The sequence below is a fragment of the Leisingera sp. M527 genome, from assembly GCF_025141525.1.
Classification (GTDB): Bacteria; Pseudomonadota; Alphaproteobacteria; order Rhodobacterales; family Rhodobacteraceae; genus Leisingera.
Window position 1 is genome coordinate 631,467 of record NZ_CP081037.1, and the last position, 53,809, is coordinate 685,275.

Here is a 53,809-nt window from a genome sequence, read left to right on the forward strand (position 1 = left end):
CTGCGGTTGCAGCGGGCGGATCTGGACTATCTGTTCTCTTCAGAGGCGGCGCGGGCCTCGCTGGCGGAGAATTACGTCGGATTGCCGTATTAGGCGCGGAGCCTCCCGCAGGGCAAGCGCATCCGCCGGCCAAGAAACGGCTGGCTCCCGCGCCTTTGCCATGCATCAAGGATACAAGGCAAAGCCTTGGGCCCGGCGCCGCGCTGGTGCGCGGCGCCGGGCCCGTCTGCGGCAAGCCGTCCCGGCCGGAGCGGCGGCGCCTGAAAGCTGTCCCGGTGGATGCGTAAACCTGGCCTGACTGTCTTAGAGCTGCAGACGCCGCTGGAGCACGGCAGCAGCGTGCGCAGCACACTGCCCGGCCCAACGCTGCCCAAGGTCCGGCGTCAGCCGGCCGCCAGGGCGGGGGCGGGAGCGCCCCAGGCAACAGTCAGTCTTTGGCTGGCAGGGCGCGGGTTTTCAGCCAGATCCAGCAGCGCGGCGCCGAAATCCGCAAAGGAGATCTGCGACACACCAGCTGCGTCTGTCAGCAGCGTATCAGTGCCAAGCTGGTATTGGCCGGTCAGCGGCCCCTCTGTCAGCAGCGCGGGCGGACGCAGGCAGGTCCATTCCACCCCGGTTTCCTGCTCCAGCATGGCGTCTTGCACCGCGCAGGCTTCGGCAATCAGGCGGGAACCTTCAGGCAGGAAACCCGGCGCGCTCAGCACCGTGTAACCGCTGCCATCCCCCAGCTTCAGCAGCGCCGCGCCGCCTGTTACCAGGGCCGGAACGCCGGCGTGGCGCGCTGCCTGCACCGCGGTGCGGGTCAGCGGGATCAGGTCATCTTCACGCCCGGCAGGCGGGCGCAGGGCGCTGATGACCAAATCATGGCCTGCTGCCGCGTTGACCGCGGCCTGCGGATCCGTCAGCAGGTCCAGCGGCAGCGGAGTGACCAAGGGGCTGATTGCGGCAAGGGCTGAAGGCGCGCGCGATACGGCCGTTACCTGATGGCCGCGCTGTGCTGCGGCCTTTACGGTTGCACTGCCCACGTCGCCGGTGGCGCCGAAAATGATGATCTTCATTGTATGCTCCTTGATTTATCTTGATATCGAGATAGCGTGCATAAATCTCGACGTAAAGATAAAATAGCAAAGATTGACGCCGCGGCAGTTACGCCGCTTTTGCTGACCTCAGCGGTGCAGATCAGGGGCTCGGACCAATGCCGGCTTGGCAGGGGGCTGCGGTGCGGCTAGGTCTGAGAGGAACCGGAAACATGCGCCAGGGAGGCCAAGCCCATGCAGATGAGTGACCAGAAGGAGATCGCCGCCGATCCCGCAACCGTCTATGCGGCGCTGCTGACGCCGGAGGTGCTGAAGGCCTGTGTGCCCGGTGCACAGGAGGTCACCGGCACGCCGCAGGAGGGGTTCGAGGCCACAGTCACGCAAAAAGTCGGCCCGGTCAAAGCCACCTTCAAAGGCCAGGTCAGCCTGTCGGATCTGGTGGAGAATGAAACGCTGACCATTTCCGGTGAAGGCAAGGGCGGCGCGGCCGGCTTTGCCAAGGGCGGGGCGGTTGTGACGCTGGCGCCATCGGACACAGGCACGCTGTTGTCGTATGAGGTTGAGGCCAAGGTCGGCGGCAAGCTGGCACAGCTTGGCAGCCGCATCATCGACGGTTTTGCCAAAAAGATGGCGGATCAGTTTTTTGCCAATCTGCAGGCCCATCTGGCACCGCAGGAGGAGGCCGAAGGAGACGGGGAAACCCCGGCTGACGGCGAAGCCCCGGAAGGCAGCGGAAAAAAGGGCTGGTTCAGCAAGGTAACAGGCCGCGGTTGAGCCAACCTGTCAGCTCTGCGCAGACGCACAACCGCGTCTGCAAGGCGAGGGCTGGCAGAGGCGGCACGCCGCCGTTAGGGTGGCCGGGATTTGACAACATGCCGGAGGCACCATGTCGCCCATCCTGTCCATCCGCGATCTGCGCAAGGTCTATGACGGCGGTTTCGAGGCGCTGAAAGGCGTCTCGCTTGATATAGAAGAAGGCGAGATTCTGGCTCTGCTCGGCCCCAATGGCGCGGGCAAGACGACCCTGATTTCTACCATTTGCGGCATCACCACCGCAACTTCGGGCAGTGTCAGCGTTGGGGGTTTCGACAATGTGGCAGAGTTCCGCGCCGCCCGTGCACTGATCGGGCTGGTGCCGCAAGAAATCACCCTGGAGCCTTTTGCCAAAGTGCATGACACGGTCAGTTTTTCGCGCGGCCTGTTCGGTAAGCCTGCTGATCCGGCGCGGATCGAGGATATTCTGCGCAAGCTGTCGCTGTGGGAAAGACGGGACGCCAAGGTCATGGAGCTGTCCGGTGGCATGAAACGCAGGGTGCTGATTGCCAAGGCGCTGGCGCATGATCCGCGCATCCTGTTCCTGGATGAGCCGACGGCGGGCGTGGATGTGGAACTGCGCAAGGACATGTGGGCGATCGTGGCTGAGCTGAAGGCCGGCGGTGTCACCATCATCCTGACCACCCATTACATCGAGGAAGCCGAAGCGATTGCGGACCGGGTCGGTGTGATCACTGGCGGCGAATTGCTGCTGGTCGAAGCGAAAGAACAGCTGATGGCCCGGATGGGGCAGAAACAGCTGGAGGTGCAGCTGACCACGCCGGTTGACGCCATTCCGGAAGCGCTGGCGCAGCATGAATTGCAGCTGGTGAACGGCGGGGGTGCGCTGCTTTATACCTATGACACAAGGGCCGAGCGGACCGGCATCACCACATTGTTGAATGACGTGGCGCAGGCCGGGCTGGTGCTGGCGGATGTGCAGACACGGGAATCCAGCCTGGAAGATATCTTTGTCGGGCTTGTGTCAGGGGATGGGGCTTCGGCGGGCGCAGTTCAGGGGGACGCAGCATGAACTGGACAGCGGTCGCAACCATCTACAAGGCGGAAATGGCGCGGTTCTGGCGCACTTTTCTGCAAAGTTTCATCTCGCCGGTGTTGTCCACATCGCTTTACTTTGTGGTCTTCGGCAGCGCCATCGGCAGCCGGATCCAGGAGGTTGACGGGATCGACTACGGAGCCTTTATCGTGCCGGGGCTGATCATGCTGTCGGTAATCACCCAGAGCATATCCAATGCGTCCTTCGGGATTTATTTTCCGAAGTTCATCGGCAACATTTACGAAATCCTGTCGGCCCCGATTAATTTCCTTGAGGTGGTCGCGGGGTTTGTCGGCGCGGCGGCAACCAAGTCGCTGTTCATCGGCGTGGTGATCCTGTGCACGGCGTCGCTGTTTGTGGATCTCTCCATCCAGCACCCGATTGCGATGGTGGCGTTTCTGGTGCTGACCTGTCTCAGCTTCTCGCTGATGGGGTTCATTATCGGCATCTGGGCCGGGAATTTTGAGCAGCTGCAGCTGGTACCCCTGTTGGTGGTGACGCCGCTGGTGTTCCTGGGCGGCTCTTTCTACTCAATCTCGATGCTGCCGCCGGTGTGGCAGACCATCACCCTGTTCAACCCGGTGGTCTATCTGGTGTCGGGTTTCCGCTGGGCGTTCTTTGGCCAGGCGGATGTGCCGGTCTTGCTGAGCCTCTGCGCTATCGGCGGCTTTACCCTGGCCTGCATGGGCGTCGTCTGGTGGATCTTCAAGACAGGCTGGCGCATCCGGGCCTGATCCGGCGGCTGGATGCGGTGCGGGGGAGGCTCCCGCCCGCAGCGGGTGCCCGTTGGGCGCCCTCCCGGTTGGGCCCGGCACGCTGCGCGTGCCGGGTGTTGCGTCATTAACCGATAGAGCACGCTGCGCCGCGCGGCAGCGCGGCGCCCGGCCCAACGGGAGGGCGGATGCTGCAAGCAGCCTGCCTGACGGGCGGGAGCCTCCTGGGGTATTTGCCGGGTGCAAACCAGCGTTGCATTTATGCCCGCGGCTGTGCGGTTTTTGCCTTTCACCACAATTCCCCGGGACGCGCACCTTGTTTCACCCCGGGCGGCTCTCTACATCGGCGCCATGAGATTTCGCCTGCCTTTCCTGAAAAGACAGCCCTTGGTGGCAGTAGTGCGCCTGAATGGCGCCATCGGAATGCCCGGCCGCGGCTCGCTCAGCGATGCGGCCCTGGCGTCGGTGCTGGAACGTGCTTTCCGCAAGGGCAAACCTGCCGCGGTGGCGCTGGAGATAAACTCGCCCGGCGGCTCGCCGGTGCAAAGCTCGCTGATCGGCGCCCGCATCCGACGCCTGGCGGAAGAGCTGAACATCCCGGTCTACGCCTTTGTCGAGGACGTTGCGGCCTCGGGCGGCTATTGGCTGGCGGCCTCAGCAGATGAGATCTGGGCTGATGCCAGCTCGGTGCTGGGCTCGGTCGGGGTGATTTCCGCGGGCTTTGGCGCTCATGTGCTGCTGGCCCGCCAAGGCGTGGAGCGCCGGGTCTATACTGCGGGCGAGAGCAAATCCATGCTGGATCCGTTCCGCCCGGAAGATCCCGAGGATGTGCAGCGTCTGAAGGTGATCCTGAACGACATCCACGCCAATTTCATCGACCATGTCACCGACCGCCGCGGCGCCAAGCTGCACAGCGAGGAAAACCTGTTCACCGGCGAGATCTGGCTGGCCCGCAGGGCCTTGGACCTGGGGCTGATCGACGGCATCGGCCACCTGAAACCCAAGATGCAGGAGCGTTTCGGCGACAAGGTCCGCTTCCGCCGCTATGGGCTTAAGAAGCCGCTGCTCAGCCGCTTTGGCATGCAGGTCGCACAGGATGCGCTGGCCGGGATCGAGGAGCGGGCGGAATACGCGCGTTTCGGCCTCTGACGTGCTGTTCAAGATTGTTGCACTTTTTCTGGTGGTGATGGCGGTGCTTGCCATGTTCGGCAAGCTGCGCTTTCCAGGCCAGAAACAGATCAATTCCAGGCGTTGCCCCTCCTGCGGCCGCTTCCGGATCGGCAAAGGCCCCTGTGCCTGCAAAAAAGGAGATCGTGGCAAATGATGCCATGGCTGTATTCGGCTTTGGGCCTGGTGATCCTGCTGCTGGCAGGCGATGCGCTGGTGCGCGGGGCGGTGAACCTCAGCCTGCGGCTGGGAGTGCCTGCGCTGATTGTCAGCCTGACGATCGTGGCCTTTGGCACCTCGGCGCCGGAACTGCTGATTGCCATCAGTGCGGTGCATGAGGGCGCCGATGGAATTGCGATGGGCAATGTGGTCGGCTCCAACACTGCCAACATTCTGCTGGTGCTTGGCATTCCCGCGCTGATGCGGGCCTTGCACACCAGCGAATGCAACACCCGCAAAAACTATGTCTTCATGCTGGCAGCTTCGGTGCTGTTCATCGGTCTTGCTTTTTGCGGCACCTTCACCGTCTGGTCAGGCTTGATCCTGCTGGCTGCGCTCTCTGTTGTGCTTGGAATAGCCTTTCGCGAAGCGCGCAATCACCGGCGCAATGGCAAAGGCAGCAGCTGTGCAGCTGACGTGGACCTGGAAGAGATTGAGGAAGCCGATCCGGACATGCCATATTGGCGTGTTTGCACCTATCTGCTGCTGGGCCTGATCGGCCTGCCGCTGGGCGCCGATCTGCTGGTTGACAATGCCACCATCATTGCCCGCACCTACGGGATCAGCGAAACCGTGATCGGCCTGACCCTGGTAGCGGTTGGCACCTCGCTGCCGGAGCTGGCGACCACTGTCATGGCAGCAATGCGCCGCCAGGCCGATGTGGCGCTGGGCAATGTGATCGGTTCCAACATGTTCAACCTGCTGGCCATCATCGGTATCGCCACCTTTATCGGCCCGATCACTGTGGACCCGGAATTCCTGCGGTTCGATCTTTGGGTGATGCTGGCGGCCTCGCTGCTGCTGATCCCGTTTGTCTTCCTGAAACAGGACATCACCCGCATCTGGGGTGTTATTCTTACGGCGCTCTATCTGGCCTATATGGCCGTGCTGTTCTAACTCTTTCACTGCAGCGGCAGCAAGGAGGCGGAGATGCGGGCATTGGTGACCGGAGCGGGCAAGCGGCTGGGCCGGGCGATGGCGCTGGAACTGGCCGCGCGCGGGTATGACGTTGCTGTCCATTTTTCGTCCTCGGCTCCGGAGGCTGCGGATACAGCGCAGCAGATCCGCGCCCTGGGGCGGGATGCGGCGGTGCTGCAGGCGGATCTTTTGGACGAAGAACAGACACAGGCCTTGCTGCCCCGTGCGGCTGAGGCCCTGGGCGGGCCGGTCACTTGCCTGGTCAACAATGCCTCGGTTTTTGAGCATGACACGCTGCCCACCGCCACACGGAACAGCTGGGACCGGCATCTGGACAGCAACCTGCGGGCGCCCTTCGTGCTGCTGCAGGCAATGGCCGCGCAACAGGTGCCGCTGGAGCGGGACGCGGGCGGCGAGCCGCACGCCTGGGGGCTGGCGGTCAACATGATCGACCAAAGAGTGCGCAAACTGACACCTGAATTCACGAGCTACACGCTGGCGAAGTCTGCGCTGTGGACACTGACACAAACAGCCGCCCAGGCCCTGGCGCCGCAGATCCGGGTCAATGCCATCGGACCGGGGCCAACCTTGCAGGGGCCGCGGCAAAGCCGGGAGCAGTTTGCCCGCCAGCGCGCAGCCACAATCCTGCAGCGGGGCGCGGATGCCGGGGACATCACCGCAGCCCTGTCCTATTTGCTGCAGGCCAAGGCGGTCACCGGGCAGATGATCTGCACCGATGGCGGCCAGCATCTGGGCTGGCAAACCCCGGACAGCGACGGGCTGGAGTGACGCAAACAGGGATCAAAACGTCCCTTTCCCCAAAAGTTTTGCACCGGTTCACCTGCCGTCACGGAAGCGTTACAAAAGTGCCTTTGTTTTCAAAACCTTGACAGGGGCGACGGAAAGTTTCAAGTAAAAACAGCGCCTTATCAAATGGCCTAATTTTTAAGCATTCGTCCAAAACCACCAAATAATAAGGGAAAAGGCGGGATAGCCCAAAGATATCTCCGTAGTTATCCACAGCTTCGGTGGATTTCCCTGCTCTTGATCCGGGCAGGCAAACATTGCAGCCAAGGACGGGGAATCATATGTCTGGACGCATGACTGACCAGCCCGCCGCCCCCCCCGTGGATTCGCCCGCCGAAAAACCAAGAACCGGCTATGCCGTGATCCAGGATTACCTCAGAACACTGGATGCATCGCCTGGGGTTTACCGGATGCTGGATGCCGACAGCCGGGTGCTTTACGTGGGCAAGGCGCGCAACCTCAAGGCGCGGGTGTCGAACTACAGCCGCCCCGGCAACAGCCCGCGGATCGAGCGGATGATTGCGCTTACAACCTCGATGATGTTTCTGACCACGCGGACGGAAACCGAGGCGCTGCTGCTGGAGCAGAACCTGATCAAGCAGCTGAAGCCTAAGTACAACGTGCTGCTGCGTGATGATAAAAGCTTCCCCAATATTCTGGTCGCCAAGGATCACGGGTTTCCGCAGATTAAGAAGCACCGCGGGGCGCGCAAGCAGAAGGGCAGCTACTTTGGCCCCTTTGCCAGCGCGGGCGCAGTAAACCGGACCTTGAACCAGTTGCAAAAGGCGTTCCTGCTGCGCAACTGCTCGGATTCGATGTTCGAGGCCCGCACGCGACCCTGCCTGCAGTATCAGATCAAGCGCTGTTCGGCGCCCTGCACCGGGCTGATTTCCGAGGCGGGGTATGCCGAAAGCGTGCGCGACGCTGAACGGTTCCTGTCAGGCCGTTCGACCAAGATCCAGGAGGAGCTGGCGGAACAGATGATGGCGGCCTCGGAGGCGATGGAATTCGAGCGCGCCGCGGCGCTGCGCGACCGGATCAAGGCGCTGACCCAGGTGCAGTCCAGCCAGGGCATCAACCCGCGCGGCGTCGCCGAGGCGGATGTGATCGGCTTGCATATGGACGGCGGCCAGGCCTGCGTGCAGGTGTTTTTCATCCGCGCCAACCAGAATTGGGGCAACCAGGATTTCTACCCGCGCGTCGATGCCGACAACAGCCCGGCAGAAGTTATGGAGGCTTTCCTGGGCCAGTTCTACGGCAACAAGGAACCGCCGCGGCAGCTGATCCTGTCGGATGCGATTGAAAACGCCGACCTGATGGAGGCGGCGCTGGGCGGGAAGGCAGAGCGTAAGGTCGAACTGCTGGTGCCTCAGCGCGGCGAAAAGACCGAACTGGTGGCCTTTGCCGTGCGCAACGCCCGTGAAAGCCTGGCCCGCCGCATGGCCGAAAGCGCGACCCAGACAAAGCTGCTGCGCGGGCTGGCCGAGGCCTTCGGGCTGGACGGCCCGCCGCAGCGGATCGAGGTCTACGACAACTCCCACATTCAGGGCACCAATGCGGTGGGCGGCATGATCGTGATGGGGCCGGAAGGTTTCCTGAAAAACGCCTATCGAAAGTTCAACATCAAGGGCGATGATTTGGTGCCGGGCGATGACTTCGGCATGATGAAGGAAGTGCTGAACCGCCGCTTCTCGCGCTTGCTGAAAGAGGACCCGGACCGGGACAAGGGCCTGTGGCCGGATCTGCTGCTGATCGATGGCGGCGCGGGACAGGTTTCCGCCGTGGCAGAGATCATGGCGGAACACGGCGTGCAGGACATCCCGATGGTGGGGGTGGCCAAAGGCGTCGACCGCGACCACGGCAAGGAGGAGTTCCATCGCACCGGTGAACGGGCCTTTGCCCTGCAGCGCAACGACCCGGTGCTGTATTTTGTCCAGCGGATGCGGGACGAGGCGCACAGGTTCGCAATCGGCACCCACCGCGCCAAACGCGCCAAAGCGATGAGCGCGACACCGTTGGACGAGGTGCCGGGTGTCGGCGCCTCCCGCAAGCGCGCGCTGCTGGCGCATTTCGGCAGCGCCAAGGCGGTGAGCCGCGCCAATCTGGCCGACCTCAGGGCGGTGGACGGGATCTCGGAAGCCCTTGCCGAGCGGATTTACGACCACTTCCACGCGCAGGGGTAGGGGCGGATATTTGGGGGCCGGCCGGTTTCGTGCTAAATCTGCAGGGCAGCCTTTTTACTGCCCGGAGGAATTATGCCCGTATCCCTGACCATGAAATCTGTTGTCTACGACACCTATTCCGTGTCCGGCAAAACTCTGCCCGACATAGCCAAAAGCATCAAAAGCAAGGGGCCGAAGGATCCGAATGACAATAAGAAGGTGGCGTTTTTAACCACCACCGAGCTGGAGTGCCTGACTGCCAAAGGCAAGTATGTGGCGGACGGCAAACCCAAGATCGAAAAGAAGACCGGCTGGTTTGAGGTGAAGGCCAAAGTCTCAGCGCTGAAGCTGGTCCTGAACCCGTCTATCCGCTGCCCGAAACGGTCAGTCAGCGGGCTGTCGCCGCGGGCGCTGGTTGAATGGTACCGGTTCTATGCGTGCTGTCTGGTGCATGAGGCGCAGCATGTGGATAAGGCCAAGAAGGAATGCGAGAAAATCGCCAAGGAGCTGAACAAGCTGAGGGGAACCGGGCTGGCGGATACCGAGGCGGACGCGCTGAAGATGGCCAAAGAAGATCTGATGCGGGAAATCAACAACCATATCTTCATCGATCGCGACCGGTTGAACGAACTGCACCGGAAGTTTGACCATTCCACCCATCACGGCGAAACCAAGGGCGCGCTGCTGGACACGTCCATAGGGTGAGCGGAGCACGGCCCGCGTGCGTCGGAGGGCAGGTGCCGCCGGTTGTTGCGGCCTATCCCGGCCCGGCCATCGCCGAATTTTGATCAAGCCCGCTTTCCTCTTGCGAAACAGCCGGATAATGTGCGCGGCATGAAGTGGACTCTGCCGAATATCCTCACCCTGATGCGGCTCGTCGCAGCGCCTGGCCTGGCCGTGATGTTTCTGTATTTCTCCCGTCCCTATGCGGACTGGTTTGCGCTGCTGCTGTTTGTCACGGCGGCAGTGACCGACTGGTTTGACGGCTACCTGGCACGGGCCTGGAAGCAGGAAACCAAGATGGGCGCGATGCTGGACCCGATTGCCGACAAGGCGATGGTGGTGATCGCGCTGATGATCCTGGTGGGTTATGCTGCTGAACACTGGACCCCCTGGCTGGTGCTGCCGGCCACGGTGATCCTGTTCCGCGAGGTGTTTGTCTCGGGCTTGCGCGAATATCTGGGCGACACGGCCGGCACGCTGAAGGTGACCAAGCTGGCAAAGTGGAAGACCACCGCGCAGATGATCGCCATCGCTACGCTGTTTTCGCAAGGCATCTTCGAACATTATTTGGTGATGTCCTCATTCGGCATGGATGATCAGATCTACTCCCAGATCATCGCCGGCGAGTTGGAAGATCTGTTCGGGCTGCGCTGGAAAGAGGCTGGTGTGATCTGGACCGGGCGGCTTGGCCTCTGGCTGTTGTGGATTGCGGCAGCGCTCACCCTGATCACTGGCGCTGATTACTTGCGCAAGGCGCTGCCGCATCTGAAGGAGGCTCATTGATGGATATTCTCTATTTCGCCTGGGTGCGTGAACGCATCGGCCTGCCGCGCGAGCGGGTGGAGACTTCGGCAGCCACCGTTGCGGATCTGGTTGAGGAGCTGCGCGCCCGCGAAGACCGCTATGCCGCTGCCTTTGCCGATCTCTCTGCCTTGCGTGTTGCCTTGGATCAGGAGCTGTCTGATTTCGATGCGCCGCTGACTGGCGTGCGCGAAGTTGCTTTTTTCCCGCCGATGACGGGGGGCTGAAGCTGTGCGGATCTCGGTTCAGGAAGCACCGTTTGAACTGGGGGCCGAAAGCGACGCCTTTGCGGCCGGCGCCGAGGGTGCCGGCGCTGTGGTGACCTTTACCGGCGTGGTGCGCGATGCCGATCAGGGCCGGTTGCAGGCAATGGAGATCGAATATTACCCGGGCATGACCGAAAAGGCGCTGACGGCTATCGCGGAAGAGGCCGTGAGACGCTGGTCGCTGGCGGATGCACTGGTCATCCATCGCCATGGCCGCCTTGAACCTGGCGAGCGCATCATGATGGTCGCAACCGCCGCCCGCCACCGCAAGGATGCGTTTGAGGCGGCGGAATACCTGATGGACTATCTGAAGTCCCGCGCGCCGTTTTGGAAAAGGGAAATCCTGACCAGCGGCGGCTCGGACTGGGTGGCGGCCAAAGATGCCGACGAGGATGCGCTGAAACGCTGGTGATCTGCGAACCTGGGCGGGGGCGGCTCCCGCCAGGTGTTCAATCATCAGGAGATGATTTCCGCCTGTTGGGCCCGGCACCGCGCCTTGCGCGGCGCAGCCCGGTTGCAAATGGCGCCGGGTCACAGGGGCGGCAGGCCCCGCGAGCCCCGAACGGCTTCGCCTGGATACGTCGGCTTCAAATAACATCAGACAAGGCTTGGAGGGCAGACTTGCCCGTTCTGGCCTATTTAGCAGCAAGGCAACCTCCGTGCGTCAGCACGGCGCTACGCCCAAGGCTGTTCAGACGGTGCTGGCGCAGCCAGCGCGGGCTGCAGGCGCGGGAGTGCCCCGCTGCCTCGACCTCAATGCGGGATCTGGTTGCGCAGCTCTTCGGCTTCGCGGCGGGCCTCGCGCAGGCCATCCATTGTTGCCCGCAGCTCGGCCTCGGTCTGGGTCAGCTGGTTGGTTAGCTCGGCCTCGCGCTGCTGCAAATAGGTGATCGCCTGGTCGCGGGTTTCTTCGGCCTCATGCAGCTCCTGGCTCATCCGGTCGAGGTCGGCCACATCGCTTTGCCGCACCCGGGTGAAACGGTGCACCAGCCAATTGGCGAACCAGCCCAGGGCAAAGGCCGCGAACAGGATGATCGCGGTGGTGATGATGAACTCTGTCCTGTTCATTACTCTGTGGTCTCCTGTGCGTCTTCTGCGCTTTCGGCGGCCTCTTCGCCGTTGCCCGTATCAGCGGCGTCTTCCACGGCCGCGGGGCGGATCAACTTGAATTCAATGCGACGGTTGGATTCGCGGCCGTCTTCCGTTGCGTTGTCGGCAATCGGCTCGCTTTCGCCATAGCCCTTGGCGGCAAAGGTGGAAGTGACCACCCGGCGCGCCCGCAGCTCGTTCAGCACCGATTGCGCGCGCGCCTGGCTTAGGTTCTGGTTCATCGCCTCGCGGCCCTGGCTGTCGGTATGGCCCTGAATTTCCAGCCGCACCGGTCCGCAGCGGCCCAGAACACCGGCGATCCGGTCCATGGTTCCTGTGCTTTGTGCCGCGATGGTGGCCGAACCGGGTTCAAAGGCAATCTTGGCCTCGCTTTGGGCGCTGGCAAGCTGCGCCTCGCACAGTTCCGGCGGCAGCGGCTTGTCCTTGGGTTCGGGCGGCTTTTCATAGGTGATGTCGAGGCCGTAAGTGTCGGCCTCGCCCAGTTTGGCAGAAAGGAAGCGGGCAATCTCAGCCGGGGCGTCCTTGCGGTAGCTCATGCCGCGCAGCTCCAGATTGCCGGGGGTTACCGTAACCGCGCCGCGCTGCAGATAGGAGAGCGCTTCCAGCGCTGCCAGCACCCGTACCGGCCAATCGGCAGGCAGATCGGCGACAACACGGGCTGCAGTGTGCACGTTGTCCGACCCGAACCGCGCCTTGGCATAGCTGTCCGCCACCGTGCGCTGCGCCGCATCTGTAAGGCGCCCGCGCAACTGCACTTGACCCTCGGGGCTGAGGGTCGCGGTGAATTCAGGGATGCCGCCGGCGTCCCGGGTTTCGGGCACTGGCAGGACCGCATGCAGGGCAAAGACCCGGGGCAGGGCGTTTTCCAGCTCGCCTGCCACATGGTCAAACAGCGCGCTTTCGGTACCTTCTGCGGCGGCCAGCGTGATATCCGCATTGGCAATGGTCACCGTCCCGCCGCCAAGTTCGGCCAGGCTTGCAATGCTCAGTTCCGCCGCGCGGGCCCAGTTGGGGGAGGGCACCCCCATACCAATCACGCAATCCGCCTCATCCTGCAGCCCGGCCTTGCGGGCGGCGGCCAGAATACGGTTGCGGCTTTCCTCGCTTTCGGCGGAGCAGGCATCGAATTCTGCGCCGTCCGGTCCCAGCAGTAAGCGCAGGGTAAAGGGGGTGATCACCGGGCGCGGTGCCGCGATATCAAGCGCCAGCCGCATGCCAGGCGGGGCCTTGCGGCCAAGCTGCTCTTCCAGCTGCGCCTTGGCCTCTTCGCTGTCGGAAATGGCGGTGATCGAGACATCCCCCGTCGCCACCGAGATTTTCGCGCGTGGCAGCAGCTTCAGCGCTTCGACTGCGAAGTGCATCGACTCCTGCCAACCGTCAGGGATTGTGTATTTCGCTGTTTCCAGCAGATCGGCCACATTCTCGTCGCCTGCCAGCGCCTCAAGCTGTTTAACCAGAGCTGTGCGCCCTGTGCCCGCGGGGATCAGTCCGATAATCGAGATGCCGCTGTCATTACGCAGAATTTCCGCCGAGAACCGCGGCGGTGCCAGGCCATCGGCGGGCGGCACATCCATGCCATCAAGGATTCGCGCCGCATCGACAACCGTGCCGGCCAGCGATTTGACCGAGAACCGCGTCGCCTCATCCGGAGCAGTGCCTTCGAGCAGCACCTGCAAACCGTCGGAGGTTACTTCAGCCCAGGTGTAACCGCCGTCATCCAGCGCCCGGCGCACAGCCGTTTCTGTGCTCCGTTCCACTGCGGTGACGGCAAATCCGGCGGCAACAAGGCTCAGCCCGGCAGCAGCGGCAAAGGCCAGGCCCGGGATCAACAGCTTAGACAGGCGCATATGGCGGCATTTTCCCAGTTTGCGTTACAGGCTCTTACCCTGCGCGCGGCTGCGGTTCAATCACGCGAACATGGCCAGCACAAAGAAGATCAGCGGAATCAGGCCGGTATCACGGTTGAGACGGAACAACTGCAAGAGTCTTTGCGTGTTTTCCGCGTCAAAGGCGCGCAGTTGCCAGGTCAGGTGCCAGCCCATCGCCCAAGGGGCTGCCAGCGCCAGCACCAGCGCCAGCACCGATGCGCTGTCCTGCACTGCCAGGATCACCGCCAGCGCCATCAGGCTGACAAAGGCCACGATGAAGCGGCGCAGCCACATTGGTGTTTGCGTGCCGAACAGCCGGGCGGTGGATTTCACACCGATCAGCGCGTCATCCTCGGTGTCCTGATGGGCATAGATGGTGTCATAAAACAGCGTCCAGGCAATGCCCGCCAGATACAGAAGTACCGGCGGCCAGCCGAGGGTGCCGGTATGCGCCACCCAGGCCAGCATGGCGCCCCAGTTGAAGGCGAGCCCCAAAAACACCTGCGGCCACCAGGTGAACCGTTTGGCAAAAGGGTAGACCGCCACCGGCAGCAGCGACAGGATGCCCATGGCAATGGCCGCCTGGTTGAAGGTCAAAAGGATCAACAGGCCCGCCAGGCATTGCAGCCCCATCCAAACCAGCGCCCCCTTGACCGTGACCTGCCCCGAGGGGATGGGCCGCGAGCGGGTGCGCTCTACCTGGCCGTCGAAATTGCGGTCGGTGATGTCGTTCCAGGTGCAGCCTGCGCCGCGCATCAGCCAGGCGCCTCCGGCACATCCCGCAGCGATCCACAGGTCCTGCCAGCGCGGGCTCTGGTCCGACAGGATTGCCAGCGCCAGCCCCCACCAGCAGGGGATCAGCAGCAGCCATGTGCCGATCGGCCGGTCGGCGCGGGACAGCCGCAAATAGGGCCGCGTCCACTCCGGCGCATAGGTGTCGACCCAGTTTCCACGGACCGCATCCGCAACCTGACCCTCTGGCGCTGGCTTCTGGCCTTGCATATGTAGGACCCCATGAGTGCAAAAATCAGACTGTATGTAGAGCACCCTTTGGGCGCAGGGCAATCACTTCCCTTGGATCGTGATCAGGCGCATTACCTGTTCGGGGTGATGCGGCAGGCGGCAGGGGCCGCTGTGGCGCTGTTCAACGGCCAGGATGGCGAGTGGCTGGCCGTAGTAGCCGAGGCCGGAAAGCGCGGCGGCACGCTTGTGTGCCGCGAGCAGGCCAAGCCGCTGCAAATGCCGCCGGATCTGTGGCTGATGTTTGCACCGATCAAGAAGGCACGCACAGATTTCATCGTCGAGAAGGCGGCTGAAATGGGCGCCGCCCGTATCCTGCCGGTGCAGACGGATTTCACCAATTCCGAGCGCATCCGCCAAGACCGGCTGCAGGCCCATGCGGTCGAGGCGGCGGAACAATGCGGCGGCACCTATGTGCCGGAGGTGGCGGAGCTGCAAAAGCTCTCGCGCCTGCTGGATCAATGGTCCGCCGGGCGGCAGCTGATGTTCTGCGACGAGGCCGAGGCAGGCAACGCGCTGCAACTGGCGGCAGAGACGCAAAAGGGCGCGCCCTGGGCCATTCTGATCGGCCCCGAGGGCGGTTTCTCGGACACGGAGCGTAAACGTCTGCACGCGCTGCCGCAGTCCCATGTGGTCAGCCTTGGGCCCCGCATCCTGCGGGCCGACACGGCGGCAGTGGCGGCGATGACCCTCTGGCAACAGGTGCTGGGAGACTGGTAAATGAATGATTTCAAGCGGTTCTTTGCGCCAAAGCGGCCGGAAGACGCAGAGCGGCAGTTGACGCGGGTGCAGCGTCAGGCAAATTTGAGGTGGCCTCGCCAGCAGACGCTTTTGGGTTCGGCCCTCAGAATTTCTCCCGAGGCATCTGTTTTTCGGGGCGAGCGGGAAGCCCGTGCGGTGGTCGTCAAAAAGTTCTGGGAGTTGGAAAGCCGGCGCGCTTTTGTCGGTCAGACCGCGGAGGCACTGGACAGACTTGCCTCGCTTGGACCGCATCCGGCGTTTTCCTTCAATGAACTTTTGGCCACTTCTGGGCATCTCGGGCTGGTAATCGCGAGCTTTGAAGGCGGGACGCCGGTTGACAAGCTGCTAGAAAAACCGGACGTCAACCGCAGGCAGTTGATCAAGCGCTGTTGCGATTGGCAGCATTGGGCAGAACAAGGGGACTTCGCTCAAACCGGGCTGAACACAGACGGACTCGCTGCCGAGATCAACCGGATTTTGCAAAACCGCGTTCAACACCGCGATGCCGGGTTGCTGGTAGAACTCGGCAGCGCTTTGCTTGACATGCTGGGTGGGCTGGCAGGAAAGCCAGTGCTGAAAGCGCCGGGTCATCCCGATTTTGCTCCGCGCAACTTTATCATGCGCGAAGACGGCATTCTATCTGCGGTAGACATTCACCGCGTTGGAAAGTTTGTAAAAACCCGCCAGTCCGCAATGTTTCTGGTGTCAAAGGACTTTCGGGAGATGGAGATTTCCCGGCCGCTTTTGTTCGGGCTGGACCGGCAGGAGCTGCGCCAGTTCCTGACCCACGGCACTGTTCCTGCCCAAGAGGTTAACTCCCTGCTGATTTTCTTCATCGGGCTTACATACTTTACCATATACGCTAGAAATCCGGGCAAGCCACGAAAGATGCGGGTCAGGCGTCGAAGAATCCGGGTGTTTCTGGCACACCTCCGGCAAGGCAAAAGGATATCGAGATGAGTTTCATCCGCCCCGAAGCCCGCGCCGCTCTTTGGCAATGGCGCGAGGTCCTTGCTGCGGTACTGATGTTCCTGCTGGGGCTGAAATGGGCCTTCTCCGAAGCTGGTTTCACCGCGATCACCGGCTGGGCCTTTGTGGCCACCGGTCTGGCGACGGCTGTCATCGGCGCGCAGCGGATGCGCTTCCGGCGCGGCACCAGTGGACCCGGCGTGGTGCAGGTGGACGAAGGGCAGATCGCCTATTTCGGGCCGCTCACCGGCGGTGCCGTGGCGGCTTCCGAACTGGAGCGGCTGGCGCTGGATCAATCCTCCAAACCGCCGCATTGGCTGCTGGAACAGCCCGGCCAGCCGCCGCTGGCAATTCCGGTGAATGCCGAAGGTTACGAGGCGCTGTTTGACGTCTTTGCCGCGTTGCCGGGGCTTAAAACCGAACGGATGCTGACCGAGCTGCGCCGCCGCGGCCCTCACCAGGTCGTGATCTGGGAGCGCGCCTCCAGCCGGCCGGAACATCAGCGCCTGCATTGACACCGGCGGTGATTCCGCCCACGACTGACCCTTCATGACAGACCTAACAGGACGGAGTGCCAGGCATGTCCATTCCCCAGTCCGGCGGCGGACCGATCGAACGCCACGAACAGCTTGCCGAATATCTTGCCGACGGCTGCAAGCCCAAGGAAGACTGGCGCATCGGCACCGAGCATGAGAAGTTCGGCTTCTGCAAAGATACGCTGAAGCCGCTGCCCTATGAGGGCGAACGCTCGATCCTTGCGGTGCTGACCGGCCTGCGCGACGGCCACGGCTGGGCACCCTTGACCGAAGGCGATAACCTGATCGGCCTGACCAAGGACGGCGCCAATATCTCGCTGGAGCCGGGCGGGCAGCTGGAACTTTCCGGCGCCCCGCTGGAAACCATCCACGAGACCTGCGACGAGGTGAACGCCCACCTGCGCGACGTGAAGGACATTGCCGACAAGATCGGTGTCGGTTTTATCGGTCTGGGCGCCGCCCCTGTGTGGCGCCATGAGGACATGCCGCTGATGCCCAAGGGCCGTTACAAGCTGATGGACGGCTATATGCAAAAGGTCGGCACCATGGGCACCACCATGATGCGCCGCACCTGCACCGTGCAGGTGAACCTCGATTTCGAATCCGAGGCTGACATGGTGCAGAAGATGCGTGTTGCACTGGCGTTGCAGCCGGTGGCAACCGCGCTGTTTGCCAATTCACCGTTCCTCGATGGCAAACCCAACGGCCATAAGTCCTGGCGTGCCCGCGTCTGGCGCGATCTGGACGCCGACCGCACCGGGATGCTGCCGTTTGTGTTTGACGAGGGCTTCGGCTTCGAGGCCTGGGTGCAATATGCGCTCGATGTGCCGATGTATTTTGTGTACCGCAACGGCGAATATGTGAATGCGCTGGGCATGTCGTTCCGCGACTTCCTGAAAGGGGAGCTGCCGGCGCTGCCTGGCGAGACCCCGACGCTCAGCGACTGGGCTGACCACCTCACCACCGTTTTCCCGGAGGCGCGGGTGAAGAAATTCATCGAAATGCGCGGCGCCGATGGCGGTCCGTGGCGGCGTCTGTGTGCGCTGCCCGCCTTCTGGGTCGGCCTCACCTATGACCAATCGGCGCTGGACGCCGCTTGGGATCTGGTCAAGGGCTGGGACGCGGAAACCCGTGATGCCCTGCGTGTGGCGGCTTCGGAACAGGGGCTGCAGGCCAAGGTGGGCGGCATCGACATGCATGAATTGGCCCGCGAAGTAGTCGCCATCTCGGAAAGCGGCCTGAAAGCCCGGCAGAAGCCCGGCGCGGGCGGGCTGGTGCCGGATGAGACGCATTTCCTGAACGCGCTGAAAGACAGCCTCGACAGCGGCAAAGTCCCGGCGGATGAGCTGCTGGCACGCTACAACGGTGCCTGGGAGGGTGATCTCAGCCGTATCTACGGCGAGTTTGCCTATTGATCTGCACAGGCGGCCCCGGCGGGCCGCCTATACTTTAGATACATTGTCTTTCGGCAAAAATTTGCACCAGAATGATCCTTGGGGATAGTTTCAGGGACTTCATGCTGGCAATAAGAAATAGCGGCCAGAAATGGTTCTTTGTTGCCTGTGTGACTGTTGTTTCCCTGGCCGTGTCCTGGATAGTGACCGGTCTGACTGCGCCTGATGGGCTAAGCCGGGCTGCCTTGGTGCCTTCGACGCTGGCGCCGCTGATTATCGCACCTGTTGCCTCATACTGGGCGGCATGCCGGCTGCTTGAAATCCACATTCTGAATGAGAAGCTGCTGAATCTGGCGGCGCATGACCAGATGACGTCGCTGTACAGCCGCGATCACTTCTTCCGGCTGATCGCCGGGCTGGGCAATGATTTCCAGGGCAGCTTTCTGCTGGCGGATATCGACCGCTTCAAACTGATCAATGACACACATGGGCATCAGGCCGGCGACGAGGTTATCCGGTTTGTGGCGGGAGTGTTGAAAAAGGGAGTTCAGCCCGGCGGAATCGCGGCCCGCTTTGGCGGCGAGGAATTTGTTGCGTGCTTGCCGGATGTTTCTCTGATGACCGCAATGCAAAAGGCCGAGGAGATCCGCCAAGCCATTGGTGCGCAGGCCCTGCCTGTTGGAGCGGAACGCCTTCTGTGCTCGGTATCTATCGGGCTTGGCTATCACGACGGCAGCCGGACGGTCGAGGCGGTGCTGCGCGAGGCTGATGAAGCGCTTTATGCAGCCAAGCACGGCGGCCGGAACCAGGTGAAGTCGGCAGGACGGTATTAACGGCTCCACGGGTCCAGCCAGGGCACCACTGGCAGGCGGCTTGCGGCGTAGCCGGGCACTTGGGTGTCCAGCCGTGCAGCCAGTTCAGGCAGGCGGCTGACGGGCACTTTCGGAAACAGGTGGTGTTCACGGTGAAAAAGCATCAGATAGGCGGCCTTGGCCAGCATTCCGCGCTGGCTGCGGGCTGCCAGGTCCGAGTTTCCTGTGCCTTGATGGGTGATCCACACTGCAAAAAACGCGGTCATGCATTGAGCCGCGCCCATTGCGGCCAGATGCAGCAGCAGAAACTGCTGTCCGCTCCACAGAATCAGCCCGGCCAGCGTCGCAACGCAGATCCCGTCCCGCAGTATCCGCTGCCGCCATTTTTTGCCGCCCTGTGCCCAGCAGGCGCGGATCAGGTCAAACGGAAAGCGCGGCCCGTAGCGCAGCACTTCGCCGACGCTCATATGCCCGCAATGCCCCTCGATATCACCTGGACCCATCGCGTGGCGGTGATGCTGCATATGGCTCCACGCAACCGAGCAGTTGCAGCCGCACATCAGCGCGCTGAGGATATGCAGAACCGCAATGTCTCCGCGCCGCTGCAGGCCAAGATTGCCGTGGATCGCCTCATGGTTCAGCCGTAGCGCGCAGAGGAAGAACATAAAACTGGCCCCGGCACCCAATGGCCAAAGAGCGGAGGCATACAGCCCCCAGGACAGCCCCAGCCAGGGCAGCGGCAGGGTCAGCTCTCCCCAGCGCTGGCGGCGGGTGACCGGCAGCAGATCCTGCCAGATGACAGTGCGCGGGGCGGCTTCACGGGAAACAGGCGGGCGCATGGCAGCCTCCTTTGCCGGTGTGAAATTGGAAGGACGCGGCAACAAAAGGTGCTGCGCACAAGGTGTCCAGTGCGTCAGGCGGGTTCACAGCGGGCAGAGCTTTGACGCCGTTGGTTGCAGATATTCCTGTCATTAGAGAAATCACCTCGCAGTTTTTTTGACCGGGAGCGTTTTCAGCCCGCATTTACTCCTGTTTCTTCACACCGGGCAGGAAACGCGCCACCTTGGCGCCCAGTTTCAGCACAGCCAGATGCACCGACCGGGGCAGGCGGGAGAAATCCGCGTACCAGTCGTCAAACATCCGCATCACCCGCAGGGTCTCGCCCATCCGGTCCTTGACCGCCTTGGGGGTGCTGTCGGCCTCGGCCTCTTTCATCACGTCGGCCAGCGCCCGAAGAGTGGGGGCAAACTCGCGCTCGCGCCGCGCGGCAATCACCGCGTCGACCAGGTCGAACATGTCGCGGATCGAGGTGAAATGATCACGCCGGTCGCCCAGCTGGCGGCTGACCTTGACCAGCCCCTGCGCCTGCAACTCTTTCAGCCCGTTGGAGACATTGGACCGGGCCAGCCCCAGAACCTCGCAAATCTCATCCGCCGTCATCGGATTTGTTGCGATATGCAGCAGCGCGTGGATCTGCGCCACCGACCGGTTCACCCCCCAGCGGGAACCCATCTCGCCCCAGTGAAGGATAAAGTTCTGCATTGCGGGGGTCAGCTTCATCACAGTGTCCTGAAATTTCTGTAATGACAGAAAATTGAAAAACCTGAGTCGTGTCAAGTCAAAGAAAACCGGCGGCAGGTTGCCCCGCCGCCGGCTGTTCGCTTGTGAGTGGTGGATTACCGGTTACTGCTGCAATGCCGCCGGATCTTTGTCTTCGATATCTTCCCAGTTCACATCGGCCTTCTCGATGAAACCGGGGATGTCGCCTTCCCAGCGGGTCTGAATGTCTTTGGCGAGGTTCAAATACAGCTTGTCGTCGACGATTTTCCAAAGCGTCGGATCGCCGTCGAACTTAAAGCCCATGGCGGCGCCAAAGGCGCAGTAGCCGCCGTAGGCCGGCAGGTAGGCTTCCGGGTTCTTTTCAAATTCAGCTTTGTTTTCTTCCGAGGCGAACCGGTACATCGCGTCATTGTGGAGCGCGGTGATCTTCCAGTTGCCCGGGGTCGGTTCCCCAACGGTGAAATACGCAACCGGGTCGTACCCCTGCAGCGCAAGGCCGGTTGAGGAGGCGTTGAGTTCTACACCGGCAGCCATAGCAGAAGTCGCCAGAGCAACCGAAAGCGCCACACCGCTCACCAGAGCTTTTACTTTGTTCATGGATCCCGTCCTTTCAATACCGGCCGGGACTGCAGCGAATTTGCGCCCGGCTGGTGTTCCATAATACGTGCCGCGGTATGCTGCGGGTCACGGCACTGATGTGGAACGCCGGGCGATCACGTTCAAAACAACTCAATTTGAATGTGCATCAGACGGTGGCCCTCTGTGCATTCATGCGCAGAACGGGTGACAGCACCGCCGCTGCCAGGCAAAGTGGCCGCAGACAAAATGGAGACAACAATGACACGTGGATTACCCAGCCGCCGCGCGGTTCTGAGCGGGCTGACGGCTTTTGCTCTCTTCGCGGCCCCGGCCAGCGCGCAAAACGTCAGTGGTGTTTACCGGGCCGAAGGGCGCAATCCCGACGGCAGCGCTTATTCCGGAACCGTGCAGATTCAGGACAATGGCGGGACCGTGGACATGCAGTGGAAGATTGCCGGGCAATCCTATTCCGGCAGCGGTTCGCGCAATGGCGATGTGATATGGGTGAATTGGGGCCAGACTCATCCGGTGGTCTATGTGCGGATGCCCAGCGGCGAGCTGCACGGCACCTGGGGCAATGGCCGTGCGCTGGAGCGGCTTATTCCGTGACCTGAAGCGTTAGCACAAAGCGGATCACTTTTTCCTTGGGCATTTCGCAGGGCTTCAACTGCGCGCCAATAGCCAGCCGGTACAGGTTGAGGCTGATGTAATCCCTGCCGCCGCGTTCATGGGCTACCAGCTTCTGAGCCTTGCCGCCGGCCAGATCCTGGCGGGTTACTGCGTAGTGCCGCCCAGCCGCAGAACCGTTAAAGGCACCCAGCGGCAGCGCATCAAAAGCGGTCAGAAACGCGTCCGGCCAGCCATGGCTCACTTCTGGCCGATCCGCGGCTCGGTGCCTGCACGCAAGCGCGCGATATTGGCCGAATGGCGGATGAAAACCACTGCCGCCAGCAACGCCGCCAGAACTGCAGCCTGCTGATAGCCCAGCACCAATGCCCAAACAGCGCCTGAGGCTGCCGAGACCAGCGCCCCCATCGAGGATATCCGGCTGGCTGCCGCTGCCGCCAGCCAGGTCAGGCAGCAGGCAATGCCCACCGGCCAGGCCAGTGCCAGCATCAGGCCCAGGAAGGTGGCAACCCCTTTGCCGCCCTTGAAACCCAGCCAGACCGGGAAGCAATGGCCCAAAAAGGCCATCAGCCCTGCCGCTTGCGCCGCATCCTCGCCGGCCAGGGAGCGGGCCAGCAGCACCGCCGCCGCGCCCTTGCCGCCATCCAGGATCAGTGTCAGTGCCGCGGCGGCTTTGCTGCCGGTGCGCAAAACGTTGGTGGTGCCGATATTGCCGGAGCCGATTTCACGCAGGTTGCCCAGCCCGAACAGACGGGTGACGACCATGCCAAAGGGAACCGACCCCAGGCCGCAGCCAATCGCCGCCCAAAGGATCATTACGGCAGCAGAGCTTTCCAGAACAGGCATCAGTCCCTCCGGTAGACGGGCTCACCCGCGACATATGTGGCCTCAACCCGCCCCTGCATCCGCTGGGTGTCAAATGGCGTGTTCTGCGATTTCGAGCGCAGTTTGAAACGGTCCAGCACAAACGGCACGTCCGGATCGAACAAGACCAAGTCCGCAGGCGCGCCCTTGGCCAGGCGGCCGCTGTCCAGCCCCAGCCGCTTAGCCGGGTTCAGCGACATTGCGCGGAACAGGGTGGGCAGGTCCAGCAGTTCGGCATGATACAACCGCAGCGCTGCGGGCAGCAGGGTTTCCAGCGCCACGGCACCGGCGGCGGCTTCTTCAAACGGCAGCCGTTTGCTTTCTTCGTCCTGCGGCGTGTGCATCGAGGAGATGATATCGATCAGCCCGGTCCGCACAGCCTCAACAACAGCCAGCCGGTCGTCTTCGGAGCGCAGCGGCGGCTTCACCTTGAAAAAGCTGCGGTAACCGGCCACGTCCAGCTCATTCAGGGTCAGGTGGTGGATCGAAGTACCCGCAGTGATATCCAGACCGTTGGCCTTGGCGCGCTCCAGCGCGGGAAGGGCGCGGGCTGTGGTGATCTGGTCGGCGTGATACGTGGCACCGGTCATTTCCAGCAGCGCAATATCGCGGTCCAACCCCATCCGCTCGGCCATTGGCGACACGGCTGGCAGGCCATAAAGCGCGGCGAACTTGCCGGAGGTCGCAGCCGCTCCGGCGCTCAGCACTGGTTCTTGCGGGTGGGCAATGACCAAGGCGCCGCAGGAGCGGGCATAGGTCAGCGCGCGCTGAAAGACCTTGGTATTGCCGGTCACATGGTCGCAATCGGAAAACGCCACCGCGCCGGCATCCATCAGGAAGCCGATCTCGGTCATTTCACGCCCTGCGCGCCCTTTGGTCAGCGCCGCCATCGGCAGCACGTTCACTGGCGTATCCGCCTGGGCGCGGCGGGTGACGAATTCCAGTGTTTCCGGGCTGTCGATGGCAGGTGTCGTGTCAGGGCGGGTGACGATGGTGGTGACGCCGCCTGCCGCCGCCGCAAGGCCCGCAGACTTGTAACTTTCCTTGTGCCGCTCGCCCGGCTCGCAGACCTTGACGCCGATGTCGACGATGCCCGGCGCCAGGCATTTGCCGCCGCAGTCCTGACGGACCGCATCCTCCGGCCTGATGTTGTGCGCGCGCAGCAACCGGTCAGGATCGGCAGCGTTCTTTTCAATTGCCGCGATCCGCCCGTTCTGCACCAGTACCGCGCCAGGCGCATCGGTGCCTGCCTCAGGATCAATCAGGCGGGCGTTGGTGAAGAGAGTGGTCATGCCTTGGCTCTTTCAATTGCGTGAAGCGTTGCAGCCGGGTTGGCCTGGTATTTGATCAGGTGTTTGTCGCCGGTCCTGGTGATCACCTGCACATAGCTGCCCATGGTTTTGACAGCTTCGATTTGGGTCAGCGGGATGTTGCGTTCTGCTGGGCCGGTGAGGGCCGTATCCGTCAGGGTCCAGACCACCGCCAGCTCCTCGCTTGCCATATACCAGCCGCGCAGGGCGATGGCGGCCAGCCCGCCAACAGCGCCGGTCCAGATATGCGGGCTTCCCAGGAACCACAGAACCGCCATTGCGCCGCCCATGCCAATCGCTGCCATCCAGGCGTGAGCGCGGACATAGGCGCTGCGGTCCGGTTTGAAATCGGTCTCTGCCATCAACCCATCAATGCCCAGACAAGCAGTGCGGTCAGCAGCATCACCACGGCAAACAGAGCAGCGCCGATGCGCCGGGCCTGCGTGCGCGCTTGCCGCGGGGAAAGTTTGGGGGCGGAATAGGGCTTGGCGCTTTCGGCGGTTGCGGGCGGGGCGCTCCAATTGGTCTGCCGCTCACCGTATGTACCCACCAGGGTGATCTGCTCTGCCGGGGTCAGCCGGGTTTCGGCGCCGTCAAAGGCGCGCGAGCGGATCAGCAGCACATGGCCATCCAGCGCGTCCAGCATCCCGCGGTCTTCCTCGACCTGCGCCCGCGGCACACCGCAGCCTTCGGTCAGGTAACCGGTCAGGCCGATGTCTTCCAGGTCGGTGACCGGGAAGATCTCCACCTGATCCATGTCCAGCGCCTCAATCCCCAGCACCTGCGCCAGCGCGCCGGGTTCCTTCAGGAATGCCGCCTGCTCAGGCCGCATATCGAGTGTAAACAGCCGGATCACGCCGCGCTCTCCGGCGGGGATATGGATCACGCCCTCCACCTGTTCAGCCCGCCTTCGCCTGGCGTTCGGCGCGCAGGTTGCGGGCCAGCAGGTCCATCGCCGCCATCCGCACCGCGACCCCCATCTCGACCTGCTCCTGAATGACCGAGCGGTTGATGTCGTCGGCCAGAGTGCCGTCGATCTCAACTCCGCGGTTCATCGGGCCGGGATGCATGATGATGGCGTCGGGTTTGGCCTGCGCCAGCTTGTCGGCGTCAAGGCCGTAGCGGTGATAATATTCGCGCTCCGACGGGATAAAGCCGCCGTCCATGCGCTCTTTCTGCAGCCGCAGCATCATCACCACGTCTACGTCCTTCAGGCCTTCGCGCATGTCGTCATAGATCTCGGCGCCGAATTCGGCGAACTGGCCGGGCACCAGAGTCGGCGGGCCAATGAGGCGGATGCGGTTTTCCATCTTGCCCAGCAGGATCAGGTTCGAGCGGGCGACGCGGGAATGGGCAATGTCGCCGCAGATCGCGATGTTCAGCCGGTGCAGCCGGCCTTTGGAACGGCGGATGGTCAGCGCGTCCAGCAGCGCCTGGGTTGGATGCTCGTGTTTGCCGTCGCCGGCATTCAGCACCGCGCAATTCACCTTCTGCGCCAAGAGATCCACCGCGCCGGAATGCGGATGCCGCACCACCAGAAGGTCCGGATGCATGGCGTTCAGTGTCATCGCAGTGTCGATCAGGGTCTCGCCCTTTTTGATCGAGGAGGCCTGCATCGCCATATTCATAACATCAGCGCCCAGGCGCTTGCCTGCCAGCTCGAAACTCGCTTGGGTCCGGGTGGAATTCTCGAAGAACATGTTGATCTGAGTAAGCCCCGCCAGCACGTCGGAATGCTTCTCCGGCCGGCGGTTCAGGGCAACATATTCATCGGCAAGATCAAGAATCTCGGTGATCTCATGCGGTGTCAGCGGTTCGATGCCAAGCAGGTGGCGGTGTTCGAAGGACATATGGGGCAGCTCCGCTTGATTTGCGGGTTCTTATAGGCGGGGTGCACGCGTGCGGCAAGGCGTTGCGGCGGCGGCAGGCGGTGCGCAGGCGAGGGGCCGGCCCGTCGCGCTCCCCGGAGTACTTCTGAAAAGATGAAACACTTGAATTTGCAAGATGGCCGCGGAGAGGTGTTCCGCTTGGGCTGCGGGCAGAGTAGCTTGAGCGAATGGAATCGGCATTGGATTACTGGAGCGCCCGGGCGCTGTTGGAGTGGCAGGCGGAGCTTGGCGCAACCGAGGCGCTTTGCGACGCGCCAGTGGACCGCTATGCGCTGGAGCAGGCTGCGCCGAAGCCGAAACCGGGTGCAGCCCCTGCGCCGCCGCCCAAGCCTAAGGACGCGGACCCTGTTGATGTGGCACAGAAGGCCGCCAAGAGGGTGGCATCCCTGCCGGCCTTGCGCGATGCCTTGGAGGGTTTCAGCCATTGCGACCTGAAACGCGGCGCGCGTAATCTGGTGTTCTCGGACGGGCAGGCCGGCGCGCGGGTGATGATCATCGGAGAGGCACCGGACCGGGATGAGGATCTGCAGGGCAAACCGTTTGCGGGCCGTGCCGGTCAGCTTCTGGACAAGATGCTGGAGGCCATCGGCCTGTCACGTGCCGAGAGCGTCTATATCACCAATGTGCTGCCCTGGCGGCCGCCGCAGAACCGCGATCCGCTGCCAGTGGAAATCGCAATGCTGACCCCGTTCCTGGAGCGGCATGTGGCGCTGGCAGAGCCGGATATTCTGGTCTTGATGGGCAATATCAGCTGTCAGGCAGTGCTGGGCAAACGCGGCATTACCCGGCTGCGCGGGCAATGGGATCAGGCCTGGGGCAAGCCGGTGCTGCCGATGTTCCACCCAGCCTATCTGCTGCGCAAGCCGCAGCAGAAGCGGCAGGCCTGGGGTGATCTTCTTGAGCTGAAGGCACGGCTGGGCGCCCTGTCCTGACGGAGGAGGAGCCTCATGAAGATTCTCGCGTTTTCAGATCTGCATCTTTCAAGCAGCCACGCGGTGGAAATCGTGGCGGCCAGCGCAGGTGCTGATCTGGTGATTGGTGCAGGTGATTTTTGCAATATGCGCCAGGGACTGGACCGGGCCGTGGCGATGCTGGCTGGGTTGAAGGCGCCGATGGTGGCGGTGCCCGGCAATGGTGAAAGCGCTGGTGAGTTGCGTGCTGCGGGGTTTCCCGGCACAACAGTGCTGCATGGCGAGGGAATTGATTTTGAGGGGCTGCGTCTGTTCGGCCTCGGCTATGGCGTGCCTGAAACACCCTTTGGCAGCTGGTCCTGCGACCTGAGCGAAGTTCAGGCGGCAGCGATGCTGGCTGCCTGTGATCACGCGGATATTCTGGTCTCCCATTCACCGCCCAAGGGGCTGGGGGACGTGACCTCGGGCGGGCTGTCCGTCGGCTCCATGGCGGTCCGGGCAGCGGCGGAGCGGATCCAGCCGCAATTGCTGCTCTGCGGCCATGTGCATGATTGCTGGGGCTTTCGCGGCAGCATAGGCAGGACGCAGGTGGCCAATCTGGGCCCTTTGGTGAGCTGGTTTGAGGTGCAGCCTTGATTGATGCGGTAACTTTGCTCGCGTTCATCCCGGCAGCGCTGGCGCTGAATCTGACACCGGGCGCGGACATGATGTTCTGCCTTGGCCAGGGGCTGCGCTCGGGGCGCGGGGCGGCGGTGGCGGCAAGTGCCGGGATATCCGCGGGCAGCATGGTGCATGTGTCCTTGGCGGGGCTGGGGCTGGGGGCGGTGGTTTCCGCGATACCTGCGCTGTTTGATCTGATCCGCTGGGCGGGTGTGGTCTATCTGCTGTATCTGGCCTGGGATGCTTTGCGCCGCGGACCGGCGCCGGATGCGCTGCCGCAGCAGCGCGGGGACGGCGCTTTTCGCAGCGGGCTGCTGGTCAATCTGACCAATCCCAAGGTGATCCTGTTCGCGCTGGCCTTTGTGCCGCAATTTGTGAAACCCGAGGCCGGCCCGGTGCTGGTGCAGTTCCTGGTCTTCGGGTTGATCCTGGCCGTGGGTGGTTTCTTTATCAACGGGCTGATTGGCGTTTTTGCCGGCCAGGCCGGGCAGCGGCTGACCGGTTCGCCGGTGTTCGCGCGCTGGCTGAGCCGGGTTTCGGCCGGAATTTTTGCAGGGCTGGCCGTGCGGCTGGCGATTATGGAGAGGGCGTGAAATGTCCCGGATTGACGAAAGCATGGATTTCATCCCGGTCCGCATTGCGGTGCTGACGGTGTCGGATAGCCGCAAAATGGAGGATGACCGCTCTGGCCAGGTTCTGGTGGACCGGTTGCGGGACGCGGGCCATACCCTTGCCGGGCGCAAGATCATTCCTGACGAGCGCGCCGAAATTGCCGCGCAGCTGCGCGCCTGGATCGCCGACCGGGAAGTGGATGTGGTGATCTCCACCGGCGGTACCGGCCTGACGGGCCGCGACGTGACGGTGGAAGCGCACCGGGATGTCTATGAAAAGGAGATCGAGGCCTTTGGCACCGTCTTCACCCATGTCTCGATGCAGAAAATCGGTACCAGCGCGGTGCAGTCGCGCGCCACCGGCGGCGTTGCGGGCGGCACATATCTGTTTGCACTGCCCGGCAGCCCTGGCGCCTGCAAGGACGGCTGGGATGAAATCCTGTCAAAACAGCTTGATTACCGTCACCGGCCCTGCAATTTCGTGGAAATCATGCCCAGATTGGAAGAACATCTGCGCCGGAAGTAGCCCCGCACGGCGTGTAACCTCGTAAACCTGTGCGGAAAATCGTATATTTCCAAGCGGGCACAAAGCATTTGCGCTTTGGCTGGCCGCATCGGCGGTCCCGGCAGCATCCGCACCGGAAGGGAGAGACATGCGCTTTTTGCGTCAGAGTGTGACTGGGGTTTTCCTGGCGGCCTTAACGGCAGCGTTGCTGCTTTATGCCGGGCAGCTGGTTTTCAGTGCGATTGACGCACAGCTGAATGCGGAGAAAAAAACACCGCCAGTGCGTGAGCGGGTGTTTGCGGTCAATGTGGTGACAGCGGATCTGCAGACCGTGGCGCCGGAGCTGACGGCCTTTGGCCGGGTGGAAAGCCGCCGCGCACTGGAGCTGCGCACAGCGGTGGCGGGCCGGGTTGTGCACCTCTCTGAGGATTTCGAGGACGGCGGCGCGGTCCGCGCCGGTGAGGTGCTGGTGCAGATCGATCCGGCGGATGCGCAGGCCGCACTGGACCGGGCCGAGGCCGACATGATGGATGCCCGCGCCGAGGAACGCGATGCCACCCGGGCGCTGATCCTGGCGCAGGACGAATTGCAGGCCACCCAGGACCAGGCGCAGCTGCGCGAACGGGCGTTTCAGCGGCAAGTGGATCTGCAGCAGCGCGGTGTTGGCACCGCCGCAACGGTGGAAACAGCCGAGCTTGCGGCGGTGCAGGCGCGCCAGGCGGTGATCTCGCGCCGCCAGGCCGTCAGCCAGGCAGAGGCGCGTGTGGATCAGGCTGCCACCCGCGTGGCCCGGGCGCAGATCGCGCTGGACGAAGCGCAGCGCGAGCTGGACGATACCACGATCATGGCGGGTTTTGACGGGACTTTGCAGGCGGTTAACCTGGTGCAGGGGCGGCTGGTCTCGGCCAATGAAAAACTGGCGGATTTGGTTGATCCGGATCTGCTGGAGGCAGCGTTCCGGGTTTCCACTGCGCAATATGCCCGGCTGCTTGATGCCGGCGGCCATCTGCTGCGCGCGCCGGTGCGGGTGTCGCTGGATGCCGCCGGTGCAGGGTTAAGTGCCGCCGGGCAGATTTCCCGCGCCAGCGGGGCTGCCGGCGACGGGCAGACCGGGCGGTTGGTATATGCCCGGCTGCAGGCTGCGCCGGGGTTTGAACCTGGCGATTTTGTCACCGTAAAAGTGACCGAGCCTGAGGTCGCGGCGGTGGCCCGAGTTCCGGCCTCGGCGCTGGGCACGGATGGCTCGGTCCTTGTGCTGGGGGCTGAGGACCGGCTGGAGTCATTGGCCGTCGAACTGGTCCGCCGTCAGGGCGATGACGTGCTGATCCGCGGTTCGGGACTGGAAGGCCGCGAGATCGTGACCGGGCGCACGCCGCTTTTGGGCGCTGGCATTAAAGTGCGCCCGCTGCGCCAGGGTGCCGGGGTGCAGGCGCTTCCGCAATTAATCGAGCTGACCGACGAACGCCGGGCCAGGCTTGTGGCGTTTGTCGAGGGCAGCAGCGTGATGCCTTCCGCAATGAAAGAACAGATGCTGCAGCAACTGGCCGAGGCCAGGGTGCCCGTCAGGCTGGTGACCCGGATTGAATCCCGGATGGGGGGCTGAGGGTCATGGTCCGCAAGCTCCCCCGGCCGGCCCGCGGGCTGTTCAGTTACTTCACCCGCCACCGCACCGCCGCAAACCTGCTGCTGGTGATCATGCTGGTGCTGGGCGCCGCAGCGATGCCCAACATGCGGACACAGTTCTTCCCGGATGTGATTGTCGAACGCGTCACCGTCACCGTCGAATGGGAGGGCGCAGGCCCCGAGGATGTGGACAGCGCCATCGTGCAGGTTCTGGAGCCGGCACTCCTGGCCGTGGACGGGGTGAAGGAGACATCCTCCAGCTCGCGCGAAGGGCGGGCAACGCTGACGCTGGAGTTTGAGCCTGGCACGGACATGGGGCAGGCCACCGACGATGTGCAGGCGGCGGTCGACGGCATCACCACCCTGCCGGAAGAGGCGGAGGAGCCGGAAGTGCGCCGCGGCGCCTGGCGCGACCGGGTGACCGATGTAGTGATATCCGGACCTGTGGCCGCAGGCCAGCTGGGTCTGTTTGCGGATGAGCTGGTCACCCGCCTGTTTGAGGCCGGCGTCACCCGCACCACCATCCGCGGCGTGGCAGCGCCCGAGACCATCGTCGAGGTGCCCACCGCCAAGCTGATGACCCATGACATCACCATGCGCGAAGTCGCCGAGGCCATTGCGGCAGAGGTTGATGCAGATCCGGCAGGCGATGTCAGCGGCGCCAACGCGCGGGTGCGCACCGGCAGCGAGAAACGCAAACCCGACGAGCTGGAAGCCATTGTCCTGCGCACCAATGCTGACGGCTCGGTGCTGACCATTGCCGATGTGGCACAGGTGCGGGTCGAGGGTGTGGACCGCAACCGCTCGTATTTTGTGGACGGCAACCCGGCAATGTCGATCCGGGTGGACCGCTCGGACCAGGGCAATGCCATCCGCTTGCAGGGCCAGGTGCAGGAGGTGGTGGATCAGATGCAGGCGAGCCTGCCGCAGGGGGTGACGGCCGAGTTGATCCGGACCCGGGCACAGTCGATCACCGACCGTTTGGACATTCTAATCGACAATGGCCTGATGGGGCTTGCCCTGGTGCTGTGCCTGTTGTTCCTGTTCCTCAACACCCGCATTGCCTTCTGGGTGGCCATGGGCATCCCCGCCTCGATGTTTGCCGCCGTGGCGCTGATGTATGCTGCCGGGATCACCATCAATATGGTCAGCCTGTTTGGCCTGATCATCACCTTGGGGATCGTGGTGGATGATGCCATCGTGGTGGGCGAGCACGCCGATTTCAGGGTGCGGCGGCTGGGTGAAAACCCGGTGCAGGCCGCCGAAAATGCGGCCCGGCGGATGGCGATGCCGGTTTTTGCGGCAACGCTGACCACTATCATCGCCTTCTTTGGCCTGACCTTGGTGGGCGGGCGCTTTGGCGAGCTGATCCGCGATATTCCTTTCACCGTGATTGCGGTGCTGGCGGCCTCGCTGGTGGAATGTTTTCTGATCCTGCCCAACCATCTGGCCCATGCCCTGACCCATGCCCAGGCGCGGCATTGGTATGACTGGCCGAACCGGATGGTGAACCGCGGCTTCCGCTGGCTGCGCGACCATGCGTTCCGCCCGTTCATGGGGCTTGTGGTTCAGGCCCGCTATGCGGTGCTGGCCGGGGCGTTGGTGGTCCTGGCCAGCCAGGCGGCGCTGTTCATCAACGGCGACGTGAAGTGGCGCTTCTTCAATGCGCCGGAGCGCGGCTCCGTGACTGGCAATTTCGCCATGGTAGAGGGCGCCAGCCGCAGTGATACCCTGGCGATGATGCAGGAAGTGCAGCGAACCACCGAGGTGCTGGGCGCGGAATATGCCGCCCGCTATGGCCGCAACCCGCTGGATTTTGTCATAGCCGAGGTGGGCGGCAATGCGGGCCGCGGCCTGGGCGGGGTTGAGGCCAAGGATACAGATCTGCTGGGCGGTATCGCGATTGAATTGATCGACGCCGACCTGCGCCCCTATTCCAGCTTTGCCTTTGTCGCTGAGCTGCAGGAACGGGTGGCGCGGCATCCGCTGGTCGAGACGGTCTCTTTCCGCGGCTGGCGGTCGGGTCCGGGCGGCGACGCGCTGGACGTGCAATTCTCCGGCCCTGGCGTGCAAGTGCTGAAGGATGCCGCGGAAGACCTGAAAACCGCGCTGCTGCGTTTCCCCGAGGTCTCAGCCGTCGAGGACAATCTGGCCTACGACAAGGAGGAGGTGATCCTTGACCTTACCCCGCAGGGTCAGGCTTTGAATTTCACCATCGGCAGCCTGGGGCAGGCGCTGCGGGCGCGGCTGAATGGAATTGAGGCTGCGACATACCCGGACGGGCCGCGCAGCGCCAAGATCCGGGTGGAGCTGCCCGAAAATGAGCTGACTGCCGATTTTCTGGAGCGCACGCTGATGCGGGCGCCCAGCGGGACCTACGTGCCGCTGGCCGATATCGTCTCGGTCACCCGGCGCACAGGTTTTTCGACCGTGCGGCGGGAAAACGGCATCCGGGTGATCAGTGTCTCGGGCGACATCTCCGAGGACGACCCCGCCCGGGCTGAAGCTGTGATGCAAGCGTTGCAGCAGGAAATCCTGCCGAAGATCGCCAGCGAGCGGCAAGTGGAATGGACCCTGTCGGGCCTCGCCGAGCAGGAGCAAACCTTCCTGCAGGAGGCAGGCACCGGGCTGATCCTGTGCCTCACCGGTATTTACCTGGTGCTGTCCTGGATCTTTGCCAGCTGGACCCGGCCATTGGTGGTGATGGCGATCATTCCCTTTGGCCTGGTTGGCACGATCTGGGGGCATTACATGTGGGAGGTGCCGCTGAGCATGTTCACCGTGGTTGGGCTGCTGGGAATGACCGGGATCATTATCAATGATTCCATCGTGCTGGTGACGACCATCGACCAATATGCACAGGACCGCGGCTTGGTGCCTTCGATCATTGATGCAGCGGCGGACCGGCTGCGGCCGGTGATGCTGACCACGATGACAACTGTTCTGGGGCTGGCGCCCCTGCTGTTTGAGCGCTCGCAGCAGGCTCAGTTCCTGAAGCCGACGGTGATCACATTGGTCTATGGCCTTGGCTTTGGCATGTTCCTGGTCCTGCTGGTGGTGCCTGCACTGGTCGCCATGCAGCGGGACCTGTCACGCCCGATGACCTCGCTGCGCCGGGCGTTGCGGCGCGGCGCCGGGGGGCTGCGCTGGCTGGTGCTGGGCACCGCGCTGGCACAGCTTGGCTGGCTGGTGCTGACGCTGGGCTGGGCGATGGCCACCGGCGCGCTGCATCCGGCGCTGCGGGCGTTTCCTGCGCTGGCGGCAATGGATCCGGTGCGCGCCGGATTGCTGGCCTGCATTGCGGGGGCGCTGGTTCTGGCGCTGCTGGCCTATCTGGCCGGAGGCATTGCCTACCGGTTCAGCGTCCGCCAGCGGGCCTGAGCCAGCCGGGCCACATCCGCCACCTGTTCCAGCAATTGCAGGCCGCGGGTTTCGATCTCAGCAATCGGGATCCATTCGGCCTGTTCGGCATCATCATCCGGCACCGGCTCGCCGCTGATGTATTCGCACAAGACCACGGTCAGCAGATACTGGCGCTGTGCCGTGCCTGCCGCATCACGGGAAATCACATCAACATTGGTGAGGTATTCCAGCGGCTTGGCAATAACCCCGGTTTCCTCCTGCAACTCGCGCGCGGCGGCCTGCAGGGCGGTCTCTCCCATCTCAACATGGCCGCCGGGAAAGCCCCACCAGCCCGCATTCGGTTCTTTGCCGCGCTGCACCAGGATGACCTGGTCCCGTCCGCCAAAGTGGCGGCAGACCACGGCAATGGTGCCGAGGACTGGACGCTGCGGGCTGCCGAGCGTGCTCATCCGGCGCTGCACCCTTGGATGTCCACCGCGTGGTTCTGCCCCAGCACCGTGATCCGCAATTGCGAGCGGTCAATGGCATAAGCGTTGCCGTCAGCGGGCAGGAATTCAGTCTCAGCCACCAGCAGGCCGCCCTCGCGGCGGGTGGTTGTCTCGCCGGCGTAGAGTTTGGGATTGCCGGGCTCGATCACCGCAACCTCCTCGCCGCCGGCGGACGGCATTGCGATGCGGGCGGTGACTTTCATCCCGTATTCAGACGGGCGCAGGCTGCAGGCGGCATGGCGCACACCGGCTTCTTTGGCCGACCAGGGGCGGCTGGCCATTGCAGCGGCAATTGCCGGGTTACGGCCTGCGGCATTGTCCAGCTGCTGGTCAAAGCTCAGCTCGGCCGGCACGCAGACATCCTTGCAGACACCCAGCTGCATCCGGCCTTTCAGGCGCACCGGCTTGCCGGGATTCGCCGGGGTGATCTCCACCGGCAGCACCAGCTGATCGTGATAGCCGATGGTGCGGTAGCCGGAGGTTTCAAAAACCTCGGGCGCGGGCCAGGTGATCGACAGCCCGCCCACATTGCGCGCACCGCGCCATGAAAAACTGGGCGGAATGCCGGCGTCGCCGGGCGCGCGCCAATAGGTCTTCCAGCCCGGCTGCAGCTTGATCCGCAGCGCCCCCATATAGGTGCCGCGCGGGGTCATGCCGCCGTCCAGCACCTCAATCTGCACAATCCCGCTGTCAGCGGCGCCAGCAAAGGCCGGGGCGCCTGCTGTCATGGCAAGCAAGGCAGCCAGGGCGGCAGCGTGTCTGTTTTGCATCGGTTTCATGCCCTGATACATGCGCTTGGCGGCAGGGTTTGCCAAGTCACGTTCGGGTCATTGTCTTGGAGTAAGGGCAGGTTTGCGGCAATTTTGCCGGAGGCTTCACCGGACATGGCCTTTGCACCTCTTGCGTGACAGGCAGGGGGACGTCATGGTGGAGGCAGCAGCAGGAAAGATGGAATTTCATGGATCTGACTGGCAAGCTCTTGATTGCAATGCCCGGAATCGGTGACCCAAGGTTTGAGCATTCGGTGGTTTTCCTGTGCTCCTACGGCGAGGAAGGGGCGATGGGTCTCATCGTCAACAAACGTGCGGAAGGGGTGGCGCTGGGCGATCTTCTGGAGCAGCTGGACCTGGGCGAAGACGGCAGCGCGGCCGCGGCATTGCCGGTGCGGTTCGGCGGCCCGGTGGAAACCCAGCGCGGCTTTGTGCTGCACACACCGGATTACGAATCGGACGTAAGCTCGCTGAAGGTGCCGGGCGGGTTCTCGATGACAGCGACGCTGGATATTCTGGAAGACATCGCATTGGGGCAGGGGCCGGAGCAACTGCTGGTGCTGCTGGGCTATGCGGGCTGGGGGCCGGGGCAGCTGGAATCAGAGATTGCCATGAACGGCTGGCTGACGGCCGACGCCAGCCCGGATCTTGTTTTCAGCCTGGCGGATGACAGCAAATGGGAAGCATCGCTGAAAACCCTTGGCGTCGATCCGCTGACACTGTCAGCCAGCGCCGGCCACGCCTGAACGGCAGATAAGATGCGCTGCGCCGTCTCAACCGGGTGCTCCCGCCCTTTGTCCATTCATCATAGATGACCGGAAAAAGGTTGGGCGTGGCGCCGCGCAAGCACGGCGCGCCTCCCGCTGAGGCGAGGCCCGTCCCGGATCTCATGCCGGGGCTGGTTTCCAGGCCGGAGGGGCGGACTTTCATCAATTGAAATTGTTGCAGCGGCGGTGGTTGTGCTTCCTTTGCGGACGTAAATCAGCGGCTTGGGTGCATGGCTGCGCCGCGCCGCGCTTGCGCGGCGCCATGCCCAACGGTTTGGCACCCATCTTGGATGGGTTTCAAACGGACGGGAGTGATCTGCCCTGTTGGTCGGGTGCTGGGACGGCTCAATCCCTTGGCGCGGCGGCGCGGCGGAGACGGTCGTTGATGGCTTCACCCAACCCGTGATCCGGAACCGGGGCCACCGCGATGGGTTTGCCAAGGGCGTCCAGGCAGTGCAGATGGCCAAAGAGATTGGCGGCGGCCTCAGCCAGATTCCGGCTTTCGGAAAGGTTCAGGTCGCAGGCCCCCGGTCCGAAGCCGAGAAAAAGCCCGCCTTCGTCTGGCGCGCTGGCGTTCAGCCGGACAGGCGCGCCGGGGGCGTAATGCGACAGCAACTGGCCGGGGGCGGTCAGCGGGTCGTGCACATCGCGCACTGCCAGTTTGCGGCCTAGCACTGCTTCGATCTCTTCTGCTGCCAGCCCGCCGGGACGCAGCAGCATCGGCGCGGGGCCTGCAAGTCCGACAATGGTCGATTCCAGTCCGACCCCGCAGGCGCCATCATCAAGGATTGCGGCAATGCGCCCGTCCAGGCCTGCCTGCACATGGGCCGCCGTGGTCGGGCTGATCTTGCCGGACGGGTTGGCGGAAGGGGCGGCAACCGGGCCGTCCAATGCCTGCAGCAAGGCCTGTCCAGCGGGGTGGGCCGGAACACGCACCCCCAAAGTTTCCAGCCCGGCAGTGACCAGGGGCGAAATCCCGTGGCCAGCGCGCAGCGGCAGCACCAGGGTCAGCGGGCCGGGCCAGAAAGCCAGGGCCAGCTGCTCTGCCGTATCACTCCACTGAACATAGCGCTGTGCCGCCTCGGCCGAATGCACATGCGCGATCAATGGGTTGAAGGAGGGCCGCCCCTTGGCCTCATAGATTGCCGCCACCGCCGCGCCCTGCCGGGCATCGGCGCCGAGACCATAGACGGTTTCGGTGGGAAAGGAGACAAGTTTACCCTCCCGAAGCAGTTGGGCGGCCCGGGCGATACCGGTTGCCGTGGCGGCAAGGATTTCTGTGCTGTGCAGGGGCATTCCGGGTGACGCGGCGTTTTGGTTGATTGAAATGAGCGTCCGATTAGGTAATCGGTCAAGCCAACAACCATAATAGGCCCGTGCCGGGAAGCCAAGGCTGCCCGCGCCAGGACGCCCCTTAAATGACCGTCAGAGGACGCCCATGACCTTCCGTGCCCCCGTTTCCGAGTATGAGTTTCTGTTGAACCATGTTGTCGGCTATGATGCCATCCCGGCCACAGACCGCTTTGCCGAGGCAACGCCAGACATAGTGAGCGCCATCCTCAACGAGGCTGGCAAGATGTGCGGCGAGGTGATGGCCCCTTTGCAGCGCAACGGCGATCTGACCCCGGCTTTTTTGGAAAACGGCGTCCTGCGGACCTCGCCCGGTTTCGGTGACGGGTTCAAAGCCATCGCAGAGGGCGGCTGGATCGGCATGAGTGCGCCGCAGGAACACGGTGGCATGGGGCTGCCGCTGACCGTGGCCACTGCGGTGAACGAGATGATGGCAGGCGCCTGCCTGTCGCTTCAGCTGGCACCCTTGATGAGCCAGGGCCAGATTGAGGCGCTGGAGCATCATGCCTCGGACGCGATTAAGGAATTGTACCTGCCCAAGCTGATCTCCGGCGAATGGTCCGGCACCATGAACCTGACCGAGCCGCAGGCCGGTTCAGACGTGGGCGCGCTCAGCTCCAAGGCGGTGCCGAATGGCGATGGCACCTATGCGGTCAGCGGCCAGAAGATCTTTATCTCTTGGGGCGATAACGATTTCTGCGGCAACATTTGCCACCTGGTGCTGGCGCGGCTGCCGGACGGCGCGCCTGGGACCAAAGGCATTTCGCTGTACCTGGTGCCGAAGTACCTGCCGGATGCCGACGGCAACCCGGGCAAGGCAAATGACCTTAAGGTCGTCAGCCTTGAGCACAAGATGGGCCTGCACGGCTCTCCCACTTGCGTGATGCAATATGACGGCGCCACCGGCTGGCTGGTCGGCGCGGAACATGGCGGCATGGCGGCGATGTTCACCATGATGAACAACGCGCGTTTGGGCGTGGGCGGGCAGGGCGTAGGTGCTGGCGAAGGCGCCTATCAGCACGCCCTGGCCTATGCGCTGGAGCGCAAGCAGGGCCGCACCGCCAGCGGTTTCATTGCCGACCACGCCGATGTGCGCCGGATGCTGATGGAGATGAAGGCGGATCTTTTTGCCGCCCGTGCGATCCTATTGGCCTGCGCGCAGGCGATCGACATGCAGACTGCCACGGGTGACAGCGGCTGGGCGGCGCGCGCGGCGTTCCTGACGCCGATTGCCAAGGCCTTTGGAACCGACACCGGCATCCGGGTGTCTGAGACCGGGGTGCAGGTGCATGGCGGCATGGGCTTTATCGAGGAGAGCGGTGCCGCGCAATATTACCGCGATGTGCGGGTGACCGCGATTTACGAGGGCACCAATGGCATCCAGTCGATGGATCTGGTCGCGCGCAAGATGATGGACGGCGGCGAGATGGCTTTTGCCCTGATCGACGAGGTGGAGGAACAGGCCGAACGGGCCCGCGCCACGCATCCGAATATGGCGGAATCTGTCTGGCAGGCTTGCGAGTCCTTGCGCGAGGCCACCGAATGGCTGGTTGCCCAGCAAGATATGCAGGACCGCTTTGCCGGCTCCGTTCCCTACCTGCGGGCCTTTGCCCGCGTGCTGGGCGGCCATTACCATCTGGCGGCAGCGATGGCGGACCAGGGCGGTCCGCGCGAAAAACTGGCGCGGTTCTACATCACCCGGATGCTGCCCGAACATGCCAGCCTGCTGGCCCATGCGCAGGCTGGCGCTGCGGGCACCTTTGCCCTCAGCCTCGAAGAACTGGCAGGTTGAGCTGTGACTGATATCCCCGACGTCTCGCCCCGCACCCCGTGGGAAGAACCGCCTGCCCAGGGCGAAGCGATCGAGGTGGCCGAAGGCGTCCTTTGGATGCGTCAGCCGCTGCCGATGAAGCTGGATCACGTCAACATCTACGCGCTGGATGACGGCGATGGCTGGACGGTGATCGACACCGGGTTCAACACCCGCAAAAGCCGCGCGATCTGGGAAAGCCTGATGGCGGGGCCTTTGAAGGGCAAACCGGTCACCCGCGTTGTCGGCACCCATCACCATCCGGATCACATCGGTCTGGCGGGCTGGTTCCAGAGCGAACACGGCGCCGAGCTGATCACCACCCGCACCGCCTGGCTGTTTGCCCGGATGCTGACCCTCGACGTGCAGGAGACCTGGCCCGAGGAAACGCTGGCCTATTACCGCAGTGCGGGCATGGATCAGGCGTTTTATGACAAACGCGCCAACGACCGGCCATTCAATTTTGCCGACACCGTGTACCCGATGCCGCTGGGCTTCACCCGCATCAAACAGGGGGATGCGATCCGCATGGGCGGACGCGATTGGGACGTGCACACCGGCAACGGCCACGCGCCTGAACATGCGACTTTCTGGAGCCGTGATGACAATCTGGTGATCACCGGCGATCAGATCCTGTCAACCATTAGCCCCAATATCGGGGTTTATGCGACAGAACCGATGGCAGATCCTTTGGGCGAATGGCTGGAGGCCTGTGAACGCCTGTCCAAACTGGCGCGGCCCGATCATCTGGCCCTGGGCGGGCACAAGCTGCCGTTCACCCGGCTGCCGTTGCGGATGCAGCAGCTGATCGGCAATCACCACGGCGCGCTGGAGCGGCTGATGGATCACTTGTCCGCGCCGCAGACTGCTGCCGATTGCTTTGCGCCGCTGTTCAAGCGCACAATCGGCGAAGGCGAGTACGGGCTTGCGCTGGTCGAGGCGGTGGCCCATGTAAATCATCTGTACCACACCGGCCAGGTGAACCGCTGGAAACGTGAAGACGGCGCCTGGCTCTATCAGCGCAAGGGGTGACGCACCCCGCATTTTGGGGGGAGACACCATGAGCGACGAGATTTCGACCAGCGCCGAGGCGGCAGAGGCGGCGGTGCTGCCCTGCGTGCACGAGGTCCATGCCGACCCCGAGGCCTGCGCGGGCCTGCGCAAGGTTCCGGAAAAACTGCAACAGCAGGACGCCGCCAAAAGCCCGGCGCGCTGGGCCTATGAACGGCTGATCCTTTATATTCAGAATTTCGAACAGCAGCTGGACAGCGAGCACGAGGTTGCGATGGGTTTTGCCGGCGGCAATGCCGGGGTGCTGCGGATCGAAGGCATGGGCTATTACGATCCCGATATCATCACCTTTTATGGCAGCGAAGGTCCCGGCGCGCGCACCCAGCTGGTGCAGCATGTCAGCCAGCTGAACGTGATGCTGCGGGCGGTGCCCAAGGCGCAGGAAGAAGCCCCGGCCAACCGGATCGGCTTCCGGCTCGCGTCGGATCTGGAGCAGGAATAAGCCCTGGACCGGGCGCCGCGCGATTCGATTGCGCTGCGGTGCCGGCCCGGACGGGGGCTGGTTTGCTGGCGATGCTAAGGAACACACCGCGTATTTCTGACAGATGCGCGCGATTGACGTGGTGACAGAGGGCGGCAAATCCAGTAATCACGGGAAAAATGCACGTGAATTCGAGGGATAACTCACATGGCTGAACATCAGCACGGCACCATGGACACCGCGGTTCAGGAAAAAGTCTATAACGGCTTTCTGACCTTTATCACACGCTCCTGCATTGCGCTGGTTTTCTTTGCTCTGTTCCTGGCGGTTTTCGCCACCTGATCCCAGTCCAAGGAGCGCGCGCCTTGCGTAATCTGCTGTGTCTTGGCGCGGTTCTGCTGGCGCTTGCGGGCTGCGCGGCGCCTCAGCAACCCAATGCGGATGCTGAAACGCTGGCCCGGGTGGCCTACCGCCAGCCCGGCCCGGCGACGCTGACCCTTTACACGATGATCAACAACCGCACCGGGCGGGGCGGCCATGCGTCGCTGATGATCAACGCGTCAGAACGGGTGATCTTCGATCCGGCAGGTTCGTTCTACGCCTCGGTGGTGCCAGAGCGGAATGACGTTCTGTACGGCATTACCCCGGCGGTGGAAAAAGCCTATCGCGGCGCGCATGCCCGCAGCACCTTCCACGTGGTGGTGCAGCGGGTCGAGGTAACGCCCGAGCAGGCCCAGAAAGCCTATCAGCTGGCGGTGGCCAATGGCCGTGTGCCGGGCGCCTATTGCGCCCAGGCCACCATCGGCATCCTGCAGCAGATCCCCGGGTTCGAGAGCTTGAACCGCACCTTCTACCCGGAAAAACTGTCAGCGCAGTTCGGCCAGCTGCCCGGCGTAGTGACGGACCGCTACTACGAGACCGACAGCGCCGATCTGCAGACGGGCCTCGTCAAAAGCGACGCCGCGCTAAGCGCTGCTGAGTAATCTTCCCGTTCGGATAAAGCCGAAGGCGCCGGGCGGACGCTAGGCGGTGAGGTACAACAGCAGCAGGCACAGCCCGCCGGTGCCCAGGCCGATCAGCACGTTGCGGGTCAGGTATCCGGCTGCAAAGGTGGCGGCCGCGGCGGCAAGATGCATCAGGCTGGGATCTCCGCCAGTTGGGGAAGGCCAGACCACCAACGGCGCCACCAGTGCCGGGATGATCGCCACCGCCGTGTAGCGCAGATGCCGCATCAGCCATTCCGGAATGGGTTTGCCGCCCATGAAGCCGATAAAGGCAAACCGCAGGGCATAGCTGCCAACCGCCAGCCCGATGATCACCGTCCACAGGATTGGTGCAGGAATACTGCTCATTTCACGCTCTCCGCCTTGGCCTTTTGCCGCTCCAGCCACAGCTCTGCCTGGGCGCCTGCGATCATGCCCGCAATCCCGGCCACGATCAGGCCAAGGTTATAGGGCATGGCGGCAGCCGGCAGCGAGGTGGCCACCGCCACGAAACAGGCGGCCACATGGGCAGGCGTGCGCAGCATCGGGCCGATCATCGCCAGAAACGCCAGCGGCAGCACAAAATCCACACCCCAGCTTTCGGGGATGCGGGTGCCGACCAGCGCCCCGACCGCGGTGGCAACCACCCAAACCGGGGCAATGATACCATTGGTGCCAAAGAAGTACGCCATGCGCTGCGGCAGCGGCATCTCCGGCTCGCTCTCAAACTTGACGATGGACAGCGCATAAGACTGATCGACCATGAAATAGGCCGCCAGTGCGCGCTGCCACATCGGCGCACCGCCAAGGTAGGGCGTCAGCGAGGCCGAATACATCGCCATCCGCAGGTTCACCGCGAGCGCCGAGATCAGAATGATAATCAGCGGCGCGTTCTCCTGCATCAGCTGCAGCGCGGTGAACTGGGCCGCCCCGGCAAAGACCGCCAATGAAAATGCAAAGGCCTCGGGCACGATCAGCCCGGCCTCTGCCGCCAGCACTCCGAACAGGAAGCCAAAGGGCGACGCCATGAACAGGAAGGGCGCGCTGTCGCGAAACCCCTTCCAGAAGGCCGATTTGGTGGTGGTGATTGCCATCAGCGCGTCCTAGATTGCGTTCAACCGGCCTACGGCGGTGGCAGAAGGAATGCAATTGGTGAGTATGGATATCACGTCAGAATATCTGGTCGCGCCCGGCGTCGCCGACCCGCGGCTGACCCGCGCTGTCACCGGCGTGGACCAGAACGGCGAGGCCAGCGATATCTCCGTGGTTGAGGAGCGCCCGCTGACCATCTTCCTGAATTCCCAGGAAATCGTCACCGCGATGACCATCGGCGACTACCCGGAATACCTGGCGCTTGGCTTCCTGCGCAATCAGCGGATGCTGCTGGACGGGGATGAGGTCACCCGCGTCGATTATGACGAGGATCTGGAAACCGTGGTTGTCCGCACCGCGGTGGAAACCAGCCACGAGGAAAAGCTGAAGAAGAAGACCCGCACCTCCGGCTGCGCAGTCGGCACCGTCTTTGGCGACATGATGGAGGGGCTGGAGGATGTGCGCCTGCCCAAGGTGCAGGTGAAGACTTCCTGGCTTTACACGCTGGCGCACAAGATCAACCGCACGCCCTCGCTGTACCTTGAGGCCGGCGCTATCCACGGCACAGTGCTCTGCCGACAGGACCGCCCGCTGGTCTATATGGAGGACGTCGGCCGTCACAACGCGGTGGACAAGATCGCCGGCTGGATGCTGTCCGAGCAGGCCGCGGCGGCGGACAAGATCCTTTATACCACCGGACGGCTGACCTCGGAGATGGTGATCAAGACAGCAATGATGGGCATCCCGGTGCTGGCGTCGCGTTCGGGCTTCACCGCCTGGGGTGTCGAGATCGCCCGCGAGGTTGGCCTGACTTTGATTGGCCGCATGCGCGGCCAGCGGTTTATTTGCCTCTCGGGCGAGGAGCGGCTGGTGCGCGACATGGATCCGAAAGACGCACCGGTAGAAGAGAAGAAGCACCGGCGCAAGAGTGCGGAGGGATAACCGGACTTCACGTGAAATCCGGCCCGGAAAACGCATGGCAGAGCAGAACTCAATAGGGACCACTCTGGTGGAGAGCATCGCAAATGATCCGGCTGCTTGGATCATGGGCGGAGCGCTGCTTTGGATCACACTTGGCTTTGGCGGGCTGATTCTTTTCTGGAGAACCTGGCACGTAATCGGGCAGTATTTTACCGAAATGGAGAAAACGCCCTGGGCCGTCAGATCCGCCTTGGGCTGGCCATCGGAGAACCCAACTCCACCAATGCTGCGGGCCCGCCGGGACCTTGCGCGCCAGAGGCTGTTCTACCGGTTGGCTCTCTGGGGGCCGCCACCGCAATTGCCGCATTCCAAGGCTGCGTTAAAGGCATTGCGGATGTTCCGGGTTTTGCACTGGGCGGCCCGGGTGTTTTCCTGGCTGTTGCTTTCCGCCTTGGCTGTGTTGCTCAGCCCAGTGTTCTTCTTGATAATTGTGTTTTCGGCGGTACTGCCGTTGATCGTTCTTAGACCGGCCCCTTGGCCGCAGGAGATACCATGACTCAGCCCCTCGGCGTAATCCTCGCAGGCGGCCTTGCCACCCGGATGGGCGGCGGCGATAAGGGGCGGCTGCAGGTCGGCGGCCAGAGCCTGCTGTCCCGCGTGGTGGCCCGGCTGTCGCCGCAGGTCCCGGGGCTTGCGCTCAATGCCAATGGCGACCCGGAGCGGTTCGCCGACCTGGGCTTGCCGGTGATTGCCGACTCGATCGAAGGTTTCGCCGGCCCGCTGGCGGGCGTTCTGGCCGGTCTCGACTGGGCGGCAGAGCAGGGAGCGGAGACCATCGTTACTGCCGCTGCCGACACGCCCTTTTTTCCGCAGGATCTGGTCGACCGCCTGACCGCCGCGGCAAAAGGAATGGACCACCCGCTGGTTATGGCCACCACCCCGCGCACCGGGGATGAGGCGCTGAAATCCGGCGGCGGCAAGCGCATCAACCGGCACCCGGCCTTTGGCCTCTGGCCCGTTGCTCTGCGCGATGACCTGCGCGCGGCTTTGACTGACGGCTTGCGAAAGGTGGTGCTGTGGACAGATCAGCACAACGGCCGCGAAGCGCTGTTCGAGGCCGATCCCTTCGATCCGTTCTTCAACATCAACACGCCGGAAGATCTGGCCAAGGCCGAGGCGTTGCTGAAATGAAGATCTACGGCATCACCGGCTGGAAGAACAACGGCAAGACCGGGCTGATGGAACGGCTGGTGGCCGAATTCTGTGAGCGCGGCCTCACCGTTTCCACCATCAAGCACGCCCATCACGCCACCGATGTGGACCAGCCCGGCACCGACAGCCACCGCCACCGCCAGGCCGGCGCGTCAGAGGTGGTGCTGGCCTCGGCTGGCCGCATCGCAATCATGCAGGAGCTGCGCGATGCGGCAGAACCGCCGCTGGCAGAGCTGCTGGCCCGCCTGTGTCCCGTCGATCTGGTGCTGGTTGAGGGCTACAAGCGCGAACCCCACCCCAAGATTGAGGCTTTCCGGCAGGAAGCAGGCACCGAACTGATCGCCCCGGAAGACCCGAACATCCGGGCCGTTGCCAGCAACACCGCGATGGCGCTGGACCGCCCGGTTTTTGATCTGAACGATACGGCAGCGATTGCGGATTTCATCCAGATAGAACTGGGGCTGTGACCCGTTTTGATACTGTTCTCACCGTCGATTGGTCTGCTGCCAAGCGCAAGCCCCGGCGCCAAAGCAAGGATGCGATCTGGCTTGGTGTGGCGCGCGGCGGAACCGCGGAAAGGCAAATCTACTGCCGCAGCCGGCAGGAGGCAGAGGTTTGGATCAGCAGCTTCCTCGACGCGGAACAGGCCGCGGGACGGCGGGTTCTAGCCGCATTTGATTTTCCTTTCGGCTATCCGCGCGGGTTTGCGCGCCGGATCACCGGGTCCGATGACCCGTTTGCTTTATGGGCCTGGCTGGAAGAGCGGATCGAAGACACTGAGGACGGAACCAACAACCGGTTTGAAATAGCCTCTGAAATGAACCGGATGTTTACCGGCCCCGGCCCGTTCTGGGGCAAACCCGATGAGAAGACTTGGCCGGACATTCCCTACCGCAAAGCCGGTATAATCTATAAAAACGTGGCAGAACGGCGCAGCGCAGATCTGGCGGCCAAGGCGGCCTCCTCCTGTTTTCAGCTGTTCTTCAACCCGACGGTTGGCAGTCAGGTCCTCATGGGGGTGCCGGTTCTGCAGCGGTTGCGGCTCCGGCACAGGGCCGCTGTCTGGCCTTTCGAAAAGGTTGAGACAGCACAAACTGTTTTTGCAGAAATATGGCCAGGTTTGATCGAACCTGCCGTTAAGGCCGCAATGGCTGTTGCGGGCCGGGACGAAATACGCGACCGGGTGCAAATGCGGTTATTGTCGCAGGCGCTCAGCCGTCTGTCGGCTGGGGAGCTTGCCGGAATGCTGGCGGCAGTACCTGAGGAAGCACAAGAGGAAGCTTGGATATTGGGCACGGGATACGAAGACCGCTTGAACGCGCTGGCAGCGGATGAAACAGGCCGGCTGACACCGCCGCCGCTCAGCAATGATTGCTTTGCCTTGCCTGCAGGCGTGGATTGGACCCCGGTGGATGACGCGCTGACCCTGCTGCGGGACAGGCTGGGGCCGGTCACCGGAGTGGAAACACTGCCGCTGGCAGACGCCCTTGGCCGGGTGCTGGCAGAGAGCGCAGTGGCCAAACGCTCCAACCCGCCGCTGCCCAATACAGCAGTGGATGGTTACGGCTTTGCCGGCGGCAAGGCGGAAGGCCCGCATGTGCTGCCGCTCATGCCGGGACGTGCCGCAGCCGGCGTTCCCTACGACGGTGCTGTGCCCGCAGGCAGCGCCATCCGCGTTCTGACCGGTGCCGCGTTGCCGGATGGCGTGGATACGGTGATCCTCGAAGAAGACGTGAACACCGACGGCGCCCGGATCGCCTTCAATGGCCCGCTGAAACAGGGCACAAACACCCGCAAGGCTGGTGAGGATGTCTGCGCGGGTGACGTCATCCTGCCCTCAGGCCGGGTCATATCACCCGCCGATCTGGCTCTGGTCTCGGCCACAGGTCTGGCGGAACTCGCAGTCCGTCTGCCGTTGCGGGTCGGTGTGCTCTCCACCGGCGATGAGCTGGTCGAGGCAGGAGAACCCGCAGGCAAAGGGCAGATCTTTGATGCTAACCGTCCGATGCTGCTGGCGCTGATCCGCCAGCTCGGATTTGTACCGGTTGACCTGGGCAAGGCCGCGGATGACCGCAAAGCCTTGCGGGCGGATCTGGACAGCGCTGCCAAACAGGCTGACGTTATCCTGACCTCGGGCGGTGCCTCCGCCGGGGACGAGGACCATATGTCGGCACTGCTGCGCGAAGCGGGCGCGATGCAGGAATGGCGCATCGCGCTGAAACCCGGCCGCCCTCTGGCGCTGGGCATGTGGCAGGGCACGCCGGTCTTCGGACTGCCGGGCAACCCGGTGGCGGCTCTGGTCTGCACCCTGATTTTTGCCCGCCCGGCGATGGGGCTGATGGCGGGCGCGGGCTGGCAGGTGCCGCAGGCATTTGAAGTGCCGGCGGCCTTTGAAAAGCGCAAGAAGCCGGGCCGCCGCGAATACCTGCGGGCGCGGATGCGGAACGGCTGCATTGAGGTGTTCAAATCCGAAGGCTCCGGCCGCATCAGCGGCCTCAGCTGGGCCGAGGGGCTGGTGGAACTTGGAGACGGCGCTGCAGAGATTAAGCCTGGCGATTCTGTGCGGTTCATTCCTTACAGCAGCTTCGGCATGTAAACAGGGCGCTCCCGCCCGCGGCCCGGCGCATCGCAGATGCTTGCTCGCCGTTGGGCATGGCGCCGTGCTGCGGCCTGGCGCGCCACCGCCCCGCCGCTTCTTTCTGGTCAAAAATACCCGCGCCGCAGGCAGTGGCCCGAAGGGCCGCATTCTCAGTCGAACGTCCCGGCCACCCGGCCCAGCAGCATGAAGGCGCGGGCAGTGCGGGTATTGCCGAGGGCGGAAATTTCGCCGTCGGTCGCTTCAGCCTCAAACTCCGCGAACATCTGATCAAAGCGGCGCAGGAAATGATGCGCGGCATCGCGGAAAATCGGGTCCTGTTTCATCCGCGCCGCCGTCAGCGCCAGCGAGGTGCGGTCGCGCACGCCGCCAAGGGGGGCCACGGCACGGCCGCGCGCGCCTTGGGCAAACTGGCGCCAGATCTCAGGGCGGGCCATGTCAGGGCGCAGGTCGTCCATATAGATGCCGTCTTGGCTGAGCAGGGTCAGCACATCCTGCGCAGCCTGAATCACCTGGGCGGCCTTGCGGTCCTGCAGGGCTGCGCGCAGGGCGGCGAAACCGTCCTGATCCTCCGCCGTCTCCGGGAAGTTCAGGGCCCGGATGAAATGTTCGGCTGGCAGCGGCGGCGCGGCATCTTCGGCCTGGGTGCCCAAAGCCAATGATCCTTGTTCGGCCGCCGCCAGCTCGGCCGCTTCGGCGGGGATTGCCGGGCGCACCGGATCGCGGCGGCTGGTGTGGAAGGTGGCCAGCGCGGTTTCGGTCTTGCGAGTCGCCTCGGCGATCTCCTCCAACCGCTTGGCCATCGACGGCTCAGCCACTGCGGCATGCTGCTGGGACTGAGCCAGATAGGCCTGGCGCAAGCCGTCAATGGCGGCCTGCAGCTGTTCGCTTTCCTCCCGCATCACCCGGGCCGAGCGCGCGGCAGAGGCGGCAACCCACAGCATCGCCAGCGGCAGCACCAGTGCCAGAACGCCGGTGATCAGGTCGGCCCATTGCGAAAGCCCGGAATCCGGCGGCGCAAAGACAAAGAACCCGACTGCCGCCAGAAGCCACAAAGCGCCCAGGGCAACGGCCGCCAGCTCGGCACCGCCCAGCCCATTGCCCGCAGGCCCGTCAAGGCGCCGCAACGGGCGATTGCCAGCGGGGTTTGGGTTGGAGCCGGGACTGCTGCTGGAGCCTGTCATGAAAACTCGCTGCTTTGCGGATCAGGAATAGACGATCTTGAGAATTTCATAAGCGCGGATGCCGCCGGGGGTGCGCACTTCCACACTGTCGCTTTCGTCCTTGCCGATCAAGGCACGTGCAATCGGCGATTTGATGTTCAACAGGCCTGCCTCGATGTTGGCCTCGTGTTCGCCAACGATCTGCCAGGTCTTTTCTTCGTCGGTGTCCTCGTCCACCACGGTCACCTTGGCGCCGAATTTGATGGCGCCTGTCAGCTTGGCCGGGTTGATCACATCGGCCAGCGACAGGATGCCTTCCAGCTCCTTGATGCGGCCCTCAATAAAGGACTGCTTCTCGCGCGCCGAGTGGTACTCGGCGTTCTCCGACAAATCGCCCAGCTCGCGGGCTTCGGCAATTGCCTGAATGATCGCCGGGCGTTCGACGGATTTCAGGTTCTTCAGTTCGCTTTCCAGCGCGGCGTGACCCGTGGGGGTCATCGGGATCTTTTCCATGAGATTGGTCCAGGTCGCTATTATGGTTTTTCTTGTCAGTATGAAAACCGCAGCCCCGCAGCATAAGCCGCGGGGCCTCCGGTCCGGTTGACAATTACCTGACCCAATCCTGCACCTGATTTCAAGTGCGCGCGGGGCTTGCCGGCACGCAATTCCGCCTAAGCGGGCGGATTGCGGGACTTTTCCACAGAATTGCGCGAAAAAATGCCGCGCAGGGGCAGCTTCGCAAGCCCCGCCTGCAATAGAATATCAATCATATTGCACCGCCTCGTATTCGATGCCGTTGTCGTCATGAAAGTAAAACCGGCGGCCCGGTTCATAGTCGCCGTGGTTGATCGGCGTGAAACCCGCGGCCTTCACTGCAGCTTCGGTTGCGTCCAAATCCTCGACGATCACGGCCAGATGGTTCAGCCCGCCGACAATGCCATAGCTCTCCGGCGCTTTGCCTGCGGGGGTGCGCGGCGTGTAAAGCGCAAGATAGCTGGTCTCGCCGCCGGTATGCACGGTGTAGCCGCCATTCTTGGCTTCGCCTTCCCAGCGCACATGCCAGCCGAATACCTCTTTCATCCATTTCGCAGTGGCATTGGGGTCGGCCACGGTGACGTTTGCATGTTCAAGAACTGCGCTCATTGGAAATCTCCTTCTCGCCTGAGCAAATCTGTTGATACGACTCACTCTAATTCCTAAACCTAACTTTAGCTCAAGCAGTTTTTCAGGGAGTGCACCATGCCGTCATCCGCCGGGATTTCCATTGGTTATCTGGCCGGCCGCACAGGTCTTGCCGTGTCCGCGATCCGCTATTACGAGGCGCAGGGGCTGGTGGAGCCCTGGCGCAATGCGGGCGGGCAGCGGCGGTTCCACCGGGCCGACATCCGGCGGATGAGCTTTATCATGATTGCCCAGCAGTTCGGCTTTTCGCTGCCGGAGATCCGCGGTTTCCTGCAAAGCCTGCCGGGCAGCCGCACCCCCACCAAAGAAGACTGGGCCTGCATATCGGACAGCTTCCGCAGCCATCTGGACCAGCGAATCGAAACCTTGGTGCGGTTGCGCGACAATTTGGACGGCTGCATAGGCTGCGGCTGCCTTTCGCTTCCGAATTGCAAACTGTACAACCCCGAAGACAAGGCTGCACAGAAGGGGCAGGGACCCCGATACCTGATGGGAGACCGGCCCGAGACATGAGCTGCGGCGGAAAATGATCCTTGAATGACGAAATTGGACGCACTTTTTGTCTCAGTTGCCTGTTTTACAGGTGTTTGACGCGGAGTTTGGATTGACCGGCAGGTCTGCCAAACGCTAAGCAACCGCGAAATAATATTGCGCCCACGCACCATTGTGGGGCCGGTAGCGAATAAAAGCCAAGGAGCGCCGCAAAATGGCCGAGATTGAACGCGAAGCGATGGAATACGACGTGGTGATCGTCGGGGCCGGCCCTGCCGGTCTGTCTGCGGCCATCCGCCTGAAACAGCTGGACGCCGACCTGCAGGTCGTGGTCCTGGAAAAGGGCTCGGAAGTGGGCGCGCATATCCTGTCGGGCGCGGTGCTGGACCCCTGCGGCCTGAACGCGCTGATCCCCGACTGGAAGGAAAAGGGCGCACCGCTGAACGTCGAAGTCAAGGAAGACAACTTCCTGATGCTGGGCGAAGCCGGCCATGTCCGTATCCCGAACTTCCCGATGCCGCCGCTGATGAACAATCACGGCAACTATATCGTCTCGATGGGCAACGTCTGCCGCTGGATGGCCGAGCAAGCCGAGGAAATGGGCGTTGAGATCTTCCCAGGCATGGCGTGCTCGGAACTGGTTTACGGCGCGGGCGGCGAAGTGAAGGGCGTGGTTGCCGGCGAATTCGGCAAGAACCCCGACGGCACCCCAGGCCCGTCATATGAGCCGGGCATGGAACTGCACGGCAAGTATGTCTTCATCTGCGAAGGCGTGCGCGGCTCGCTTGCCAAGGAAGTGATCAATAAATACGATCTCGCCGCCGGCAAAGAAGTGCAGAAATACGGCGTCGGCATGAAAGAGATCTGGGAGATCGACCCCGCCAAGCATAGCGAAGGCACCGTCACCCACACCATGGGCTGGCCGCTGGGTAAGAACGCAGGCGGCGGCTCGTTCATCTATCACCTGGACAACAACCAGGTCTATGTGGGCTTTGTGGTTCACCTGAACTACAAGAACCCGCATCTGTTCCCCTACATGGAATTCCAGCGCTTCAAGCACCACCCGGTGGTGGCCGAGCTGCTGAAGGGCGGCAAGCGCGTGGCATATGGCGCCCGTGCAATCACCGAAGGCGGCTGGCAGTCGATGCCGAAACTGGTTGCCCCCGGTGTGGCGCTGCTGGGCTGTTCGGCCGGCATGGTCAACGTGCCGCGCATCAAGGGCAACCATAATGCGATGCTGTCGGGCAAGGCCGCTGCCGAAGCTGCCTTTGACGCGATCAAGTCCGAGCGTTCGGGCGACGAGCTGACCGCCTATGAAACCGACGTGCGCGACGGCGCCATCGGCAAGGACCTGAAGATGGTCCGCAACGTCAAGCCGATGTGGTCCAAATGGGGTCTCACCGCCTCGCTCGCTTTTGGCGGGCTGGACATGTGGACCAACAACCTGCTGGGCTTCTCCTTCTTTGGCACCCTGGGCCACGGCAAGAATGACGCCGAAGCGACCGAGGAGGCCTCCAAGCACAAGCCCATCGATTACCCCAAGCCCGATGGTGTGCTGTCCTTCGACCGGTTGACCAACGTGTCTTTTGCGATGACCAATCACGAGGAAAGCCAGCCCTGCCACCTGCAGCTGGGCAATGCCGACACTCCGATCCAGGTCAACCTGCCGAAATTCGCCGAACCGGCGCAGCGCTACTGCCCCGCCGGCGTCTACGAGGTGGTGGAAAAAGACGGCCAGCCGGAGTTCGTAGTCAACTTCCAGAACTGCGTTCACTGCAAGACCTGCGACATCAAGGACCCAAGCCAGAACATCACCTGGACCACGCCGCAGGGCGGTGACGGGCCGAACTACCCGAACATGTGATCGGAATTTCAGCTTTTCGGCGCGGTTTTGCCGGAATTTATGGGGCGGCCCTCGGGCCGCCCCATTGCGTGTTGACGGGCGGCGCACTACGCTTTCTTAGAAGAGCAAAGAGCAGTAAATCGCAAAGGGGTCCCGCGTGCCCGTATCCATTCTTCGCACCCTGTCCTGTGCGGCCCTGGTGGCCGCTTCCGTGCCTGCCGCGCAGGCGGAAGGACTGGCCGGTTCCTACCTGGCCGGACGGGCCGCAACCTATGACAGCGATTTTGCTGCCGCGGCTCTGTATTATACACAGGCCCTGGCCCGCGACCCGCAGAACCCGCTGCTGATGGAAAACGTGGTGTTTGCGCAGCTCGCCATGGGCAAGGCTGAACTGGCGGTGCCGGTCGCCGCAAGGCTGCTACAGGCTGGCGCCCGCAGCCAGGTGGCCAACATCATAATTGCAGGCGGCCATGCCGCAGATGGTGATTTCCAGGCGATCCTGGATCGCGACGCCGAACAGGAAGCAATCCATCCGCTGGTGGACGGCTTGCTGGAAGGCTGGGCGCATATCGGCAACGGCTCCATCTCCAACGCGCTCAAGACCTTTGAACGGCTGGCCGAAGATGGCAGCCTGCGGCCCTTTGTGCTTTACCACCGGGCACTGGCGCTGGCATCGGCCGGCGACTACGGCGGGGCCGAGGCGCTGTTTGCCGCCGAGGATGGCCGCCTGGCCACTCTCAGCCGCCGGGCGGCAGTTGCAAGGGTGCAGATCCTGTCGCAGCTGGGCCGCAGCGATGACGCTCGTGAAGCGCTGAATACAGCCTTCGGCAGCCGCCTGGACCCCGGGCTGGAAGCCATGGATGCGCAGCTCGCCGCCGGGGAAACGCTTGCCTACACCATCGCCCCCAGCCCGCGGGAGGGGGTGGCTGAGGTGTTTTATACCCTTGGTGCGGCGCTGAATGGCGATACAGCCAACGATTATGTGCTGATGTATGCCCGCATGGCGGCCTCACTGCGCCCCGGTCATGTGGACGCAATCCTGCTGAGCGCCGGGCTGCTGGACCAGCTGGGCCGCTATGAGCTGTCGGTTGCGACCTACAAACAGGTGCCCAGCAGCCATCCCGACTATCACGCCGCTGAAATGGGCCGCGCCGAGGCGCTGCGCCGCGCCGCCAAACCGGACGCGGCAATCGAAGTTCTGGAACAGCTGGCGCGGGACTTCCCGGAACAGCCCAGCGTCTATGTCAGCCTCGGCGATCTGCTGCGCCAGCAGGAAGATTACGCGGGCGCTGCCGGCGCTTATGACAAGGCGCTGGCCAACACATCCGAAGAGTCCGGCACCCGCTGGTTCCTCTATTATGCCCGCGGTATCTGCCATGAGCGGCTGGACCAATGGGACCAGGCCGAGGCCGATTTCCGCGCTTCGCTGGAACTGGACCCGAACCGGCCGCAGGTGCTGAATTACCTGGGCTATTCGCTTGTCGAAAAGAGCAGCAAGCTGGACGAGGCGCTGGACATGATCGAACGCGCCGTCGCGGCACGCCCTGATTCAGGCTTCATCGTCGACTCCCTGGGCTGGGTGCTTTACCGCATGGGCCAGTTTGACGATGCGGTTGCCCATATGGAACGCGCGGTCGAGCTGATGCCGGTGGACCCGGTGGTCAATGACCACCTGGGCGACGTCTATTGGGCTGTGGGCCGGGAGCGTGAAGCAGAATTCCAGTGGAAGCGGGCGCTGTCTTTTATTGATCCGGAAGACACCGATGGCGAAGCCGACCCCGAACGCATCCGCCGCAAGCTGGAGGTAGGCCTGGACGCGGTGCTGGCCGAAGAAGGCGCTGAGCCCCTGAAGGTCGCCAATGGCGGCTGAGGTCTTTGCGCCTGCCAAGATCAACCTGACCCTGCATGTGACCGGCCGCCGCGCCGACGGCTATCACCTGCTGGACTCGCTGGTGGTCTTTGCGGACACCGGGGACCTGCTGCAGCTTGATCCAGGACCTGAGCTGGCGCTGG

At 63.3% G+C, this 53,809-nt stretch carries 60 protein-coding genes (2 of these 60 only partly in view); 39 read left to right on the forward strand and 21 right to left on the reverse strand.

Features of this window, described 5'->3' with window-relative positions:
- Nucleotides 1-93 carry the final stretch of a 4-hydroxybenzoate 3-monooxygenase gene (gene pobA, locus K3555_RS03200; RefSeq protein ID WP_260007365.1) on the forward strand. The gene continues 1,089 nt to the left of window position 1, outside the view, so 93 of the gene's 1,182 nt are visible here — the last part of the coding sequence; its start codon lies off the left edge, out of view; its stop codon occupies nt 91-93.
- Between the two features lie 290 nt (nt 94-383).
- On the opposite strand, the gene K3555_RS03205 is transcribed toward pobA, so the two are convergent.
- Entirely contained in the window at nt 384-1,058 is a 675-nt protein-coding gene (locus K3555_RS03205) for an NAD(P)-dependent oxidoreductase (protein WP_260007366.1), read from the reverse strand.
- 213 nt (nt 1,059-1,271) lie between these two features.
- On the opposite strand from K3555_RS03205, the gene K3555_RS03210 reads away from it, so the two are divergent.
- From K3555_RS03210 to K3555_RS03260, 11 genes are all read left to right on the forward strand, one after another.
- Entirely contained in the window at nt 1,272-1,811 is a 540-nt protein-coding gene (locus tag K3555_RS03210) for a CoxG family protein (protein WP_259990015.1), read from the forward strand.
- Nucleotides 1,812-1,923: 112 nt separating this feature from the next.
- Complete coding sequence (locus K3555_RS03215) at nt 1,924-2,883, forward strand: ABC transporter ATP-binding protein (RefSeq protein ID WP_260007367.1); 960 nt, start codon at nt 1,924-1,926, stop codon at nt 2,881-2,883.
- Nucleotides 2,880-3,641 carry an ABC transporter permease gene (locus K3555_RS03220; RefSeq protein ID WP_260007368.1) on the forward strand — a complete coding sequence of 254 codons (762 nt, stop codon included), beginning with the start codon at nt 2,880-2,882 and terminating at the stop codon, nt 3,639-3,641. The genes K3555_RS03215 and K3555_RS03220 overlap by 4 nt, the downstream gene beginning before the upstream one ends.
- 330 nt (nt 3,642-3,971) lie before the next feature.
- Nucleotides 3,972-4,769 (forward strand): S49 family peptidase, encoded by a 798-nt coding sequence (locus tag K3555_RS03225; protein ID WP_260007369.1) that lies wholly within the window; start codon nt 3,972-3,974, stop codon nt 4,767-4,769.
- A 171-nt stretch (nt 4,770-4,940) separates the two neighbouring features.
- Nucleotides 4,941-5,903 (forward strand): calcium/sodium antiporter, encoded by a 963-nt coding sequence (locus K3555_RS03230; protein WP_260007370.1) that lies wholly within the window; start codon nt 4,941-4,943, stop codon nt 5,901-5,903.
- Nucleotides 5,904-5,936: 33 nt separating this feature from the next.
- A complete protein-coding gene (locus K3555_RS03235) occupies nt 5,937-6,713 on the forward strand; it encodes an SDR family oxidoreductase (protein WP_260007371.1) in 777 nt (258 codons plus the stop codon).
- A 299-nt stretch (nt 6,714-7,012) separates the two neighbouring features.
- Nucleotides 7,013-8,914, forward strand: coding sequence for an excinuclease ABC subunit UvrC (gene uvrC, locus K3555_RS03240; RefSeq protein ID WP_409201672.1), 1,902 nt, complete (start codon nt 7,013-7,015; stop codon nt 8,912-8,914).
- A 72-nt stretch (nt 8,915-8,986) separates the two neighbouring features.
- Nucleotides 8,987-9,598, forward strand: a complete 612-nt coding sequence (locus K3555_RS03245; protein WP_259994734.1) for a DUF922 domain-containing Zn-dependent protease — start codon at nt 8,987-8,989, stop codon at nt 9,596-9,598.
- A 129-nt stretch (nt 9,599-9,727) separates the two neighbouring features.
- The gene (pgsA, locus tag K3555_RS03250; protein ID WP_259994732.1) at nt 9,728-10,399 is read left to right on the forward strand and encodes a CDP-diacylglycerol--glycerol-3-phosphate 3-phosphatidyltransferase; all 672 of its coding nucleotides are present in this window, start codon (nt 9,728-9,730) and stop codon (nt 10,397-10,399) included.
- Entirely contained in the window at nt 10,399-10,644 is a 246-nt protein-coding gene (gene moaD, locus K3555_RS03255) for a molybdopterin converting factor subunit 1 (protein ID WP_129369804.1), read from the forward strand. The genes pgsA and moaD overlap by 1 nt, the downstream gene beginning before the upstream one ends.
- A gap of 4 nt (nt 10,645-10,648) precedes the next feature.
- Entirely contained in the window at nt 10,649-11,095 is a 447-nt protein-coding gene (locus K3555_RS03260) for a molybdenum cofactor biosynthesis protein MoaE (RefSeq protein ID WP_260007372.1), read from the forward strand.
- 341 nt (nt 11,096-11,436) lie between these two features.
- Here the strand turns inward: K3555_RS03260 and K3555_RS03265 are convergent, their stop codons facing one another.
- Genes K3555_RS03265 through ubiA form a run of 3 tightly spaced genes read right to left on the reverse strand, consistent with a single transcriptional unit; the run spans nt 11,437 to nt 14,663 of the window.
- A complete protein-coding gene (locus tag K3555_RS03265) occupies nt 11,437-11,751 on the reverse strand; it encodes a hypothetical protein (RefSeq protein ID WP_129369806.1) in 315 nt (104 codons plus the stop codon).
- Nucleotides 11,751-13,640, reverse strand: a complete 1,890-nt coding sequence (locus K3555_RS03270) for an OmpA family protein (RefSeq protein WP_260007373.1) — start codon at nt 13,638-13,640, stop codon at nt 11,751-11,753. Before K3555_RS03270 ends, K3555_RS03265 begins: the two co-directional genes overlap by 1 nt.
- Nucleotides 13,641-13,700: 60 nt before the next feature.
- The gene (gene ubiA / locus K3555_RS03275) at nt 13,701-14,663 is read right to left on the reverse strand and encodes a 4-hydroxybenzoate octaprenyltransferase (protein WP_259994728.1); all 963 of its coding nucleotides are present in this window, start codon (nt 14,661-14,663) and stop codon (nt 13,701-13,703) included.
- A gap of 12 nt (nt 14,664-14,675) precedes the next feature.
- On the opposite strand from ubiA, the gene K3555_RS03280 reads away from it, so the two are divergent.
- From K3555_RS03280 to K3555_RS03300, 5 genes are all read left to right on the forward strand, one after another.
- Entirely contained in the window at nt 14,676-15,401 is a 726-nt protein-coding gene (locus K3555_RS03280) for a 16S rRNA (uracil(1498)-N(3))-methyltransferase (RefSeq protein ID WP_260007375.1), read from the forward strand.
- Nucleotides 15,402-16,382, forward strand: coding sequence for a hypothetical protein (locus K3555_RS03285; RefSeq protein WP_260007376.1), 981 nt, complete (start codon nt 15,402-15,404; stop codon nt 16,380-16,382).
- Nucleotides 16,379-16,906, forward strand: a complete 528-nt coding sequence (locus tag K3555_RS03290; RefSeq protein ID WP_259994725.1) for a hypothetical protein — start codon at nt 16,379-16,381, stop codon at nt 16,904-16,906. Before K3555_RS03285 ends, K3555_RS03290 begins: the two co-directional genes overlap by 4 nt.
- Nucleotides 16,907-16,971: 65 nt before the next feature.
- On the forward strand, nt 16,972-18,342 hold the full coding sequence (locus tag K3555_RS03295; protein ID WP_260007379.1) for a glutamate--cysteine ligase: 1,371 nt from the start codon (nt 16,972-16,974) through the stop codon (nt 18,340-18,342).
- Nucleotides 18,343-18,443: 101 nt separating this feature from the next.
- The gene (locus tag K3555_RS03300; protein WP_260007380.1) at nt 18,444-19,154 is read left to right on the forward strand and encodes a GGDEF domain-containing protein; all 711 of its coding nucleotides are present in this window, start codon (nt 18,444-18,446) and stop codon (nt 19,152-19,154) included.
- Here the strand turns inward: K3555_RS03300 and K3555_RS03305 are convergent.
- The 3 genes from K3555_RS03305 to K3555_RS03315 all read right to left on the reverse strand — a co-directional run bounded on the left by K3555_RS03305 (nt 19,151) and on the right by K3555_RS03315 (nt 21,290).
- Entirely contained in the window at nt 19,151-19,972 is an 822-nt protein-coding gene (locus tag K3555_RS03305) for a fatty acid desaturase (RefSeq protein WP_260007381.1), read from the reverse strand. The two genes, K3555_RS03300 and K3555_RS03305, sit on opposite strands and share 4 nt — an antisense overlap.
- A gap of 184 nt (nt 19,973-20,156) precedes the next feature.
- Nucleotides 20,157-20,693: a GbsR/MarR family transcriptional regulator gene (locus tag K3555_RS03310; RefSeq protein ID WP_260007382.1), complete on the reverse strand. Its 537-nt coding sequence runs from the start codon at nt 20,691-20,693 to the stop codon at nt 20,157-20,159.
- Between the two features lie 123 nt (nt 20,694-20,816).
- Entirely contained in the window at nt 20,817-21,290 is a 474-nt protein-coding gene (locus K3555_RS03315) for a YHS domain-containing (seleno)protein (protein ID WP_129369814.1), read from the reverse strand.
- A gap of 240 nt (nt 21,291-21,530) precedes the next feature.
- On the opposite strand from K3555_RS03315, the gene K3555_RS03320 reads away from it, so the two are divergent.
- Nucleotides 21,531-21,881, forward strand: coding sequence for a hypothetical protein (locus tag K3555_RS03320; protein ID WP_259990058.1), 351 nt, complete (start codon nt 21,531-21,533; stop codon nt 21,879-21,881).
- Here the strand turns inward: K3555_RS03320 and K3555_RS03325 are convergent.
- The 6 genes from K3555_RS03325 to K3555_RS03350 are packed head-to-tail and all read right to left on the reverse strand — an operon-like array spanning nt 21,871 to nt 25,923.
- Nucleotides 21,871-22,143, reverse strand: a complete 273-nt coding sequence (locus K3555_RS03325) for a hypothetical protein (protein WP_260007383.1) — start codon at nt 22,141-22,143, stop codon at nt 21,871-21,873. The two genes, K3555_RS03320 and K3555_RS03325, sit on opposite strands and share 11 nt — an antisense overlap.
- Complete coding sequence (plsY, locus tag K3555_RS03330; protein WP_260007384.1) at nt 22,140-22,745, reverse strand: glycerol-3-phosphate 1-O-acyltransferase PlsY; 606 nt, start codon at nt 22,743-22,745, stop codon at nt 22,140-22,142. The genes K3555_RS03325 and plsY overlap by 4 nt, the downstream gene beginning before the upstream one ends.
- Complete coding sequence (gene pyrC, locus K3555_RS03335) at nt 22,745-24,055, reverse strand: dihydroorotase (protein WP_260007385.1); 1,311 nt, start codon at nt 24,053-24,055, stop codon at nt 22,745-22,747. Before pyrC ends, plsY begins: the two co-directional genes overlap by 1 nt.
- Entirely contained in the window at nt 24,052-24,435 is a 384-nt protein-coding gene (locus K3555_RS03340; protein WP_260007386.1) for a hypothetical protein, read from the reverse strand. Before K3555_RS03340 ends, pyrC begins: the two co-directional genes overlap by 4 nt.
- Complete coding sequence (locus K3555_RS03345) at nt 24,435-24,968, reverse strand: hypothetical protein (protein ID WP_259990068.1); 534 nt, start codon at nt 24,966-24,968, stop codon at nt 24,435-24,437. The genes K3555_RS03340 and K3555_RS03345 overlap by 1 nt, the downstream gene beginning before the upstream one ends.
- 4 nt (nt 24,969-24,972) lie before the next feature.
- Entirely contained in the window at nt 24,973-25,923 is a 951-nt protein-coding gene (locus K3555_RS03350) for an aspartate carbamoyltransferase catalytic subunit (RefSeq protein WP_260007387.1), read from the reverse strand.
- Nucleotides 25,924-26,129: 206 nt separating this feature from the next.
- Here K3555_RS03350 and K3555_RS03355 point away from each other — a divergent pair, with 206 nt between their 5' ends.
- The 6 genes from K3555_RS03355 (at nt 26,130) to K3555_RS03380 (ending at nt 33,653) form a co-directional block, all read left to right on the forward strand.
- Complete coding sequence (locus K3555_RS03355) at nt 26,130-26,894, forward strand: uracil-DNA glycosylase family protein (protein WP_259994716.1); 765 nt, start codon at nt 26,130-26,132, stop codon at nt 26,892-26,894.
- 15 nt (nt 26,895-26,909) lie between these two features.
- Nucleotides 26,910-27,509, forward strand: a complete 600-nt coding sequence (locus K3555_RS03360; RefSeq protein WP_259994715.1) for a metallophosphoesterase family protein — start codon at nt 26,910-26,912, stop codon at nt 27,507-27,509.
- A complete protein-coding gene (locus tag K3555_RS03365) occupies nt 27,506-28,126 on the forward strand; it encodes a LysE family translocator (protein ID WP_260007388.1) in 621 nt (206 codons plus the stop codon). Before K3555_RS03360 ends, K3555_RS03365 begins: the two co-directional genes overlap by 4 nt.
- 1 nt (nt 28,127) lies before the next feature.
- The gene (gene moaB / locus K3555_RS03370; RefSeq protein ID WP_259990077.1) at nt 28,128-28,670 is read left to right on the forward strand and encodes a molybdenum cofactor biosynthesis protein B; all 543 of its coding nucleotides are present in this window, start codon (nt 28,128-28,130) and stop codon (nt 28,668-28,670) included.
- Between the two features lie 127 nt (nt 28,671-28,797).
- The gene (locus K3555_RS03375; protein WP_260007389.1) at nt 28,798-30,252 is read left to right on the forward strand and encodes an efflux RND transporter periplasmic adaptor subunit; all 1,455 of its coding nucleotides are present in this window, start codon (nt 28,798-28,800) and stop codon (nt 30,250-30,252) included.
- A 5-nt stretch (nt 30,253-30,257) separates the two neighbouring features.
- Complete coding sequence (locus K3555_RS03380) at nt 30,258-33,653, forward strand: efflux RND transporter permease subunit (protein WP_260007390.1); 3,396 nt, start codon at nt 30,258-30,260, stop codon at nt 33,651-33,653.
- Here the strand turns inward: K3555_RS03380 and K3555_RS03385 are convergent.
- Together K3555_RS03385 and K3555_RS03390 are read right to left on the reverse strand one after the other, a co-directional pair.
- The gene (locus K3555_RS03385) at nt 33,623-34,084 is read right to left on the reverse strand and encodes an NUDIX hydrolase (RefSeq protein WP_260007391.1); all 462 of its coding nucleotides are present in this window, start codon (nt 34,082-34,084) and stop codon (nt 33,623-33,625) included. The genes K3555_RS03380 and K3555_RS03385 overlap by 31 nt on opposite strands.
- A complete protein-coding gene (locus tag K3555_RS03390; RefSeq protein WP_260007392.1) occupies nt 34,081-34,893 on the reverse strand; it encodes a protein-disulfide reductase DsbD domain-containing protein in 813 nt (270 codons plus the stop codon). Before K3555_RS03390 ends, K3555_RS03385 begins: the two co-directional genes overlap by 4 nt.
- Before the next feature lie 188 nt (nt 34,894-35,081).
- Here K3555_RS03390 and K3555_RS03395 point away from each other — a divergent pair, with 188 nt between their 5' ends.
- Nucleotides 35,082-35,639: a YqgE/AlgH family protein gene (locus tag K3555_RS03395; RefSeq protein ID WP_237455318.1), complete on the forward strand. Its 558-nt coding sequence runs from the start codon at nt 35,082-35,084 to the stop codon at nt 35,637-35,639.
- A gap of 366 nt (nt 35,640-36,005) precedes the next feature.
- Here the strand turns inward: K3555_RS03395 and K3555_RS03400 are convergent, their stop codons facing one another.
- On the reverse strand, nt 36,006-36,956 hold the full coding sequence (locus K3555_RS03400; RefSeq protein WP_260007393.1) for an L-threonylcarbamoyladenylate synthase: 951 nt from the start codon (nt 36,954-36,956) through the stop codon (nt 36,006-36,008).
- Between the two features lie 142 nt (nt 36,957-37,098).
- Here K3555_RS03400 and K3555_RS03405 point away from each other — a divergent pair, with 142 nt between their 5' ends.
- The 5 genes from K3555_RS03405 to K3555_RS03425 all read left to right on the forward strand — a co-directional run bounded on the left by K3555_RS03405 (nt 37,099) and on the right by K3555_RS03425 (nt 41,295).
- Nucleotides 37,099-38,802, forward strand: a complete 1,704-nt coding sequence (locus K3555_RS03405; RefSeq protein WP_260007394.1) for an acyl-CoA dehydrogenase — start codon at nt 37,099-37,101, stop codon at nt 38,800-38,802.
- 3 nt (nt 38,803-38,805) lie between these two features.
- Nucleotides 38,806-39,852 carry an MBL fold metallo-hydrolase gene (locus K3555_RS03410; RefSeq protein WP_260007395.1) on the forward strand — a complete coding sequence of 349 codons (1,047 nt, stop codon included), beginning with the start codon at nt 38,806-38,808 and terminating at the stop codon, nt 39,850-39,852.
- A 28-nt stretch (nt 39,853-39,880) separates the two neighbouring features.
- Nucleotides 39,881-40,333: a DUF6173 family protein gene (locus K3555_RS03415; protein ID WP_260007396.1), complete on the forward strand. Its 453-nt coding sequence runs from the start codon at nt 39,881-39,883 to the stop codon at nt 40,331-40,333.
- A 186-nt stretch (nt 40,334-40,519) separates the two neighbouring features.
- Nucleotides 40,520-40,654, forward strand: a complete 135-nt coding sequence (locus tag K3555_RS03420; RefSeq protein ID WP_129369833.1) for an aa3-type cytochrome c oxidase subunit IV — start codon at nt 40,520-40,522, stop codon at nt 40,652-40,654.
- A 23-nt stretch (nt 40,655-40,677) separates the two neighbouring features.
- Entirely contained in the window at nt 40,678-41,295 is a 618-nt protein-coding gene (locus K3555_RS03425) for a hypothetical protein (RefSeq protein WP_260007397.1), read from the forward strand.
- A gap of 39 nt (nt 41,296-41,334) precedes the next feature.
- On the opposite strand, the gene K3555_RS03430 is transcribed toward K3555_RS03425, so the two are convergent.
- Both K3555_RS03430 and K3555_RS03435 read right to left on the reverse strand, forming a co-directional pair.
- The gene (locus K3555_RS03430; RefSeq protein ID WP_260007398.1) at nt 41,335-41,664 is read right to left on the reverse strand and encodes an AzlD domain-containing protein; all 330 of its coding nucleotides are present in this window, start codon (nt 41,662-41,664) and stop codon (nt 41,335-41,337) included.
- A complete protein-coding gene (locus tag K3555_RS03435) occupies nt 41,661-42,389 on the reverse strand; it encodes an AzlC family ABC transporter permease (RefSeq protein ID WP_260007399.1) in 729 nt (242 codons plus the stop codon). The genes K3555_RS03430 and K3555_RS03435 overlap by 4 nt, the downstream gene beginning before the upstream one ends.
- A 64-nt stretch (nt 42,390-42,453) precedes the next feature.
- On the opposite strand from K3555_RS03435, the gene K3555_RS03440 reads away from it, so the two are divergent.
- Genes K3555_RS03440 through glp form a run of 5 tightly spaced genes read left to right on the forward strand, consistent with a single transcriptional unit; the run spans nt 42,454 to nt 47,116 of the window.
- Nucleotides 42,454-43,329 carry a formate dehydrogenase accessory sulfurtransferase FdhD gene (locus K3555_RS03440; RefSeq protein WP_259999645.1) on the forward strand — a complete coding sequence of 292 codons (876 nt, stop codon included), beginning with the start codon at nt 42,454-42,456 and terminating at the stop codon, nt 43,327-43,329.
- A gap of 34 nt (nt 43,330-43,363) precedes the next feature.
- Nucleotides 43,364-43,864, forward strand: a complete 501-nt coding sequence (locus tag K3555_RS03445; RefSeq protein WP_259994703.1) for a hypothetical protein — start codon at nt 43,364-43,366, stop codon at nt 43,862-43,864.
- Nucleotides 43,861-44,499 (forward strand): molybdenum cofactor guanylyltransferase MobA, encoded by a 639-nt coding sequence (gene mobA / locus K3555_RS03450; protein ID WP_260007400.1) that lies wholly within the window; start codon nt 43,861-43,863, stop codon nt 44,497-44,499. Before K3555_RS03445 ends, mobA begins: the two co-directional genes overlap by 4 nt.
- Nucleotides 44,496-44,987: a molybdopterin-guanine dinucleotide biosynthesis protein B gene (gene mobB / locus K3555_RS03455; protein WP_260007401.1), complete on the forward strand. Its 492-nt coding sequence runs from the start codon at nt 44,496-44,498 to the stop codon at nt 44,985-44,987. Before mobA ends, mobB begins: the two co-directional genes overlap by 4 nt.
- The gene (gene glp / locus K3555_RS03460) at nt 44,984-47,116 is read left to right on the forward strand and encodes a gephyrin-like molybdotransferase Glp (RefSeq protein WP_260007402.1); all 2,133 of its coding nucleotides are present in this window, start codon (nt 44,984-44,986) and stop codon (nt 47,114-47,116) included. The genes mobB and glp overlap by 4 nt, the downstream gene beginning before the upstream one ends.
- Nucleotides 47,117-47,268: 152 nt before the next feature.
- On the opposite strand, the gene K3555_RS03465 is transcribed toward glp, so the two are convergent.
- The 3 genes from K3555_RS03465 to K3555_RS03475 all read right to left on the reverse strand — a co-directional run bounded on the left by K3555_RS03465 (nt 47,269) and on the right by K3555_RS03475 (nt 49,422).
- Nucleotides 47,269-48,300, reverse strand: coding sequence for a hypothetical protein (locus K3555_RS03465; RefSeq protein ID WP_260007403.1), 1,032 nt, complete (start codon nt 48,298-48,300; stop codon nt 47,269-47,271).
- A gap of 21 nt (nt 48,301-48,321) precedes the next feature.
- Complete coding sequence (greA, locus tag K3555_RS03470) at nt 48,322-48,792, reverse strand: transcription elongation factor GreA (protein WP_134830630.1); 471 nt, start codon at nt 48,790-48,792, stop codon at nt 48,322-48,324.
- A 249-nt stretch (nt 48,793-49,041) separates the two neighbouring features.
- Nucleotides 49,042-49,422, reverse strand: coding sequence for a VOC family protein (locus tag K3555_RS03475; protein WP_259990114.1), 381 nt, complete (start codon nt 49,420-49,422; stop codon nt 49,042-49,044).
- 96 nt (nt 49,423-49,518) lie between these two features.
- Here K3555_RS03475 and soxR point away from each other — a divergent pair, with 96 nt between their 5' ends.
- From soxR to K3555_RS03495, 4 genes are all read left to right on the forward strand, one after another.
- Nucleotides 49,519-49,974, forward strand: a complete 456-nt coding sequence (gene soxR, locus K3555_RS03480) for a redox-sensitive transcriptional activator SoxR (protein ID WP_259990117.1) — start codon at nt 49,519-49,521, stop codon at nt 49,972-49,974.
- Nucleotides 49,975-50,167: 193 nt separating this feature from the next.
- Nucleotides 50,168-51,817 carry an electron transfer flavoprotein-ubiquinone oxidoreductase gene (locus tag K3555_RS03485; protein ID WP_260007404.1) on the forward strand — a complete coding sequence of 550 codons (1,650 nt, stop codon included), beginning with the start codon at nt 50,168-50,170 and terminating at the stop codon, nt 51,815-51,817.
- Nucleotides 51,818-51,953: 136 nt separating this feature from the next.
- Nucleotides 51,954-53,666, forward strand: coding sequence for a tetratricopeptide repeat protein (locus K3555_RS03490; RefSeq protein ID WP_260007405.1), 1,713 nt, complete (start codon nt 51,954-51,956; stop codon nt 53,664-53,666).
- A protein-coding gene (locus K3555_RS03495; protein WP_260007406.1) for a 4-(cytidine 5'-diphospho)-2-C-methyl-D-erythritol kinase crosses the window boundary here: on the forward strand, nt 53,656-53,809 show its beginning. 668 nt of this gene lie beyond the right edge of the window; only the first 154 of its 822 coding nucleotides appear in the window; it begins with the start codon at nt 53,656-53,658; the stop codon falls past the right edge of the window. The genes K3555_RS03490 and K3555_RS03495 overlap by 11 nt, the downstream gene beginning before the upstream one ends.

Coding starts and splice junctions, on each gene's coding strand:
- K3555_RS03270 (WP_260007373.1), bottom strand. CDS start 13,640: ATGCGCCTGTCTAAGCTGTTGATCCCGGGCCTGGCCTTTGCCGCTGCT.
- K3555_RS03430 (WP_260007398.1), bottom strand. CDS start 41,664: ATGAGCAGTATTCCTGCACCAATCCTGTGGACGGTGATCATCGGGCTG.
- K3555_RS03405 (WP_260007394.1), top strand. CDS start 37,099: ATGACCTTCCGTGCCCCCGTTTCCGAGTATGAGTTTCTGTTGAACCAT.
- K3555_RS03210 (WP_259990015.1), top strand. CDS start 1,272: ATGCAGATGAGTGACCAGAAGGAGATCGCCGCCGATCCCGCAACCGTC.
- K3555_RS03390 (WP_260007392.1), bottom strand. CDS start 34,893: ATGCAAAACAGACACGCTGCCGCCCTGGCTGCCTTGCTTGCCATGACA.
- K3555_RS03385 (WP_260007391.1), bottom strand. CDS start 34,084: ATGAGCACGCTCGGCAGCCCGCAGCGTCCAGTCCTCGGCACCATTGCC.
- mobB (WP_260007401.1), top strand. CDS start 44,496: ATGAAGATCTACGGCATCACCGGCTGGAAGAACAACGGCAAGACCGGG.
- K3555_RS03285 (WP_260007376.1), top strand. CDS start 15,402: ATGAATGATTTCAAGCGGTTCTTTGCGCCAAAGCGGCCGGAAGACGCA.
- K3555_RS03295 (WP_260007379.1), top strand. CDS start 16,972: ATGTCCATTCCCCAGTCCGGCGGCGGACCGATCGAACGCCACGAACAG.
- mobA (WP_260007400.1), top strand. CDS start 43,861: ATGACTCAGCCCCTCGGCGTAATCCTCGCAGGCGGCCTTGCCACCCGG.
- K3555_RS03230 (WP_260007370.1), top strand. CDS start 4,941: ATGATGCCATGGCTGTATTCGGCTTTGGGCCTGGTGATCCTGCTGCTG.
- K3555_RS03245 (WP_259994734.1), top strand. CDS start 8,987: ATGCCCGTATCCCTGACCATGAAATCTGTTGTCTACGACACCTATTCC.
- uvrC (WP_409201672.1), top strand. CDS start 7,013: ATGTCTGGACGCATGACTGACCAGCCCGCCGCCCCCCCCGTGGATTCG.
- K3555_RS03395 (WP_237455318.1), top strand. CDS start 35,082: ATGGATCTGACTGGCAAGCTCTTGATTGCAATGCCCGGAATCGGTGAC.
- greA (WP_134830630.1), bottom strand. CDS start 48,792: ATGGAAAAGATCCCGATGACCCCCACGGGTCACGCCGCGCTGGAAAGC.
- K3555_RS03440 (WP_259999645.1), top strand. CDS start 42,454: ATGGATATCACGTCAGAATATCTGGTCGCGCCCGGCGTCGCCGACCCG.
- pyrC (WP_260007385.1), bottom strand. CDS start 24,055: ATGACCACTCTCTTCACCAACGCCCGCCTGATTGATCCTGAGGCAGGC.
- K3555_RS03215 (WP_260007367.1), top strand. CDS start 1,924: ATGTCGCCCATCCTGTCCATCCGCGATCTGCGCAAGGTCTATGACGGC.
- moaB (WP_259990077.1), top strand. CDS start 28,128: ATGTCCCGGATTGACGAAAGCATGGATTTCATCCCGGTCCGCATTGCG.
- K3555_RS03280 (WP_260007375.1), top strand. CDS start 14,676: ATGAGTGCAAAAATCAGACTGTATGTAGAGCACCCTTTGGGCGCAGGG.
- K3555_RS03225 (WP_260007369.1), top strand. CDS start 3,972: ATGAGATTTCGCCTGCCTTTCCTGAAAAGACAGCCCTTGGTGGCAGTA.
- K3555_RS03310 (WP_260007382.1), bottom strand. CDS start 20,693: ATGAAGCTGACCCCCGCAATGCAGAACTTTATCCTTCACTGGGGCGAG.
- moaD (WP_129369804.1), top strand. CDS start 10,399: ATGGATATTCTCTATTTCGCCTGGGTGCGTGAACGCATCGGCCTGCCG.
- K3555_RS03475 (WP_259990114.1), bottom strand. CDS start 49,422: ATGAGCGCAGTTCTTGAACATGCAAACGTCACCGTGGCCGACCCCAAT.
- K3555_RS03235 (WP_260007371.1), top strand. CDS start 5,937: ATGCGGGCATTGGTGACCGGAGCGGGCAAGCGGCTGGGCCGGGCGATG.
- K3555_RS03340 (WP_260007386.1), bottom strand. CDS start 24,435: ATGGCAGAGACCGATTTCAAACCGGACCGCAGCGCCTATGTCCGCGCT.
- soxR (WP_259990117.1), top strand. CDS start 49,519: ATGCCGTCATCCGCCGGGATTTCCATTGGTTATCTGGCCGGCCGCACA.
- K3555_RS03205 (WP_260007366.1), bottom strand. CDS start 1,058: ATGAAGATCATCATTTTCGGCGCCACCGGCGACGTGGGCAGTGCAACC.
- K3555_RS03300 (WP_260007380.1), top strand. CDS start 18,444: ATGCTGGCAATAAGAAATAGCGGCCAGAAATGGTTCTTTGTTGCCTGT.
- K3555_RS03375 (WP_260007389.1), top strand. CDS start 28,798: ATGCGCTTTTTGCGTCAGAGTGTGACTGGGGTTTTCCTGGCGGCCTTA.
- K3555_RS03415 (WP_260007396.1), top strand. CDS start 39,881: ATGAGCGACGAGATTTCGACCAGCGCCGAGGCGGCAGAGGCGGCGGTG.
- K3555_RS03320 (WP_259990058.1), top strand. CDS start 21,531: ATGACACGTGGATTACCCAGCCGCCGCGCGGTTCTGAGCGGGCTGACG.
- K3555_RS03420 (WP_129369833.1), top strand. CDS start 40,520: ATGGCTGAACATCAGCACGGCACCATGGACACCGCGGTTCAGGAAAAA.
- plsY (WP_260007384.1), bottom strand. CDS start 22,745: ATGCCTGTTCTGGAAAGCTCTGCTGCCGTAATGATCCTTTGGGCGGCG.
- K3555_RS03265 (WP_129369806.1), bottom strand. CDS start 11,751: ATGAACAGGACAGAGTTCATCATCACCACCGCGATCATCCTGTTCGCG.
- K3555_RS03400 (WP_260007393.1), bottom strand. CDS start 36,956: ATGCCCCTGCACAGCACAGAAATCCTTGCCGCCACGGCAACCGGTATC.
- K3555_RS03485 (WP_260007404.1), top strand. CDS start 50,168: ATGGCCGAGATTGAACGCGAAGCGATGGAATACGACGTGGTGATCGTC.
- K3555_RS03355 (WP_259994716.1), top strand. CDS start 26,130: ATGGAATCGGCATTGGATTACTGGAGCGCCCGGGCGCTGTTGGAGTGG.
- K3555_RS03305 (WP_260007381.1), bottom strand. CDS start 19,972: ATGCGCCCGCCTGTTTCCCGTGAAGCCGCCCCGCGCACTGTCATCTGG.
- K3555_RS03315 (WP_129369814.1), bottom strand. CDS start 21,290: ATGAACAAAGTAAAAGCTCTGGTGAGCGGTGTGGCGCTTTCGGTTGCT.
- K3555_RS03380 (WP_260007390.1), top strand. CDS start 30,258: ATGGTCCGCAAGCTCCCCCGGCCGGCCCGCGGGCTGTTCAGTTACTTC.
- K3555_RS03220 (WP_260007368.1), top strand. CDS start 2,880: ATGAACTGGACAGCGGTCGCAACCATCTACAAGGCGGAAATGGCGCGG.
- K3555_RS03290 (WP_259994725.1), top strand. CDS start 16,379: ATGAGTTTCATCCGCCCCGAAGCCCGCGCCGCTCTTTGGCAATGGCGC.
- K3555_RS03435 (WP_260007399.1), bottom strand. CDS start 42,389: ATGGCAATCACCACCACCAAATCGGCCTTCTGGAAGGGGTTTCGCGAC.
- K3555_RS03360 (WP_259994715.1), top strand. CDS start 26,910: ATGAAGATTCTCGCGTTTTCAGATCTGCATCTTTCAAGCAGCCACGCG.
- ubiA (WP_259994728.1), bottom strand. CDS start 14,663: ATGCAAGGCCAGAAGCCAGCGCCAGAGGGTCAGGTTGCGGATGCGGTC.
- pgsA (WP_259994732.1), top strand. CDS start 9,728: ATGAAGTGGACTCTGCCGAATATCCTCACCCTGATGCGGCTCGTCGCA.
- K3555_RS03465 (WP_260007403.1), bottom strand. CDS start 48,300: ATGACAGGCTCCAGCAGCAGTCCCGGCTCCAACCCAAACCCCGCTGGC.
- K3555_RS03445 (WP_259994703.1), top strand. CDS start 43,364: ATGGCAGAGCAGAACTCAATAGGGACCACTCTGGTGGAGAGCATCGCA.
- K3555_RS03350 (WP_260007387.1), bottom strand. CDS start 25,923: ATGTCCTTCGAACACCGCCACCTGCTTGGCATCGAACCGCTGACACCG.